The organism is Promicromonospora alba (assembly GCF_042654905.1).
Lineage (GTDB): Bacteria > Actinomycetota > Actinomycetes > Actinomycetales > Cellulomonadaceae > Promicromonospora > Promicromonospora alba.
Map to the genome: position 1 here is coordinate 56,714 of NZ_JBHSFI010000006.1, position 56,409 is coordinate 113,122.

General features: G+C 69.7%; 51 protein-coding genes (2 of these 51 only partly in view). 23 read left to right on the top strand and 28 right to left on the bottom strand.

Annotated features, from left to right (window positions below; genetic code table 11):
- From ACFO6V_RS19840 to ACFO6V_RS19875, 8 genes are all read right to left on the bottom strand, one after another.
- Positions 1–103: the 5' portion of a GNAT family N-acetyltransferase gene (locus ACFO6V_RS19840; RefSeq protein ID WP_377138330.1), read on the bottom strand. 686 nt of this gene lie to the left of the window's left edge; only the first 103 of its 789 coding nucleotides appear in the window; it begins with the start codon at positions 101–103; its stop codon lies beyond the left edge, outside the window.
- A 101-nt stretch (positions 104–204) separates the two neighbouring features.
- Positions 205–2,046 (bottom strand): BCCT family transporter, encoded by a 1,842-nt coding sequence (locus tag ACFO6V_RS19845; protein WP_377138332.1) that lies wholly within the window; start codon positions 2,044–2,046, stop codon positions 205–207.
- Between the two features lie 210 nt (positions 2,047–2,256).
- The gene (locus tag ACFO6V_RS19850; RefSeq protein ID WP_377138334.1) at positions 2,257–3,117 is read right to left on the bottom strand and encodes a carbohydrate ABC transporter permease; all 861 of its coding nucleotides are present in this window, start codon (positions 3,115–3,117) and stop codon (positions 2,257–2,259) included.
- A complete protein-coding gene (locus ACFO6V_RS19855; RefSeq protein WP_377138337.1) occupies positions 3,107–4,012 on the bottom strand; it encodes a carbohydrate ABC transporter permease in 906 nt (301 codons plus the stop codon). Before ACFO6V_RS19855 ends, ACFO6V_RS19850 begins: the two co-directional genes overlap by 11 nt.
- A 2-nt stretch (positions 4,013–4,014) precedes the next feature.
- Entirely contained in the window at positions 4,015–5,355 is a 1,341-nt protein-coding gene (locus tag ACFO6V_RS19860; protein WP_377138340.1) for an ABC transporter substrate-binding protein, read from the bottom strand.
- A 69-nt stretch (positions 5,356–5,424) separates the two neighbouring features.
- Positions 5,425–7,047, bottom strand: coding sequence for an FAD-dependent oxidoreductase (locus ACFO6V_RS19865; RefSeq protein WP_377138342.1), 1,623 nt, complete (start codon positions 7,045–7,047; stop codon positions 5,425–5,427).
- Positions 7,044–8,177 carry a LacI family DNA-binding transcriptional regulator gene (locus ACFO6V_RS19870; protein ID WP_377138345.1) on the bottom strand — a complete coding sequence of 378 codons (1,134 nt, stop codon included), beginning with the start codon at positions 8,175–8,177 and terminating at the stop codon, positions 7,044–7,046. Before ACFO6V_RS19870 ends, ACFO6V_RS19865 begins: the two co-directional genes overlap by 4 nt.
- A 226-nt stretch (positions 8,178–8,403) precedes the next feature.
- On the bottom strand, positions 8,404–8,778 hold the full coding sequence (locus ACFO6V_RS19875) for a VOC family protein (RefSeq protein ID WP_377138348.1): 375 nt from the start codon (positions 8,776–8,778) through the stop codon (positions 8,404–8,406).
- A 228-nt stretch (positions 8,779–9,006) separates the two neighbouring features.
- On the opposite strand from ACFO6V_RS19875, the gene ACFO6V_RS19880 reads away from it, so the two are divergent.
- Positions 9,007–10,479, top strand: a complete 1,473-nt coding sequence (locus ACFO6V_RS19880; protein WP_377138351.1) for an FAD-dependent monooxygenase — start codon at positions 9,007–9,009, stop codon at positions 10,477–10,479.
- A gap of 118 nt (positions 10,480–10,597) precedes the next feature.
- Positions 10,598–11,866, top strand: a complete 1,269-nt coding sequence (locus tag ACFO6V_RS19885; RefSeq protein ID WP_377138354.1) for a prolyl oligopeptidase family serine peptidase — start codon at positions 10,598–10,600, stop codon at positions 11,864–11,866.
- 15 nt (positions 11,867–11,881) lie between these two features.
- On the opposite strand, the gene ACFO6V_RS19890 is transcribed toward ACFO6V_RS19885, so the two are convergent.
- The 3 genes from ACFO6V_RS19890 to ACFO6V_RS19900 are packed head-to-tail and all read right to left on the bottom strand — an operon-like array spanning position 11,882 to position 15,647.
- Positions 11,882–12,250: a DUF4440 domain-containing protein gene (locus tag ACFO6V_RS19890; protein WP_377138357.1), complete on the bottom strand. Its 369-nt coding sequence runs from the start codon at positions 12,248–12,250 to the stop codon at positions 11,882–11,884.
- Between the two features lie 28 nt (positions 12,251–12,278).
- Positions 12,279–14,636, bottom strand: coding sequence for a beta-L-arabinofuranosidase domain-containing protein (locus tag ACFO6V_RS19895; RefSeq protein ID WP_377138360.1), 2,358 nt, complete (start codon positions 14,634–14,636; stop codon positions 12,279–12,281).
- A gap of 60 nt (positions 14,637–14,696) precedes the next feature.
- Complete coding sequence (locus tag ACFO6V_RS19900; RefSeq protein ID WP_377138363.1) at positions 14,697–15,647, bottom strand: helix-turn-helix transcriptional regulator; 951 nt, start codon at positions 15,645–15,647, stop codon at positions 14,697–14,699.
- Positions 15,648–15,739: 92 nt separating this feature from the next.
- Here ACFO6V_RS19900 and ACFO6V_RS19905 point away from each other — a divergent pair, with 92 nt between their 5' ends.
- The 6 genes from ACFO6V_RS19905 (at position 15,740) to ACFO6V_RS19930 (ending at position 23,013) form a co-directional block, all read left to right on the top strand.
- Positions 15,740–16,264 carry a VOC family protein gene (locus ACFO6V_RS19905; RefSeq protein WP_377138365.1) on the top strand — a complete coding sequence of 175 codons (525 nt, stop codon included), beginning with the start codon at positions 15,740–15,742 and terminating at the stop codon, positions 16,262–16,264.
- Between the two features lie 194 nt (positions 16,265–16,458).
- On the top strand, positions 16,459–18,870 hold the full coding sequence (locus tag ACFO6V_RS19910) for an RICIN domain-containing protein (RefSeq protein ID WP_377138368.1): 2,412 nt from the start codon (positions 16,459–16,461) through the stop codon (positions 18,868–18,870).
- Between the two features lie 170 nt (positions 18,871–19,040).
- Positions 19,041–20,069, top strand: a complete 1,029-nt coding sequence (locus tag ACFO6V_RS19915; protein WP_377138371.1) for a metalloregulator ArsR/SmtB family transcription factor — start codon at positions 19,041–19,043, stop codon at positions 20,067–20,069.
- Positions 20,070–20,092: 23 nt separating this feature from the next.
- Positions 20,093–20,527: an arsenate reductase ArsC gene (locus tag ACFO6V_RS19920; RefSeq protein WP_377138373.1), complete on the top strand. Its 435-nt coding sequence runs from the start codon at positions 20,093–20,095 to the stop codon at positions 20,525–20,527.
- Between the two features lie 65 nt (positions 20,528–20,592).
- Positions 20,593–21,273 (top strand): aquaporin, encoded by a 681-nt coding sequence (locus ACFO6V_RS19925; protein ID WP_377139162.1) that lies wholly within the window; start codon positions 20,593–20,595, stop codon positions 21,271–21,273.
- Between the two features lie 54 nt (positions 21,274–21,327).
- Positions 21,328–23,013: an FAD-dependent oxidoreductase gene (locus ACFO6V_RS19930; RefSeq protein ID WP_377138375.1), complete on the top strand. Its 1,686-nt coding sequence runs from the start codon at positions 21,328–21,330 to the stop codon at positions 23,011–23,013.
- A gap of 77 nt (positions 23,014–23,090) precedes the next feature.
- Here the strand turns inward: ACFO6V_RS19930 and ACFO6V_RS19935 are convergent, their stop codons facing one another.
- Entirely contained in the window at positions 23,091–24,602 is a 1,512-nt protein-coding gene (locus ACFO6V_RS19935) for an FAD-dependent oxidoreductase (RefSeq protein ID WP_377138377.1), read from the bottom strand.
- An 84-nt stretch (positions 24,603–24,686) separates the two neighbouring features.
- Here ACFO6V_RS19935 and ACFO6V_RS19940 point away from each other — a divergent pair, with 84 nt between their 5' ends.
- Positions 24,687–25,064, top strand: coding sequence for an ArsR/SmtB family transcription factor (locus tag ACFO6V_RS19940; RefSeq protein ID WP_377138380.1), 378 nt, complete (start codon positions 24,687–24,689; stop codon positions 25,062–25,064).
- Between the two features lie 75 nt (positions 25,065–25,139).
- Here the strand turns inward: ACFO6V_RS19940 and ACFO6V_RS19945 are convergent, their stop codons facing one another.
- Positions 25,140–25,421 (bottom strand): Rdx family protein, encoded by a 282-nt coding sequence (locus ACFO6V_RS19945; RefSeq protein ID WP_116675878.1) that lies wholly within the window; start codon positions 25,419–25,421, stop codon positions 25,140–25,142.
- Positions 25,422–25,611: 190 nt separating this feature from the next.
- The gene (locus tag ACFO6V_RS19950; RefSeq protein ID WP_377138382.1) at positions 25,612–27,204 is read right to left on the bottom strand and encodes a molybdopterin-dependent oxidoreductase; all 1,593 of its coding nucleotides are present in this window, start codon (positions 27,202–27,204) and stop codon (positions 25,612–25,614) included.
- Positions 27,205–27,748: 544 nt separating this feature from the next.
- Here ACFO6V_RS19950 and ACFO6V_RS19955 point away from each other — a divergent pair.
- Positions 27,749–29,182 (top strand): ATP-binding protein, encoded by a 1,434-nt coding sequence (locus ACFO6V_RS19955; protein WP_377138385.1) that lies wholly within the window; start codon positions 27,749–27,751, stop codon positions 29,180–29,182.
- Between the two features lie 151 nt (positions 29,183–29,333).
- Here the strand turns inward: ACFO6V_RS19955 and ACFO6V_RS19960 are convergent, their stop codons facing one another.
- Positions 29,334–29,621 (bottom strand): hypothetical protein, encoded by a 288-nt coding sequence (locus ACFO6V_RS19960; RefSeq protein ID WP_377138388.1) that lies wholly within the window; start codon positions 29,619–29,621, stop codon positions 29,334–29,336.
- Between the two features lie 232 nt (positions 29,622–29,853).
- Here ACFO6V_RS19960 and ACFO6V_RS19965 point away from each other — a divergent pair, with 232 nt between their 5' ends.
- Positions 29,854–30,441 (top strand): Pycsar system effector family protein, encoded by a 588-nt coding sequence (locus tag ACFO6V_RS19965; protein WP_465264121.1) that lies wholly within the window; start codon positions 29,854–29,856, stop codon positions 30,439–30,441.
- A 7-nt stretch (positions 30,442–30,448) separates the two neighbouring features.
- A complete protein-coding gene (locus tag ACFO6V_RS19970; RefSeq protein WP_377138393.1) occupies positions 30,449–31,180 on the top strand; it encodes an adenylate/guanylate cyclase domain-containing protein in 732 nt (243 codons plus the stop codon).
- A 9-nt stretch (positions 31,181–31,189) separates the two neighbouring features.
- Here the strand turns inward: ACFO6V_RS19970 and ACFO6V_RS19975 are convergent, their stop codons facing one another.
- Positions 31,190–31,885, bottom strand: coding sequence for an adenylate/guanylate cyclase domain-containing protein (locus ACFO6V_RS19975; RefSeq protein ID WP_377138396.1), 696 nt, complete (start codon positions 31,883–31,885; stop codon positions 31,190–31,192).
- 395 nt (positions 31,886–32,280) lie between these two features.
- Here ACFO6V_RS19975 and ACFO6V_RS19980 point away from each other — a divergent pair, with 395 nt between their 5' ends.
- Entirely contained in the window at positions 32,281–32,424 is a 144-nt protein-coding gene (locus ACFO6V_RS19980) for a hypothetical protein (RefSeq protein WP_377138399.1), read from the top strand.
- 29 nt (positions 32,425–32,453) lie between these two features.
- Here ACFO6V_RS19980 and ACFO6V_RS19985 read toward each other — a convergent pair whose 3' ends face one another.
- The 5 genes from ACFO6V_RS19985 to ACFO6V_RS20005 all read right to left on the bottom strand — a co-directional run bounded on the left by ACFO6V_RS19985 (position 32,454) and on the right by ACFO6V_RS20005 (position 38,545).
- Positions 32,454–33,911 carry an ApeA N-terminal domain 1-containing protein gene (locus tag ACFO6V_RS19985; RefSeq protein ID WP_377138402.1) on the bottom strand — a complete coding sequence of 486 codons (1,458 nt, stop codon included), beginning with the start codon at positions 33,909–33,911 and terminating at the stop codon, positions 32,454–32,456.
- A gap of 206 nt (positions 33,912–34,117) precedes the next feature.
- On the bottom strand, positions 34,118–35,203 hold the full coding sequence (gene ychF / locus ACFO6V_RS19990) for a redox-regulated ATPase YchF (RefSeq protein WP_357505635.1): 1,086 nt from the start codon (positions 35,201–35,203) through the stop codon (positions 34,118–34,120).
- A 69-nt stretch (positions 35,204–35,272) separates the two neighbouring features.
- The gene (locus tag ACFO6V_RS19995) at positions 35,273–36,058 is read right to left on the bottom strand and encodes a DinB family protein (RefSeq protein WP_377138406.1); all 786 of its coding nucleotides are present in this window, start codon (positions 36,056–36,058) and stop codon (positions 35,273–35,275) included.
- A 61-nt stretch (positions 36,059–36,119) separates the two neighbouring features.
- On the bottom strand, positions 36,120–37,733 hold the full coding sequence (locus tag ACFO6V_RS20000) for a hypothetical protein (protein ID WP_377138409.1): 1,614 nt from the start codon (positions 37,731–37,733) through the stop codon (positions 36,120–36,122).
- Complete coding sequence (locus ACFO6V_RS20005; RefSeq protein WP_377138411.1) at positions 37,715–38,545, bottom strand: ABC transporter ATP-binding protein; 831 nt, start codon at positions 38,543–38,545, stop codon at positions 37,715–37,717. Before ACFO6V_RS20005 ends, ACFO6V_RS20000 begins: the two co-directional genes overlap by 19 nt.
- A 186-nt stretch (positions 38,546–38,731) precedes the next feature.
- Here ACFO6V_RS20005 and ACFO6V_RS20010 point away from each other — a divergent pair, with 186 nt between their 5' ends.
- Positions 38,732–40,234 carry a DNA recombination protein RmuC gene (locus tag ACFO6V_RS20010; protein ID WP_377138413.1) on the top strand — a complete coding sequence of 501 codons (1,503 nt, stop codon included), beginning with the start codon at positions 38,732–38,734 and terminating at the stop codon, positions 40,232–40,234.
- A gap of 179 nt (positions 40,235–40,413) precedes the next feature.
- On the opposite strand, the gene ACFO6V_RS20015 is transcribed toward ACFO6V_RS20010, so the two are convergent.
- The gene (locus tag ACFO6V_RS20015) at positions 40,414–41,451 is read right to left on the bottom strand and encodes a 4-hydroxy-3-methylbut-2-enyl diphosphate reductase (protein ID WP_377138415.1); all 1,038 of its coding nucleotides are present in this window, start codon (positions 41,449–41,451) and stop codon (positions 40,414–40,416) included.
- 63 nt (positions 41,452–41,514) lie between these two features.
- On the opposite strand from ACFO6V_RS20015, the gene xseA reads away from it, so the two are divergent.
- Positions 41,515–42,777: an exodeoxyribonuclease VII large subunit gene (gene xseA / locus ACFO6V_RS20020; RefSeq protein WP_377138418.1), complete on the top strand. Its 1,263-nt coding sequence runs from the start codon at positions 41,515–41,517 to the stop codon at positions 42,775–42,777.
- A 93-nt stretch (positions 42,778–42,870) separates the two neighbouring features.
- Entirely contained in the window at positions 42,871–44,013 is a 1,143-nt protein-coding gene (locus ACFO6V_RS20025; RefSeq protein WP_377138421.1) for an epoxide hydrolase family protein, read from the top strand.
- Here ACFO6V_RS20025 and ACFO6V_RS20030 read toward each other — a convergent pair whose 3' ends face one another.
- Together ACFO6V_RS20030 and ACFO6V_RS20035 are read right to left on the bottom strand one after the other, a co-directional pair.
- A complete protein-coding gene (locus ACFO6V_RS20030) occupies positions 44,014–44,748 on the bottom strand; it encodes a hypothetical protein (protein ID WP_377138423.1) in 735 nt (244 codons plus the stop codon).
- Positions 44,749–44,837: 89 nt separating this feature from the next.
- Positions 44,838–45,587, bottom strand: a complete 750-nt coding sequence (locus ACFO6V_RS20035; RefSeq protein ID WP_377138426.1) for a class I SAM-dependent methyltransferase — start codon at positions 45,585–45,587, stop codon at positions 44,838–44,840.
- A gap of 82 nt (positions 45,588–45,669) precedes the next feature.
- Between ACFO6V_RS20035 and sigJ the strand changes: the two genes are divergently transcribed.
- Positions 45,670–46,590 carry an RNA polymerase sigma factor SigJ gene (gene sigJ, locus ACFO6V_RS20040; RefSeq protein WP_377138429.1) on the top strand — a complete coding sequence of 307 codons (921 nt, stop codon included), beginning with the start codon at positions 45,670–45,672 and terminating at the stop codon, positions 46,588–46,590.
- Positions 46,591–46,593: 3 nt separating this feature from the next.
- On the opposite strand, the gene ACFO6V_RS20045 is transcribed toward sigJ, so the two are convergent.
- Entirely contained in the window at positions 46,594–47,337 is a 744-nt protein-coding gene (locus tag ACFO6V_RS20045; RefSeq protein WP_377138431.1) for an SDR family oxidoreductase, read from the bottom strand.
- Positions 47,338–47,489: 152 nt separating this feature from the next.
- Here ACFO6V_RS20045 and ACFO6V_RS20050 point away from each other — a divergent pair, with 152 nt between their 5' ends.
- On the top strand, positions 47,490–48,104 hold the full coding sequence (locus ACFO6V_RS20050) for an HAD family hydrolase (RefSeq protein WP_377138433.1): 615 nt from the start codon (positions 47,490–47,492) through the stop codon (positions 48,102–48,104).
- 6 nt (positions 48,105–48,110) lie between these two features.
- On the opposite strand, the gene ACFO6V_RS20055 is transcribed toward ACFO6V_RS20050, so the two are convergent.
- Positions 48,111–49,730 carry an ABC-F family ATP-binding cassette domain-containing protein gene (locus tag ACFO6V_RS20055; RefSeq protein WP_357505612.1) on the bottom strand — a complete coding sequence of 540 codons (1,620 nt, stop codon included), beginning with the start codon at positions 49,728–49,730 and terminating at the stop codon, positions 48,111–48,113.
- A 95-nt stretch (positions 49,731–49,825) separates the two neighbouring features.
- On the opposite strand from ACFO6V_RS20055, the gene ACFO6V_RS20060 reads away from it, so the two are divergent.
- The 4 genes from ACFO6V_RS20060 (at position 49,826) to ACFO6V_RS20075 (ending at position 53,228) form a co-directional block, all read left to right on the top strand.
- Entirely contained in the window at positions 49,826–50,098 is a 273-nt protein-coding gene (locus tag ACFO6V_RS20060; protein ID WP_377138436.1) for an exodeoxyribonuclease VII small subunit, read from the top strand.
- Positions 50,095–51,051: a carbohydrate kinase family protein gene (locus tag ACFO6V_RS20065; protein ID WP_377138438.1), complete on the top strand. Its 957-nt coding sequence runs from the start codon at positions 50,095–50,097 to the stop codon at positions 51,049–51,051. Before ACFO6V_RS20060 ends, ACFO6V_RS20065 begins: the two co-directional genes overlap by 4 nt.
- Entirely contained in the window at positions 51,048–51,725 is a 678-nt protein-coding gene (locus ACFO6V_RS20070) for a carbonic anhydrase (protein ID WP_377138441.1), read from the top strand. The genes ACFO6V_RS20065 and ACFO6V_RS20070 overlap by 4 nt, the downstream gene beginning before the upstream one ends.
- Positions 51,726–51,803: 78 nt before the next feature.
- Positions 51,804–53,228 carry a class II fumarate hydratase gene (locus ACFO6V_RS20075; protein WP_377138443.1) on the top strand — a complete coding sequence of 475 codons (1,425 nt, stop codon included), beginning with the start codon at positions 51,804–51,806 and terminating at the stop codon, positions 53,226–53,228.
- A 112-nt stretch (positions 53,229–53,340) separates the two neighbouring features.
- On the opposite strand, the gene ACFO6V_RS20080 is transcribed toward ACFO6V_RS20075, so the two are convergent.
- Complete coding sequence (locus tag ACFO6V_RS20080) at positions 53,341–54,108, bottom strand: GOLPH3/VPS74 family protein (protein WP_377138445.1); 768 nt, start codon at positions 54,106–54,108, stop codon at positions 53,341–53,343.
- A gap of 272 nt (positions 54,109–54,380) precedes the next feature.
- Positions 54,381–55,640, bottom strand: a complete 1,260-nt coding sequence (locus ACFO6V_RS20085; protein WP_377139165.1) for a PhoH family protein — start codon at positions 55,638–55,640, stop codon at positions 54,381–54,383.
- Positions 55,641–56,145: 505 nt separating this feature from the next.
- Between ACFO6V_RS20085 and ACFO6V_RS20090 the strand changes: the two genes are divergently transcribed.
- On the top strand, positions 56,146–56,409 hold the 5' end (the start) of the coding sequence (locus ACFO6V_RS20090; RefSeq protein ID WP_377138448.1) for a DUF1697 domain-containing protein. 300 nt of this gene lie beyond the right edge of the window; the window shows 264 of its 564 coding nt (coding positions 1–264); it begins with the start codon at positions 56,146–56,148; its stop codon lies off the right edge, out of view.

Consider the following 56,409-nt stretch of genomic DNA (forward strand, 5'->3'; position numbering starts at 1 on the left):
GGCGCAGCGGTCCCAGGCGGGTCACCGAGATGGCGCTGGGCGTCTCGGCGTCGGTACGGAGCTGCTCGTCGTACGCCTGGAGCAAGCGGGAGGTGTCGGTCATGGGCCCACAGTCGTGTGCCGGGGCCGTCCGGGGCAACGGATTAAGTGTCAGACACCCAGGTCACCGGAGTGACCTGGGTGTCTGACAACGGGTGGTGCGGGTCAGTCCTTCGCGACCACGCCGCCCTCGGTCACAGCCGGCACTCCGTTCTCCGGGGTGATCGGGGTGTCGTCCGGGTCCGCCTCGGCGGGGGACGCGGAGGTAGCGAGCTCGAACGGCTCGCCGTCGTGCTTCTCGACGCCGGTGTCCACGGTCTCGGCCAGCACCTGGACCGCCAGCTCCCGCTTGAGGACCAGCGGGTCGCGCGAGAGGTCCTTCCACAGGGCGACGCAGAGCACGAGCATCACCACGACGAACGGCAGCGCCGAGACGATGGTGATGTTCTTCAGCCCGTTCAGGGCGCTCGCCGGGTCGTCACCGCCTGCCAGCAGCATCGCGGCGGCCACCGCACCGGTGCTCACGCCCCAGAACACCACCGACCTGCGGCTGGGGTGCTCGGCGCCGTTCTCGGAGAGGCCGCCCATGATGATCGACGCGGAGTCGGCACCGGTGACGAAGAAGATGGCGACGAGCACCACCGCCAGCCCCATCAGGGCCAGCCCCACCCAGCCGGGCACCGGCAGGGCGCCGAGCGTCTGGAACAGGATGAGGTCGAAGTTGATGTCGGCCCCGGCCTCGCCGATGGCGGCGAGCGCCGAGCCGGCGTCCTGTGCCTGCTCGGCCCGCTCCTGCAGGCCGATGGCGCCGCCGCCGAAGACCGCGAACCACAGGGTCGAGACGATGGACGGCACGAGCAGCACGCCGACGACGAACTGGCGCACCGTGCGGCCGCGCGAGATGCGCGCGATGAACGGGCCGACGAACGGCGTCCAGGACACCCACCAGGCCCAGTAGAAGATCGTCCAGGTGCCCATCCAGTCGGACAGGGACTGGTCGCCGGAGGCCGCGGTACGCGAGGCCATCTCGGGCAGGTTGCCGACGAACGCGCCGAGCGACGCGGGCAGCACGTTCAGGATGAAGAGCGTGGGGCCACCGATGAAGACGATGATCGCGAGCACCAGCGCGAGCCACATGTTGGCGTTGGACAGCCACTGGATGCCGCGCTCGATGCCGGAGACGGCCGAGAGGACGAACAGCGCTGTCAGGATCGCGATGACGACCACGAGCGTCGCGGTGCCGACCGTCCCGAGGAAGCCGGAGTGCTGCAGGCCGCCGCCGATCTGCAGGGCGCCGAGGCCCAGCGAGCAGGCGGAGCCGAACAGCGTCGCGAGGATCGCGAGGATGTTGATGACCCGGCCGCCGACCCCGTTGACCGCCTTGCGGCCGAACAGCGACGTGAACATCGAGCTGAACAGCTGGGCGCGGCCCAGGCGGTAGGTGCCGTAGGCCATGCCGAGGCCGACGATCGCGTACATGGCCCACGGGTACAGGGTCCAGTGGAACAGCGTGGTGCCCATCGCGGTGGCCGCGGCCTCCGGGGTGGAGCCCTCGACGGTGCCGGGCGGCGGAGCCATGTAGAAGTACAGGGGCTCGCCCACGCCGTAGAACATGAGGCCGATGCCCATCCCGGTCGCGAACATCATCGCGATCCAGGAGGAGGTCTTGTACTGCGGCTTCTCGCCGTCCTGGCCCAGGGTGATCTTGCCGAACCGGCCCCCCGCGACGACGAGCACGAAGATGGTGAAGACGGTGGCGGCGATCACGAACAGCCAGCCGAAGTTCTGCAGCACCCCGGCGAGGGCGGCGTCCGCCACCGTGCCGAGGCTGTCGGGGCTCGCGAAGCCCCAGACGATGAAGGCGACGGCGATCAGGCCCGCGACGCCGAAGACGACCTTGTCGATGCCGACACGCTGCTCGGCGGGACCGCGCCCCGCGCGCTCGACCCGGCGAGCGGCGCGTTGGACCTGACCCAGCAGGGACTTTGTGGATTCTGAAGTACTCATCACAGCGGCTCCCCTCCCGCCCGGTCTACCGGGCCGTCACACCGGGGCGCCAGAACTCCTTTACATATGACGCGGCGAATACAGAGCGCTTCACGCTAGCACCACATCGAAATTTCACCCCCGCCACGGGTGGGCGCCAGGGGGCGCATCCGGCGCTCCCTCCTTCAAAGATCGCTCCGGAACCACGCGTCGGCCACCCGGGCCGGGTGCTCAGCCCTTGAGCCCGCTGTGCGCCAGCCCCTGGACGAACTGCTTCTGCGCCACGAGGAACACGGCGAGGACGGGCAGCACGGTGAGCGTCGTCGCGGCGAGCTGGACGTTCCACATGGGGCCGCCGTACGCGTCGACGTACTGCGTCAGGGCCTGCGGCAGCGTGAAGCTCTCCTTGCTGGACAGGTAGACGATGGGCTCCAGGTAGAGGTTCCAGGACTTGAGGAACGTGAAGATCGCGACGGCGCCGAGGGCCGACCGCGCCAGCGGCAGGGCGATGCGCCAGAAGATCCCCCACCGCCCGAGCCCGTCGATCCGGCCCGCCTCCTCGAGCTCGGTCGGGAGCGCCAGGAAGAACTGCCGCATGATGAACACGGCGAGGACCGCCGGTGCCCCGAGGACCGGGATGACGATCAGCGGCCAGTGCGTGTTGATCAGCCCGAGGGTGTTGACGATCCGGAACAGCGGGACGATCGTCACCTCGGACGGTACGAGCAGACCGACGAGCACCAGCACGAACAGGGCGTTCGCCCCCGGGAACCGGATGCGCGCGAACGCGTAGCCGGCCATCGCGGCCACGAGCATCGTGCCGATGGTGACCAGCGCCGCGATGTACAGGGAGTTCCAGTACTGCTGCGCGAACGGCTGCAGCGTGAACACCTTGCCGTAGGCGTCCAGCGACGGGTCCTGCGGCCAGATCGTCGGCACGCGGCGCAGGATCTCGCTCATCGGCTTGAGACTGGACGTCGCCATCCACCAGGTGGGGAAGACGAACGGCACGCTCAGCACGGTCAGCAGCACCACGAGCAGCCACCGGGTCCAGCGCCGGCGGAGTCGGGCGGGCAGCACTTCAGACTTCATGGAAGACCCACCTCTTGCGCGACTGCCACTGCAGGAGCGTCAGTACGAGGACGATGACGAACAGGAGCACCGCGATGGCGCTGGCGTACCCGAACTCGTTGAACTGGAAGGCCTGCTGGTACAGGTAGTAGACGAGCACCGTGGTCGAGTTGCCGGGACCGCCGCCCGTCAGCACGTCGATCTGCGCGAAGACCTCCAGCGAGCCGACGATGGTGATGATCGAGACGAGCAGGATCGTCGGGCTGATCAGCGGCAGCGTGATCGACCGGAACCGGCGCCACGCGCCGGCGCCGTCCAGCCGGGCCGCCTCCTGCAGCTCCTCGGGCACGCCCTGCAGCGCCGCGAGGAACAGGATCATGTTGAGCCCGACGTTCTTGAACACCTGGACGACGATCACGGACACCATCGCCGTCGTCGGGTGGCGCAGCCAGTTCGGGCCGTCGATGCCGAGCAGCGCCAGGAACCCGTTGATGCCGCCGTCGGCCTGCAGCAGGAAGCTCCAGACGATCGTCCACGCGACCAGCGACACGACGACCGGCGAGAAGAAGAACGTCCGGAACGTGGTGGTGCCGGGCAGGCGCTGGTTGAGCAGGACGGCGAGCAGCAGGGCCAGCACGATGTTCAGCACGACGAGCCCCACCGAGAACCACAGGCTCGCCAGGAGCGCGTCGGTGAGCCCGCCGTCCGCGGCCATGCGCTCGTAGTTCTCGGTGCCGACGAACGTGAACGTGTTCGCCAGGACGTTCCACTCGTGCAGGGAGTACCAGACCACCATGCACAGCGGGAGGACGACGAACGCGAGCGCCCCGAGGACCACTGGCGCCACCATGGCGTACCCGACGAGCCAGTCCCGGCGTACCGCCGCTGAGACACTTCCCGCGGACAGAGCTGCCACCGTCACTCCTCCAGCAGCGGCGCGACGGCCGCGCAGGTGTCGGTGAGGACCGCCTCGACGTCGGCATCCGCCGTCCACAGCGCGTCGAGCTCCGCGCGCACGGTGCCCGACAGCTTGGCGAAGTTCTTGTGCGCGGGCTTGGTCACCGCGTCCTCGACGCCCTCCACGACCACCGCCTGCAGCTGCTCGGCGCTCAGGTTCGGGTTGGCCTCGGCGAGTCCCTCCGCGTCGAGCAGGGACGCGCGGGGCGGCGGGAAGTAGGCGCTGAGCTTCGCGGCGTTCTCGGGATTGGTGAAGTGGGCGAGGAAGTCAGCGGCGACGTCGGGGTGCTCGCCGGCGGCGAAGACGCCGACCCCAGCCTGGCCGATGACGTTCTGCTGGCCCGCCGGGCCGGCGGGCAGCGGCACGACGTCCCACTCGAACGAGCCGTCGAGCGACGAGGCCCGGCTGATCTGGGTGATCGTCATCGCGGCGTCGCCGGCGAAGAAGTCGGCGGTGGTGCCCGGGCCCGGCATGGCGCCGTCCTCGAAGGCGGCGTCGTGGATCCAGGTCATGGCGTCGACCATCTCCGGCTCGGCGAAGGTGCACTGCGTGCCGTCCGCGCTCCACGGGGCCGCGCCCCAGCCGGACCAGACGGTGGCGAGGTTCTCCCACGCCTGGTACTCGAAGTCCCGCACGACCAGGCCCTGCTTGCCCGAGTCCTCGGCCGTGGCGGCGGCGATGTCCCGCGCGGCGTCGAAGGTCCACTCGCCGGACTCGACGAGCTCTGCCGGGTCGGGCTGCCCCGACGCGGCGATCTGGTCGGTGTTGACGAACATCGCGAACGGGCTGTTGGAGAAGGGGTAGGCGTACAGGCCGTCGCCGTCCTCCCACAGCTCCAGGGCGCTCGGCACCATGTCGTCCAGCGCGTAGCCCTCGGTGGAATCCAGCAGCGGGCGCAGGTCGACGAGCGCCCCGCTGGAGACGAACTCGGGGGCGTTGCTCTCGAAGACCCAGGCCAGGTCAGGGGCGTTGCCCCCGGCGAGCTGGGTGGTCAGGGCGGTCGTGTAGTCCTCGAACGGGATGGTCTCGAACGTCACGCCGGAGACCAGGTCCGGGTTCTGGGCGACGTAGTCGTCGGCGATGCTCTGGAAGAGCTCGAGCTGCGCCTCGTCGGCGGTCCATACGGTCATCCGCAGGTCGACGGGCTCGGTCGGAGCCTCGGGCTCCCCTACCGGCGCGTCGGTTCCGCCGCCGCAGGCGGTGAGGGCGAGTGCCGCGCTCATGGCGGTCGCGGCGACGGCGGCCCGACGGCGCGGCCGGGCCCCTCGGTTCGGGCGGCGGGGGGTGTGCTGTGCAGACATCAGTTCTCCTTTGGACTGATCCGCGACGAGGTGTCGCTGGGCGTGTCAGTACGGGATGTCGCTGGGGTGTCAGTACGGGTGGGCGCCGTCCGGCCAGCGCAGCTCGACCCCGGCCGCCACCAGCTCGGCCTGGTAGTCGGCGAGCAGGTCGGGCTTGGCCTGGACCGCGTGGGGGGTGCGTCCGGTGGCGAGGCAGTGCGCGGCCAGGTGGCCGGCGGCCTCGCCCACGTTCCACTCGACGGGGTGCAGGCGGTAGCACCCGTTGGTGATGTGTGTGGTGCCGATGTTCTTGTTGCCCGCGAGCAGGTTCGTCGTGCGCCGCGGGAGCAGGGCGCCGAGCGGGATCTCGAACGGCGTCGACGGCACGTCGATGTAGGTGTCGCCGCCCGTGGAGGGGTGCAGGTCGATTCGGTACATGCCCACGCCGACCGAGTCGTCGTACCGGGTGGCGCCCCGGGCGCCGCGGACGGCGTAGGAGACGTCGTTCTCCGTAACCGTCGTGACCGCCTGGATCCGGCGGGACTCGCGGTGGTACGCGGCCTGGGCGAGCCCGTCCGGGTTGCCCATGACGTCGGGGCGGAGCCGCAGGCCGGGGAACCCGGTGCCGCCGTCGGGCCGTGGAGCCTCGGTCTGCATCCAGTAGAGCATCGACAGGCTGAGCTGCCGGGCGTCGGCGATCCGGGCCTCCTCGACGTCGCGGGGCACGTCGAGAACGTGGCCGAGGAAGTAGTCGATGCTCGGCCAGTTCACCAGGCACAGGTCGCCCGCGTAGAAGCCCGGCTCGTGGAGGTCGCGCGCGGCGATGCGCCGGAACAGCCACAGGTTCTCGTCGCCGGCGTTCTTCGACTGGTCCGCGTCGACCGCCAGCGGGTCGTCGCCGGGGTTCGGCGTGAACGACCGCCGCTCCAGCGCGAGGGTGCGCGGGTTGGGCGCGGTCCACGAGAGCAGCCGCTCGCCGCCCCAGGCGCCGGGCGCGTACGAACGCCAGAAGTCGTAGCGGTCCGGCTTGTCGATGGTGTGGTCACCGTCCGCGTGCTCGACGACGAAACACACGCTGAACGCCTGGACGTTGTCCGGCTGGGCCTCGTCCGGGGCGCTCGGCTCGCCGGTATCGCGTGCCGACTCGAACCCCGTGACGTACTCCGTGCCGGTCAGCGGCAGCAGCTCACCGGTCTCGGTCGCGTCGATCGTGTAGGCGGCGCTCACCGTCACCTCCGGACCGCCGACGACGGAGGCGAGCGTCACCGACGTCACCCGGTCGCCGTCCGTCGTTGCGGCCGTCGGGCGCACCCGCTCCAGGAGCGTGATCCGGCCGGCGGAGCGGTAGGGCGCGAGCATCTCCTCGAGCACGCCGACGGCGACCCGGGGCTCGTGGCACAGCTTCGAGACCCACCCGGCGCCCGGGTTGAGCTCCGGCCAGGCCCGCGCGGCGGCGGTCAGGGGGTAGCGACGGCGGTAGACGTCGCGGATCCCGTCGCGCAGCGCCCGGTAGCGCGCGGTCACGCCGAACCGCTCGACCCAGGGGTGCTCGTCGGGCGGCACCGCCTGCGAGGTCAGCTGCCCTCCGATCCACCGGTGCTCCTCGGTGAGGACGACGCGAGCGCCACGGTCGGCGGCCGCGAGCGCCGCGGCGATACCGCCGAGGCCCGCGCCCACCACGAGCACGTCGGTCTGCAGGTCTTGATGGGTCACGCGGGGTCCGTCCTGTCGTCGGTCGCTGGTTCGTCGTTGCCTGGTTCGTCGGTCGCTGGTTCGTCGGTGCGGGCCGGTGCGGCGGTGCCGCCCTCCACGTCGGGGCACACGAGGATCTGGTGGAGCTCGGCCTCGGTCAGCGCCGAGGTGCGGCCCGTCTCGCGGTCCCGCTTGGGGCTGTCGTCGGAGACCAGGCGGGAGAGCAGGTACAGCGCCCGGGCGCCCATCTCCTCGCGGGGGACGGAGAAGCCCGACCAGTTCCTGCCGCCGCGGCGGGGATGGTGCGGCTGTCCGAGCAGCAGCACCGACACGTCGTCCGGCACCTGCTTGCCGCGGCGTTCGAGCTCGTCGGCGAGCTCCTCCGGATGGTTCTCGGGGGCGACGACGACGGCGGTGAAGCGCTGGTCGACGATCTCGGCGGCGGTGGCGGCGACGTCGTCGAGCTCGACGAACCGGGTGGTGAGCCCGTGCGCCTTCATGGCGCTGCGGTACCCGTCGACCCGGTCTAGCGTCGGCTGGTCGGTGCCGCGCATGCCCACGTAGCCGATGCGCCGGTGGCCGAGGGCGACGAGGCGCTCGACCTGCCGGACGGTTCCTCCGACGTAGTCGGCGCCCACGTAGGGCAGCCGGCCGCCGTCGCTGCCGCGCTTGCCGATGAAGACGAAGGGGTAGTTGGTGTCGAGGAGGTGCTGCAGCTCCCCGCGGTGCTCGTGCTGCCCGAGCAGCAGGCAGCCGTCGGCCACGCCGAGCCGCTGCCAGCCGTCGCGGGTGAGCCTGCGGCGCCCGTCCGTGACGGGTGCGCTGGTGAACAGCAGCAGGTCGACGCCGAGCCGCTCGGCGGCGTGCTCGATCCCGACGAGGAACGGGCCGTAGAAGTCGCGGCTGGCCCGGGGGAAGGTCGCCTCGTAGGTGAAGACGCCGAGGATCTGGGCGAGCCCACCCGCGAGGCGCTGGGCGGCGGGGTTCGCGGTGTAGCCCGTGATGCGGATGGCGTCCAGGACGCGCTGGCGGGTCTCCTCGCTGATGCGTACGCCGGTCGGCGTGCTGCCGTTGAGCACGAACGAGACGGTGGCCTGGCTGACGCCGGCCATCGCGGCGACGTCCGTCTGGGTGATGCGGCGACGTGGCACGGCTCCTCCTTGAACCCAGCTCCGACCCGGCGGCTGACTTCAGGAGTCTCACCGTCCGCGGAGCGGACGGTCAATCTGATGATGCGCATTATTAGCAGTTGCCGGGCGCGGGCCAGGCGCTGCGGAATGGGCGGTCCGCACCGTCGAGCAGGGCCGGATGGCGCGCATTATCAAAGGAGAAGGCGGTCTGCCCTCGGCGGGCCCGGTGGTGCGGGCGCGGGGTCGGTCAGTGGAGGTTGAGGCAGAACGGGTGGCCCGCCGGGTCGGCGTAGACCCGCCAGTTGGCCCCTGGGCGTAGCTGGTCGGTGCGCTCCAGCACCGTCGCGCCCAGCTCCAGCACGCGCCGCTCGTCCGCCTCGAGGTCGTCGACGTCGAAGTCGAGGTGCATCTGCTGCGGCAACTCCTGCCCGGGCCACTGCGGCGGCCGGTAGCCCTCCACCCGCTGGAAGGCCAGCGGAGTGCCGTCGAACCCGCGCAGCTCCACCCAGTCCGGGTCCGCCGCGTCGACCTCGACCTGCCCGCCCAGCAGCTCGGCGTAGAACTCGGCGAGGCGGACCGGGTCCGGGCAGTCGATCGCGACGGCCTGCAGCTTGCGGATCATCTCTGGTTGCCCCTCGCCCTCGGTGCGTGTGCCGGTCCCATGCCCTGCGATGCCCAACCTATCGGCGGCCGGAACATGTAGGTTGTACACGACCGCGACACCGTCGAAGGAGGTGAGACCCATGAACGCAGGACCGATCTGGGTGCTCCCCCTTCCGCGAGGATCGGGCGACTGACGTAGGCGTCGCCGGGAGTGCCCCCAAGCTGGGCATCCCGAAAGGCAACACCTATGCACTCCTCAGTGATCTCCGACGCCGGCCACCCGGCGCCCCTCACGTTCGACGTCATCATCGCCGGGTGCGGGCCGACCGGCGCGCTGCTTGCCGCCGAGCTCCGGCTGCACGGCGTGCGGGTGCTCGTCCTGGAGAAGGACACCGAGCCCGCGTCGTTCGTCCGCATCGTCGGTCTGCACATCCGCAGCCTCGAACAGCTGGCGATGCGCGGGCTGCTGGACCGGCTGCTCGAGCACGGGCGACGGCGTCCGGCCGCCGGCTTCTTCGCCGCCATCGACAAGCCGGTGCCCGAGGGCCTGGACAGCGCGCACGCCTTCCTGCTGGGCATCCAGCAGCCGGTGATCGTCCGCCTGCTCGAAGAGCACGCGACCAGCCTGGGTGCGCAGGTCCGGCGCGGTTCCGCGATAGCGGGCCTCGTGCAGGACGACGACGGCGTGACCATCGAGCTGTCCGGCGGCGAACGGCTTCGCACGCGCTACCTCGTCGGCTGTGACGGCGCGCGCAGCAGCGTGCGCAAGCTGCTCGGCGTCGGCTTTCCCGGCGAACCCGCACGGACCGAGACCCTGATGGGCGAGATGCAGGTCGGTGCGCCACAGGAGGAGATCGCCGCCGCGGTGGCCGAGGTCAGCGCCACCACCAGGCAGTTCTGGCTCAGGCCCTTCGGGGAAGGGGCCTATCAGGTGGTCGTCCCCGCCGCGGGAGTCAGCCCGGACCGGACGGAACCGCCCACCCTCGAGGACTTCAGGCAACAGCTGCGCGCCGTCGCCGGGACCGACTTCGGCGTCCACTCGCCGCGCTGGTTGTCCCGGTTCGGGGACGCGACAAGGCTGGCCGAGCACTACCGGGTCGGTCGGGTGCTGCTGGCCGGCGACGCCGCGCACATCCATCCGCCCATCGGCGGGCAGGGGCTCAACCTCGGCCTCCAGGACGCGTTCAACCTCGGCTGGAAGCTGGCGGCACAGGTTCGCGGCTGGGCACCGGAAGCCCTGCTGGACACGTACGAGGCGGAGCGCCGTCCGGTCGCCGAGGACGTGCTGGACAACACGCGCGCCCAGCTGGCGCTGCAGTCCACCGAACCAGGCCCGCGGGCGATGCGGAAGCTGCTCGCCGAGCTGATGGACCTCAACGAGGTGAACCGGCGCCTGATCGGGAAGATCGCCGCGATCGACCTCCGGTACGACCTGGGTTCGGGGGCTGACCTGGTCGGCCGCCGCCTGCGCGACCTCGACGTGAAGCAGGGCCGGCTCTACGAGCTGCTGCGGAGCGGCCGCGGCCTGCTGCTGGACCGCACCGGACATCTGACGGCCGGCGGCTGGTCCGACCGGGTCGACCGCGTCGCGGATCCGACCGTGGCGCTGGACGCCCCGTGCCTCCTGCTCCGACCCGACGGCTACGTCGCCTGGGTCGGCGACGACCAACGAGACCTGGACGCCCACCTCGCACGCTGGTTCGGTGTGGCGGCCGGCTGACCGGGCGGCTCTGACCCGGCACCCGTTGACGTGCGCCGACACGGCTAACTAGCCTCCGGATGGCTGGTGCTGCGCTCGCGCAGGCCGGCCACTTGGCCCCGAACAAAGGAGTTCCGCCATGCGTACAGAGATGACCCGCCGCACCCTGATCGTCTCCGGTGCGACCATCGGCGCCTCGGCGCTGCTGGGCGCACCGGCCGCGAGCGCCGACGTGAGCACTTCTGGGCGTGGGCGTCGCGAAGCGCTGGTGACCCCGATCGCCGAGGTTCTCGACGGCGGCGAGCAGGTGACGTCGGTCGCCATCTCCTCCCCCGCCCTGCACCGCGCGGAGCGGTCCTCGCTGACCTCGTCGACGTTCGCCGTGCACGTCACCGCCACCAACCCGCTCACGGGCGAGGTCGCCTACGCGCAGGACCGTGTGGTCACCGGGGCGACGTGGACCCGCCGCGGCGAGATCATGCTGGAGCTCGAGCACGGGTGGGGGGTCGACGGCGGCGGCACGCTGCAGTACATGGGCGCCTACGGCCGCAACGTCCTCCTAGATCTCGACTACGCGATCACGCAGGTCGAGCCGCTGCGAGGGCGGGGTCCGGGCGGCGCGGTGGTGCTCGACTCCTTCCGTCAGGGCCGGCTGTCCGACCCGGAGGTCGACGCGTTCGCCCACCATGCGACGGCGTCGGGCCTGAACTACCGGTTGTTCTCCCCCAAGCGCCGGAGCGGTCGGCGCGGCGCGGCGCTCGTCGTCTGGCTGCACGGCGGTGGCGAGGGCGGCCTGCGGACCGGCGGGTTCGACTACTACGACAACGAGGCGCAACTGCGGGCCAACCGGGGAGCGCTCGGTTTCGCCACCCCGGAGGCGCAGGACATCTTCGACGGCGCCTACGTGCTCGCGCCCCAGGCGACGTCGGCCTGGATGCTCGACGGCGACGGTTTCGCGCCGCTCATCCTGGAGGCGATCGAGGAGGTCGCGCGCTCACACCGGATCGACCCGAGCCGGATCCACGTCGTCGGCTGCTCCAACGGTGGGTACATGTCGCTGAAGATGGTCGCCGAGCACCCCGAGACGTTCGCGACCTCCGTACCGATCTGCTGCGGCATCGGCGCTCGCGACGGCTCCGACGTGTACTTCATCTCGGACGACGAGCTCGCGGCGATGACGACGCCGACGTGGCTCGTGCACTCGGCCGACGACACGACGCTGGACGCCCAGGCCAACACCGTCTACGCCCACAAGCGCATCGAGGGCTCGATCATGAGCCTGTACGACAACGTCACCTGGGACGGGATCACCTATCCCGGGCACTGGTCGTGGATCTACGTCGCGCGCAACGACCCGCACCACGACGGCGCGAGCGTCTGGGAGTGGATGGCGGCAGCGAAGCGCTGAGCTGCGGCTCGGGGCTCAGGGGCCGACGGGCGAGTCCTGGCTGAACGTGTTCCACCAGCGGCCGTCCCGCTCGACCCAGAGCGAGCTGATGTACATCGTCTCCGTCTGGTCCTGACCGGAAGGCTGGTGGTCGGCGCGATAGCAGAGCAGCACCGAGTTCTCGGAGACCTCGATCAGCCGCGCGTCCGCGATGGAGTAGGACGCGGTGATCGGGCCGTCCGAGAGCTGTTCGGCGTGCTCGTCCCTGGTCGCGAACCCGGAGGGGTACACGCCGAGGAAGTCCGCGGACAGCAGCTCGCGCTGCGCGTGCGGGTCGCCGCTGACCTGCGTGTCCCAGACCCCTGACTCGAGATCGACGAAGAACTGTGTGGTGTGCGCCGGCATCCGGTCATCCTCGCATCGCTCCTGGGCCTCAGCCCTCCCGCAGGACCACCTCGACGACCAGCAGGTCACCGCTGTCGGCACCGTCCACCGCCTCGACGCGGAACACTGTCTCGCCCGGGGCGCCCGCCTCGCGTACGGCGTCCGTGAGGTCGTACTCGCGCTCGGCCAGACCCTCGCCGTCGGCCGGCGCCGTCAGCGTCCGCGACGGGCCGACCTCGAGGCCGTTGAGGAGGATCCGGCGCCGGCTGGCGGCGCGGTCGACGAAGCGTGTCCGCACCAGAGCCGCGGCGTCCGGGCAGCGGAGGCGGTACTCGAACCACCCCGTCGTGCTGCGCCAGTGCACCCCGTCCGCGCCGCCCGCCCGGGTCCGCTCCCCCGCGAACCCGTGGTCCACCTCGGGCTGCTGCTCGCCGGCCGTCACCTTGTCGAAGACGTCCGCTGCGGTGTCGGCGTCGTCGAGGGTCCGGAGCGTGTCGAGTGCGTGGGACGGATCGGTGTCGGCCGCGAAGTAGATGCTGTAGCGCTCGTCGTGGATACCGGTGAAGGGTTCGAGCAGGACGACGCCGGGGACGAGCTCGCCGGACCGCTCCCGGAGCACCGCGAGCTCGAACGTCAGCATCGACTTGTCGCCGGGCGCCACCGCCGACTCCGGAGGCTCGGCGACGACGACGGGACTCTGCCGCATCGGCACCATCGGGCCGTGGGCGACGTGCGCCATCCGGTCCGGCCCCGCGATGAGCCCTGTGAGCTTGCCGGCGCCCGCGCGCGACGCGAGCACGACGGGGCCGTAGCGGAACGCGACCCAGCCGGACCCGTCGGGCAGCGGCTCGGCGACGAGCCGGGGTGCGAGGCGGATGGTGACCGCCGTCGTCCCGCTCCAGGTCCGGGCGATCACTGCATAACCGTCGACGACGGCGGCGACTACCGGCTCGTCGTCGACCGTCAGGTCCACGAGCTCCGCCCAGGACGGCACGCGGAGGCGCAGCGTGCGCGGCCGGGGCGCCTCAGAGGTGACCACGATCCTGGCCTCGTCGCGGAACGGCAGCTCGGTCGACAGCTCGACCCGCAGGCCCTCCTCCGTCCAGTCGAGGACGGACGGCGTGTAGAGCTCGACGCGGAGGTCAGGCCCGTCGTGGGTGTAGATCAGCTCGTTGTACCGCGTATGGCCCTCGAGGCCCGAGCCGACGCAGCACCACATGGACAGGTGCGGCCGCGAGTACACCCGGTAGTGCGCCGGCCGCATCGGCGTGAAGTACACGAAGCCGCCGCGCTCGGGGTGGACGGACGAGACCACGTGGTTGAAGAGCGCGCGCTCGGCGAGCTCGACGGCGGAGCCGTCGTGCCCGCGGTCGAGACGCAGGCGCGCCAGCTCGAGCATGTTGTGGGTGTTGCAGGTCTCCGGCCCCTCGCGGTCCGTCATCACCTCGGTGAAGTCCGACGACGGATGGAAGTGCTCGCGGACGCTGTTCCCACCGATCGCCAGCGTGCGGTGCTCGACCACCGAGGACCAGAAGGCGTCGGCCGCGGCGGCGAACCGCTCAGCGGCGGGGTCGCCGTCCGGGGTTGTGCCGGTGGTGTCGGCCGGCGCCAGGTTGGCCAGGCGCTGGTAGCCCACCACCTTGGGGATCTGCGTGTTGGCGTGGAGCCCGTCCAGCGGGTCGCCGCCGTCGGCCAGCGGGTCCAGCAGCTTGCGGTGGGCCAGCCGCCGCCCCTCGGCCACGAGGTCCTCGCGGCCGGTGAGCACGCCGAGCTCCACGAACGCCTCGTTGAGCCCGCCGAACTCGGCGGTGAGGATCTGCTCGACCTGCTCGTCGGTGAGAGCCTTCGTGACCGACAGCCACCAGTCGGCCCAGCGCAGCGCCATGGCCAGCGCGCGCTCGGACCGCCCGTGGGTCGCCGCGTCGATGAGGCCGGCGAGCGTCTTGTGCAGGTTGTAGACCGGGACCCACCGGCCGTTGAGGCTGAACAGGTCGGCGTCGATGCGGCCGGCGGCGAGCTCCTCGCCCAAGGCCGGCCCGTTCGGCACCCCGCCGACGTAGCCGGTGCCTACCGCGTCCTGGCAGCGCTCCAGCCCGTCGAGCAGGTGCTCCATGCGGTCGTGCAGCACGTCCTGACCCGTCACCGCCCACAGCTTCGCGTGCGCGGACAGGGCGTGACCGCCGATGTGGCCGTCGAGCCCCGCGCTCTCCCAGTCGCCGTACGGCTCGGCCCGGCTGTCGAGTCCCGCCGCGACAAGGAACGGCGCGAGGAGCCGGTCCAGGTCGAGGTCGAGCACCGCCTCCAGAGCCCGCTGCTGGGCGATAGCGAACGGTCCGGGGCCGAGCCGGACGGCCCCCAGCGGGAAGGTGCGGCCGGTGGTCGCGGGCCGTTCGGTACTCGTGGACAACGTGGCTCCTTGGAAGATCGCACGGCTCCGTCACCGTGCTGGGGCGCAGGTCCGCTGAAGTTACCTCAAACCGGTCCGCTCATGGATCCAGGCGAGGTGCTCCCGCAGTTCCTGCGGCCCGTGCACCACGAAACGGCAGTCGAGCGCGAGCAGGCGCCTCGCCAACCACTCGACGGTGTCGGCCGAGCTCCGCCACCGGGTGCCATCTCCTTCCGGCGCGATCTCGCCGTCGCCGAGATGATCGCGCAACCGTGCCCGGGCCTCGTCGAACGGCAGTCGTAGGGTCACGTCCGCGCGGTACGTCGGTGCCATCGCGCGCTCGGCGTGCTCAAGATGCGCGAGCACGTCCTCATCCGGCATGAGCGCCCGCGCTCTCGCGCCGGTGCCACGAGGGGCCGAGATCCGATCCGCCCGGAAGTGGCGCCAGTCGTCGCGGTCGAGGTCGAACGCGACGAGATACCACCGCTGACGCACGACGATCAGGCGCTGAGGTTCGACGTGCCGGTCGCTGACCGCACCGCTGCGATCCTCGTACGCCATGCGCACGCGTTCCCGGTTCGCGGTGGCCGCGGCGAGAACCGTGAGGACGTCGGGATCCACCGACATCTCAGGCCCTGGCCTGCGGGTCATCGCGGCAGTACCCAGCGTGCGCACCCGATGCCGCAGCCGGGACGGAAGAGACTGGCTCAGCTTGGTGAGCGCGCGGATGCCGGCATCCTCGAGCTCCGGCAGCCCCTGGACGGCGACCGTCCGCAGACCGAGCGCGACGGCGATGGCCTCGTCGTCCTCCAGGAGCAGCGGCGGCATCGAGGTGCCTGCCACCAGGCGGTAGCCCCCGTGGGCACCGAGGTCGGCGTCGATGGGATAGCCCATCTCCCGCAGCCTGTCGATGTCGCGGCGCACAGTGCGATGCGTGACGTCCAACCGCTCGGCGAGCTCGCTGCCCGACCAGGTACGGGAGGTCTGCAACAGCGAGAGCAGGGTGAGCAAGCGCGAGGTGGGTCCGGCCATCTTCACATTCTCTCCCGATCTAGGACCGGAACCGTCCTATTTGGCTTCTAGCGTTGCCGACATCAGCTAGAAGAGCCCGAGAGGAACCGAACATGTCCCAGCAGCAGACCTCCACCCCGGCCGGCTACACGAGCGTCGCCCCCTGGGTCGTCACCGACGACACCGGAGCCTTCCTTGACTTCGTCACCGAGGTGCTCGACGGCGAGGAGCTCGCCCGCGTGGCGACCGAGAGCGGAGCGATCGGCCACGGCGAGATCAGGATCGGCGACACGGTCGTGCTGGCCTTCGACCGCGCCCCGGAGTGGCCAGAGATGCCGAGCCTCCTGCGCGTGTGGGTGCCGGACGCGGACGCCGTCTTCGACAAGGCCGTCGCTGCGGGCGCGAAGATCGTGACCGCGCTCGCCGACAGCGCCTTCGGTCAGCGTGGCGGACGGATCAGGGACCCGTTCGGCAACATCTGGTGGATCGTGACCCAGGTCGAAGACGTTCCGGAGGACGTGATGTGGGCGCGGCTGCAGGATCCGGTCTATGCCGAGCAGATGCGGGTGGCACAGGAGACGTTCGACGCGGAGATGACTGGGCGGGCTCAGGGGCGGAGCAGTGCGCCGGTGCGCTGAACGTCGTTCGTGCGCGCGTCCCGTGCGGGACTGGTCCGCGCGGGACGCGGGCACGCCTGGGTCGGCCTACGGGCATAGAGAACACATGTCACATGTCTCTTGTGTTCGAGCCGGAGGTCGGATGTACTACGCATAACGGCTGAAGCGAGTGAGCCCGAGGGCACCCCCAAACAACGACGTTCGGAGGAACTCAGATGAATCGCACGCCTCGGGGTCTCATGACCACGCTCGCGGCCATGGCGCTGGTATGGGCATCGGCGCTCGTGAGTCCGACTCCCGCATCCGCCGCAACCACCACCTACTACGCCTCGCCCAGCGGCAGCGGAACCGGCTGCACCTCAAGCGCGCCGTGCTCGATCTCGCAGGTCAAGACCGCGGTCAGGCAGAACCAGGGCTCCGCGTCCCCGACCGATGTGGTGGTCGTGCTCGCAGGGGGCCGCTACGAGCTCTCCTCGCCGTTGAGCTTCACGGCCGCCGACGGCGGGCGCACCACGACGACCGTGCGCTGGACGGCGGCCCCGGGCGCGACCCCCGTCCTGACGGGCTCGACGCCCGTCACCGGGTGGAGCTCGCACGACTCGGCGAAGAACATCTGGGTCGCCTCGACGCCCGTCGGGCAGGACACCCGTGACCTCTTCGTCAACGGCGTCGCGTCGCCCCGCGCGTCGGTGAACATCGCTCGCAGCGACATCCAGATGACTGCCACCGGATTCAACATCAGGAACTCGGCGCTCAACTACCTCTCGAACCTGCCGCAGAAGAACCGGCTCGAGCTGCGCTCCATCGGGCACTTCACCGATCGTTACTCGCCGGTCTCGACCATCAACGGCACCACGGCGACGATGACCCAGCCTGCGTGGAACAACAACCTCTGGGGATACGACACCATGCAGGCCCCGATCTTCGGCGGACACGGGCTGAGCATCGAGAACTCTCTCGCGTTCATCTCCCAGCCGGGTCACTGGTACATCGATCCCTCAGCCGGACGCCTGTATCTCAAGCCCGCGAACGGCGTGAACCCGTCGTCGCTGGATGTGCAGCTTCCGCGGCTCGAGAGGCTCGTCGACATCAGCGGCAGCTACTCCAGCCCGGTGCGAAACCTCAGCTTCGAGGGCCTCCAGCTCTCGGGAACCAGCTGGTTGGCGCCCTCGGGACCGAACGGCTACGCAGTGCAGCAGACCGGGACCTACCTCGCCGGGTCCTATTCGTACTACCCGTCCGACGCCATCACGAGCTGCTCCCAGGGCTGCGCCGCGTTCGAGCGAGCCCGTACGACATGGAACCAGTCGCCGGCGGCCGTCCAGGTCTCTGCGGCGACGGGAGTCTCGTTCATCGGCAACAGGTTCGTGAACCTCGGCCAGACCGCGCTCGGAATCGGCAACGACTCCAACGCTCACGCGAGCGGTGTGGGTCTGGGCGCGTCCGACATCGACGTCGTCGGGAACGTGTTCACCCAGCTCGGCGGAGGAGCCGTCGTCGCGGGCGGGGTCCGGGCCGATGCCCACCACCCCAGCGATCCGGCCATGACCAACTCGGACATCCTCATCCAGGCCAACACCGTCACGAAGACCTCCTTCACCTACCGGGAGAACTCCGGCCTCCTCTCGACCTACGTCGACAATGCGCGCATCCTGCAGAACGAGGTGTTCGACCTCCCCTACGACGCGATCGACATCGGGTTCGGCTGGGGCACGAACGACGCGGGCGGATCCCAGGACTACGTCGACCGCGGTTACTACCAGCACAACCCCAGGTACTCGACCCCGACGACGTTCCGGAACAACGTCGTGGCGAACAACATGGTGCACGACACCAAGAAGATCTTCAGTGACGGTGGCGGCATCTACTCGCTCTCCGCGTCGCCGGGCACGGTGATCCGCGAGAACTACATGTACAACCTGCGGAACACGGTCGGGTTGTACCTGGACGAAGGGTCGCGGTACATCACCGCGACGAACAACGTGATCCGCGACTCCAGCCCCTGGGTCTTCGCCAACACGGGCGGAACGCGGAACACGAAGGACAACACCGTCGACAACACCTGGCACATGGGTGGGGCCGTGCAGGGCGACTTCTCCACGGCAACGAACAACCGCATCACGAACGACCACCCCGTGACCGGTTCGACCTGGCCCGCGGCGGCGCAGACAATCATCTGCGGCGCCGGTGTGCCCCCTGAGTACCGCACGCCGCTCAACGCACCCGGATGCGCGACGCAGGGCGGCACGCAGATCGTCGGAGTGCCGTCCGGGCGTTGCATGGAGGTCCCAGGTTCGAGCACCAACAACGGCGCGCAGACGCAGCTGTGGGACTGCACCGGCGGAACCAACCAGGGCTGGACCTACACCGCGAACAAGCAGCTGGTGGTGTACGGCAACAAGTGTCTGGACGCGAGCGGTCAGGGCACCAGCAACGGTACGGCCACGGTGATCTGGGACTGCAACGGCCAGACCAACCAGCAGTGGAACCTCAACACGAACGGCACGATCACCGGCGTCCAGTCCGGGCTGTGCCTCGACGCCAGCGGACAAGGCACCGCCAACGGCACCAAGCTCCACTTGTGGGCCTGCCACGGCGGAACCAACCAGCAATGGACTCGCAGGTGAGGCGGTTCTGAGGTCGTCAGCGTCGCAGTCGGGTCGGCTCGCCCGGCACGGCTGCGACGCGCTCGGACACTGAAGCGTGTCATGTGGCCCTGACCTCCGGCGTTCAGTTGCGCGCTACATCGATGACTGTCAACATAGAGACTCATCGATGCACCAGGAGGAGGTCGACGATGACTGCTCTCACTCCGTCGAACACCGGCGGGCAGGAGTCCCATGCCATCGGCATGGACGCCGCGACCACCGTGGCTCTGACGCTCAAGGCCCTGGCCGAGCCCCTCCGCCTGCGGATGCTGTCGGCGATCGCCTCCAGCCCCGAGGGCGAGGTGACGGTCGGTGAGCTCGCAACCCTCACCGACGTCTCCCAGCCCACCGTGTCCCACCACCTCAAGGTCTTGCGGGACGTCGGCCTCCTCACCGCCGACCGGCGCGGCACCTCGGTCTGGTACCGGATCAAGCCCGCCTACCGCGGTGCCGTGAACACGCTCCTCGACAAGTTCGCGCCGGCGGCCATCGACGTGATGGAGACCCCGCACCTGACCGGGCTGGAGAGCGTGGAGCCGGCGCTCGACCGGATGGCCGCGTCCCTGGCCGAGCGGTTCCCCGGCACACCGCCCCGCGAGTGCGTCCGGGTGGTCCGCGAGTCGTACGCCGCCCTGGTACGCCGCGGCGGCGAAGCCGCCTACCTGGTCCCGCTCACGGAGCACTTCGCGCGGCAGCGGATCATCGACGCGGAGAAGGCCCACGCCCAGGAGACCGCGGCGGGTGGGGCGCACCGGCCACAGGTCCTGTTCGTGTGCGTGGCCAACGCCGGACGCTCGCAGCTCGCCGCGGCCCTGATGCGGCACTACGCGGGCGATCGCGTCGTCGTCCGCTCCGCCGGCTCGGCACCCGCCGCGGACGTGCACGCCGGTGTACGCGCGCTGCTGGAGGAGCTCGGCGACACCACCGCCGCCGACGAGGTGGACGACGTGACCCGCTTCTACCCCAAGCCCCTGACCGACGACGCCGTCCGCGCCGCCGACGTCGTGGTCACCATGGGCTGCGGAGACGCGTGCCCGATCCTGCCCGGCAAGCGGTACGAGGACTGGATGGTCGGCGACCCGGCCCTGGCCTCGCCCGCCGGCGTCGCGGCGATCCGCGACGACCTGGACCAGCGGGTCCGCGCCCTGCTCGCCGACCTGGTACCCGAGACCACCTGACCCCCCAACCACCGGAGAACCTGATGAGCACCACCGATCCCACCACCGCGTCCAAGCCCTCTGCACTGTTCGTCTGCGTGCACAACGCGGGCCGCTCCCAGATGGCCGCCGGGTTCCTGCGGACGCTGTCCGGCGGCGCCGTCGAGGTGCGTTCGGCCGGGTCGATGCCCGCCGAGATGATCAACCCGACAGCGGTGGAGGCCATGCTCGAGAAGGGCATCGACATCCGCGCCGAGAAGCCCAAGGTGCTGACCGACGAGGCCGTGGAGGCCTCTGACGTGGTGATCACCATGGGCTGCGGAGACGCCTGCCCGTTCTACCCCGGCAAGCGGTACGAGGACTGGGAGCTGGAGGACCCGGCCGGTCAGGGCATCGAGTCGGTCCGCCCGATCCGCGACGACATCGAGAAGCGCGTCCGGAAGCTGCTGGCCGAGCTGGGCGTGGAGCCCACCGCGTGACGTCCCCCGAGGTGGCCGCTCTCGACACGCAAGCCGCCCCAGGGACACCGGCACACGCCCCGGCACTGCCGGCCCTGTGGCGTCGCGCGGTCGCCGAGGCCCTTGGCACGGGTCTGCTGGTCGCGATAGTGGTCGGGTCCGGGATCGCGGCGCAGAGCCTGTCGCCGGACGACGTCGGGCTACAGCTGCTGCAGAACAGCCTCGCCACGACCCTGGGGCTGGCCGTGCTGATCGCGGTGCTCGGTCCGGTCAGCGGCGCGCACTTCAACCCCGTGGTGACGCTCGTCGACTGGTTCACCGGCCGCCGCGACGGCACCGGGGTGCGCGCAGCCGACGGCGGTGTCTACGTCGCGGTGCAGATCGCGGGCGCGATCGGTGGCGCACTGCTGGCCAACGCCATGTTCGGCATCCCGGCAGGCCTGGCCACCACGGTGCGCGCCACCGGGCCGCACCTGCTGGCCGAGGTCGTCGCCACAGCCGGGCTCGTCCTGGTGATCCTGGGTCTGCTGCGATCCGGGCGAGCCGCCTGGATCCCGGCTTCCGTCGGCGCGTACATCGGGGCGGCCTACTGGTTCACCTCGTCGACGTCGTTCGCGAACCCGGCAGTGACGATCGGGCGCGTGTTCAGCGACACCTTCGCCGGGATCGCACCGCAGTCGGTGCTGCCGTTCCTCGCCGCACAGGTCGTGGGCGGGGTGCTGGCCGTCCTGCTCGCCACGGCGCTGTACCCGCGTACAGACGCCTGACCACAGATCGTCGACCACCGCGTACGACCCGATCCACACACCCGAAGGAACCTGATGAGCACCTCGTCGCCACTCAAGATCGTCGTCGTCGGCTCGGTAGCGGCGGGCACCTCGGCCGCTGCCAAGGCCCGGCGCAACACCGAGACCGCCCGCATCACCGTGTACGAGCGCGATCACGACATCTCCTACTCCGGGTGCGGGCTGCCGTACTTCGTCGGCGGCGAGGTCGAGACCATCGACGAGCTCACCCCGCGCAACGCCTCATGGTTCAAGGCTCGGTATGACGTCGACGTCCGCACGGGCCACGAGGTCACCGCCGTGGACTCGACGGCCCGGACCGTCACAGTGCGCGACCTGGCCACCGGAGACACGTTCGAGGACAGCTACGACGAGCTGATCCTGGCCACCGGGGTGCGCAGCGTGGTCCCGCCGCTGCCCGGCGTGGACCTGCCCGGGGTCTTCGCCGTCCGCAATCCGTCCGACGCACGCGCGATCCGCGAATGGGTGGAGAAGCGCGAGGTGCGCCGTGCGGTCGTGGTCGGCGCCGGGTACATCGGGCTGGAGATGACCGAGCAGCTCACCGAACGCGGCATCGAGGTGACCGTGGTCGAGGCGCTCGAGCACGCGATGCCCCGGATGGACGCGGACATGTCCGCGCGGGTGGACGCCGAGCTGCGCAAGCACGACGTCGACTTGCTGTTGAGCGAGCGCGTGGCCGCGATCGAGGGCGGCGATGCAGGGGTGACCGGCGTGCGCGTCGGCTCGGCGGACGACGGCGACACCGTGCCCGCCGACCTGGTGATCGTCTCGGTGGGCGTGCGACCCAATCTGGAGCTCGCGACCCAGGCCGGGGTCACGATCGGCCAGACGGGCGCGATCGCCGTCGATCGCCAGGGCCGCACCGACGTGCCGCACGTCTGGGCGGTCGGCGATGTCGCCGAGTCGTTCAACCTGATCACCGGCGAGCCCGCCTGGGTCCCGCTGGGATCGACGGCGAACAAGATGGGCCGCATCACCGGCGACGCGATCACGGGCGGCGCCCTGGAACATCGCGGCATCCTCGGCACTTCGATCGTGCGGGTCTTCGACGTGGCCGTGGCCCAGACCGGGCTCACGGAGGACCAGGCCCGGGCGGCCGGTTACGACGTCGAGGTGCTGCACAACATCAAGCCCGACCGGCCCGAGTACCTGGGCGGCAAGTCGCTGCTCATCAAGGCTGTCGCGGACCGCGCCTCAGGCCGACTGCTCGGCGCGCAGGCGATCGGGGCTTCAGGCGCGGACAAGCGGATCGACGTCCTGGCTACTGCGATCACCTACGGGGCCGACGTCGCCGACCTGTTCCACCTGGACCTGGCCTACTCCCCCACCTACGCCACGACCAAGGACCCGGTGCACTACACCGGCATGGCGCTGGACAACGCGATCCGCGGAAGTGCGCCGCTGATCACGCCCGTGGAGCTGGAGCGGCGCCGGGCCGACGGCGAGAAGGTCCAGATCGTGGACGTGCGCTCGGCCAAGGACCGGGCCAAGGGCTTCGTGGAGGGGTCCGTCCACATCCCGCTGGCCGAGCTGCGCGCCCGGGCCGGCGAGCTGGACCCGGCCGCGCTGACCGTGACGTATTGCAACAAGGGCGTCACCGGGAACGCCGGGCAGAACGTGCTGCGCAACCTCGGGTTCGAGCAGGTCTTCAACCTCTCGGGCGGCAACAAGAACTACCAGGCCTGGGCTGCGGGTCACTAGCCGAAGCGACCATGACCAGGGGGGCGTGAGTCCGGGCAGGTGCCCGGACTCACGCCCCCTTTGTTGCGGTCCGGTCGTCAGTCGCTGGAGCGACCGTGCTCGACGCCGGTCGCGAACCCGACCTTGACCGGCTCGGGCTCAGCCGTCCCGCATCCAGAGGCCGACTCGGCCGTGCTACCGCAGCCGGACGCCGCCTCGGCGGGTGCGCCCAGTCCGAGCGTGACCGTCTGCGGGCCTGACGGCGCCGCGCAGCATCCGCCGCTGGTCGCACCGGCCAGAGCCTCGGCGGAGACCACGCCGTCCGCGTCGGCGGCGAACGCCAGGTCCGAGGAGCAGACGCCGGTCTGCGGCAGGTTCAGCTCAACGGCGTCGGCCGCCGCCCGGTCGCCGGCGAGGGCCGCGACCACGGACCGCACCTGCTCGTACCCGGTGGCCAGCAGGAACGTGGGCGCCCGGCCGTAGGACTTCATGCCGACCAGGTAGAACCCGTCGTCCGGGTGCTTCAGCTCGGTCTCGCCGTGCGCGGGCACGGTGCCGCAGGAGTGGTGATTGGGGTCGATGAGCGAAGCGATCTGGCGCGGCGCCTCGACGACGGGGTCCAGGTCGAGGCGGACCTCGCGCAGCATGTTCAGGTCGGGCCGGAAGCCGGTCGCGTTGACGATCGTGTCGACGGCCAGGTCGAGTCCGCCGTCGGTGCCGTCCTTGCGTGCCGTGCCCAGCACACGCACGGTGCCCGAGGCCTCGGGCTCCAGCCGTTCGATCGCGACGCGCGTGAGCAGCTCGACCTGCCCGGCCTCGACGGCGTCGCGCAGGCGCGTGCCGAGCAGACCGCGGGCGGGCAGTTCGTCGTCGCTACCGCCGCCGTACAGGCGGCGCGCCGAGCCCCCGCGGATGGCCCAGACGATGCGTGTGGTCGGCTCGTCCTTGGCCAGCTCGACCAGGCTCAGCAGGGTGTTCGCCGCGGAGTGGCCCATGCCCACCACCAGGGTGGTGCGGCCGGCGAACCGCTCCCGGTCGGAACCCAGCACGTCCGGCAGGGCGCCGGTCAGGTGCCCGGCGGCGTGCTCCTCGCCGATCGCGGGCAGTCCCGAGAGCCCGAGCGGGTTGGGCATGCCGTACGTGCCCGAGGCGTCGATCACCGCGCTGGCACGGGTCTCGTGCACCTCGTTGCCGGCGGTGTACCGCACCAGGTACGGCCGACGCTCGCGGCCGAGGGACCGGGACCGGTCAGCCCCGTCCCTGGCGACGTCGGAGACGCGCGCACCGTAGCGGACGTGGTCGCCCAGGACTCCGGCCAGCGGTGCCAGGTAGTTCTCGACCAGGTCGCTGCCGGTGGGCAGCGCGTCCAGGTTCGGCTCGACCCAGCCGGTCCCGGCGAGCAGACGGCGGGCAGCGGCATCGATGTCGTACTGCCACGGGGAGAACAGTCGGACGTGCCCCCAGGAGGCGACGGCAGCGGCCGGGCCGTTCCCGGCTTCCAGCACCAGGGGCTCGAGGCCGCGTTCCAGCAGGTGCGCCGCGGCGGCAAGGCCGACCGGCCCGGCGCCGATGACGACGACGGGCAGGTTCTCGCGGGACGTCTCGGTCATGACCAACTCCTCAGATCGAAGGTTCTCGATGGATCAACGAGAGCAACATATCCATATTCTTCAATGCGTGGCAAGATGGAGTCCATGACCACGACCCTCGCCCTGGCCGACCCGCCGCACACCGTCCCGGTGCCGGCGTCTGGTGCCTGCTGTGCACCGCTGGTCCGTGAGGCGGCCGATCCGCAGACCGCCATCGAGATCGCTCATGTGTTCAAGGCGCTGAGCGACCCCACCCGCGTGCGGCTGCTCTCGATCGTCGCCGCGCACGACGGTGGCGAGGCCTGCGTGTGCGACCTCACCGAACCCGTCGGCCTGTCCCAGCCCACGGTGAGCCACCACCTCAAGCTGCTTGTCGAGGCCGGCCTGCTCACCCGCGAGCAGCGCGGGAAGTGGGGCTACTACTCGGTGGTGCCGGGTGCGTTGAACCGGCTCGGGGTGCTGCTCACCGACGCGACAAGCTGACAGCCGGCGGATTCCCGCTGGGTCAGCTAGGCGTATCCGCGGGCCGACCGGTGCCGTACCTCGACGACGGCCGGATCAGTCCGTCCTGTCGGAGTGCCCCAGAGATCTGCCCGGAGCGATGATGTCCCGTACGCGGCGCTTCAGCTCCGTGATCTCAGGAAACCCGCCGTCGCGCTTGCGGTTCCACACCCGTTCGTCTCCGACCTCGATCCGGAACACCCCACCCGTGGATGGCACGATCGCTACCTCGCCGATCTCGTCCGAGAACGTCTGCAACAGCTCCCCGGCGTACCACTGGGCGCGCAGCTGCCAGCGGCACTGGGTGCAGTAGGTGATCACGATGCGTGGCGTGGGCATGCGGCCACCGTGCCACGCGCCGTCGTACGACCTGGACCGCGTAGCTAGACGCTGGATCGGAACGCGAGTCGACGTGGTCGCTCAGGTGGTGAACCAGACGATGAGTGGCTGCCTCACGTGGGGGCGGTGGCCAGGTCGGTGCCGGTGGGGCACGCGCACCGGTCGCGGGCTGCGACCCGACCACCCCCGGTCAGTCCACGTTGATCGAGACGGTCTGCCAGCCCGACGCCCCGTCGGGAGCCGGCGGCGCCTTGGTCTCGGTCTGGACCTGCCCGTCCGAGTCCGTGGCCCGCACCGCCAGGCTGTGGTAGCCGGACTCCAGATCGATCGACACGTGCCACTGGCGCCACGCGTCGGGGCCTACCGTCTCGGCCAGCTCGGCGGTGACCCAGTCGCCGCCGTCGGCCCGGACCTCGACCTTGCTGATGCCGGTGTGCTGCGCCCAGGCCACGCCGGCCACGGTCACGGCGCCGGCGGACACGGACGTGGACAAGCGCGGCACGTCGATGCGCGAAGCGATCTTGATCGGCCCCAGTGCGGACCAGCCTCGCGGGGTCCAGTAACCCTGATCGGTGTCGAAGGTGGTCACCTCCAGCGAGGTCACCCACTTGGTCGCCGAGACGTACCCGTACAGCCCGGGCACCACCAGCCGCGCGGGGAAGCCGTGCTCCAGGGGCAGAGGCTCGCCGTTCATGCCGATCGCGAGCAGGCTCTGCCGGTCCGGGTCCTGGAGCACCTCCAGCGGCGTGCCGGCGCTGAACCCGTCGTCGCTGCGAGAGAGCACCATGTCGGCGCCGGCCTGAGGCTTGGCCCGTTCCAGAAGTGCGCGGATCGGGTAGCCGAGCCAGAGGGCGTTGCCGACCAGGTCGCCGCCCACGGCGTTGCTCACGCACGAGAGAGTGACGTAGTGCTCCTCCATCGGCAGCTCCATGAGCTCGTCCCAGGTGAGCGTGAACGGCTCGTCCACCAGACCACGGACCTCCAGCGACCAGTCCTGCGGGTTCAGCTGCGGCACGATCAGGGCGGTGTCGATGCGGTAGAAGTCCGAGTTCGGGGTGACGTACGGCGCCAGGTCGTCGAGCTTCAGGTCGGCCCCGGCAGGCACCGGCGGCGCCGGCATGCGCGCAGCGGGCAGGCGGAGCTTCTCCCGCACGGCGCTGATCGCGGTCGAGCCCATCGACAGCACGCGCGAGCCAGCCAGCGCGAGCACAGCGACACCCAAGGTGATGCCAGATACGGTCAGGAAGCCGCGCCGGTCCACGGCGCCGCCCGGAGTCTCGCCCGCCGAGACCTCGCTCCGGCCCGGCACAGGCCGCAGCCGCGCCACGACGGCACGCAGCAGGAGCACCGCGGCGCCCAGCCCGATGGCGCTGGGCAGTGCCCACAGCGGCGTCGCGCTCGGGCGCAGCAACGCCACCACGACCCCGACGACGCCGACGACTCCCACCAGGACCGCGCCCACCGGCGGGCGGCGCAGCTCCAGCCAGCCCGCGAGAGCCGCCCCCAGGGCCAGCACCGCGCCCATCGTGGCGAGCAGCACGACCTTGTCGTTGGTGCCGAACCACTCCACGGCAACATCCTTGAGCCATGGGGGCACGGCGTCGACCACGGCGGCGCCGCCTGCGAACAGCGTGCTGGCACCGGGTGCGACGACCGCGGCAACGAGCTCCGCGACGGCCAGCCCGGCGGCACCGGCGAGCGCGCCCCCGAGCGCGGCCCAGCCCACGCCGCCCGGAGAGCGTTCGGCCGAGGGCGCGGCGGGGCTCTCAGTTGCCTGTGTCATGGGCTTGGCGTGAGCTCGTTGCTCTCTGCCGCGCCGGCCGGCGCGGCTACCACTGGCAGGCCCACCAGGGCCGCTGTGGCAGCGAAGAGAGCGAGTCTTGGAGTACGCATATCCGATCCTCCTTTGTGCTGGCGGCAAGCTGCCGCCTGAGCAGGACCTAGAAGGTTCGGAGCGGTAGACGATCAGGATGGGTCAGGGCGAGTTGCCCAGCTTCATGCGCTGGCCCCACGGCCTTATTGTGAATGGCCCGGCCACAGGGCCACCGGGCCGGTCGGCTTGCAGTAGAAGGACCACGCGGCCCATCGGCTGCGTCGATTCCGGGGATCTTGCTGAGCGCCAGCGCATACCCCGGCAAGAACTGAACGTCTCCGACGTCACGCCAATCCGTCATGTCGCCTCCATTGGTCGTGCGCCTGCGCTCGTCGTCGATGGCCGCCATGCCGCACGGCGGCACTTCCGCTACCCTGAGATTGGTCCCATGTTTGGGACTACCAATCTTGGGACTTCCACTCTCGGGCGTTTGGCTCACATCCATGGAGGGCACTTGTCGTTCGTCGGACGCACGCGCGAACTCGCGATACTCCACAAGCACCTGGACCGGATCCAACGCGGGAGTCGCCTCGACCGCGGTACGGCAATGATGATCCGTGGGCGGCGCCGTGTCGGCAAGTCCAGGCTTGCCGGCGAGTTCGTCCGCCGTGCTGGCCTACCTTTCGTCCACTTCCAGGCATCACGCAACTCCCCGCCCGCCGAAGACCTGCACCACCTCCGCGACACGATTGCCGCCTCCACCCTCCCCAACGCCGCTCGCGCCCAAGACCTCGACCCCACGACTCTGTCGGCAGCCTTCCAGATCCTCGCTCTCACCCTGCCCGACGACGCTCCGTCGATCGTCGTGATCGACGAACTTCCGTGGCTGTTAGAGGGATTCCCTGGCGGCGCGGGCGAACTGCAACGCGCATGGGACATGGAACTGTCGCGCAAGCCTGTGCTTCTGCTACTTCTCGGCAGCGACCTCTCAATGATGGAAAGCCTCACCCACCACGATCAGCCGTTCCACGGACGCGCCACCGAAATGGTGCTGCGCGCACTCAACCCCCACGACGTCGCCGAGCTGACCGGCACTTCTGGAGTCGACGCGTTCGACGCTCACCTGGTCACGGGAGGCCAGCCTCTCGTCGCCGAGTCCTGGGAACCAGGAATGACCCTCGACGATTTCCTCCGTGCCGAACTCGAGGACTCCACCACGCCACTCGTGGTCAACGGCCAGCGCATCCTGGAATCGGAGTTCAGCGAGACCTCCCTGTCCCGACGAGTTCTGACGGCGATCGGCGGCCGCGGCGAGCGCACGTTCACCTCCGTCCAACATGCAGCCGCCAACATCGAAGCGATCCCATCGACATCCCTGACCCGGACACTGGGCATGCTCCGCGAGAGACGCGTGGTGGCCTTCGACGAGCCCCTCTCGATGAAGCGCGCAGCCAAAGACCGCCGCTACCGGATCGCTGACCCCGCACTACGCTTCTGGCTCGCGTTCGTCGAACCCCACCTCGGCGAAATCGACGCCGGACGAGGGGACATCGCCCACACACGAATCGTCGATGGATACTCGGCCTGGCGCGGACGCGCCATCGAGCCGGTCGTCCGGGAAGCTGTCTGGCGACTCACGCCCACAAGCCCATGGCCCGGGGCGAAAGCCGTCGGAAACTGGTGGCCCCGAAACAACAACCCCGAGATCGACCTTGTTGGGGCCGACGACCGACCCGCTAGCACCATCTACTTCGTCGGAACGATCAAATGGCGCACTGGCAGACCCATAACCTCTCGCGAAGCCGCTCAGCTCGTCGCCGACGCCGCATCCGTCCCCGGCGCGCCGCCCGACGTCGCCACTGTCGGTGTCTGCCCTGCAGGCATGGCCGACGGCGCACCGCTCGACGTCATCTGGACAGCAGACGACCTCCTCCAAGCCTGGCAATGAACCGAGATTGCACAGGGCCTTTGCTTACACCCTGAACTGTGTGGATGCATCCCGCATCAGACGTTGAAGCGGAACTCCACCGCATTCCGGTACATACAAACCTCTGGATCGACAGATGGCGCGTCCGTAGTGGATGCCCCGCAGATGTGGATCAGCTGCGCAGTGCCTCTTCGAGCTCAGCCTCGGAGTAGCCGAAGGTGTAGTCCTCATCCTTCCCGTTGGACGCCCAGATGTTTGCAGCCTCGTACACGCTCAAAGACTCACCACTCTGGTCGTCGCCCTCATCGTCAAGCCCGTACTTGCAGTTGTCGCAGTACATCTCGGAGTACACGTAGCGCTTGGTCAGAGACGTACCGCAGCGCGGACACGGTGGCGTGTCGCCGTGGTAGGCATCCTCGTCTTCCCAGGTCTTCTTGCGGAAGGCGTCAAACAGTCCCATGGCAACTCCAATCACTTCGACGGGTCGGCCCATCCCCAGGCGGTACGACTGAATCGAGCATAGGCGGCGAGGTTCGCTGAGTACGCCGATAGCGCCGCGCTCGTTCGTCGCGCAGAGCGACCGCACGATGCCGGGGACCGCCAGCTAGTGCATCTCGAAGTTGAGACACTCACGTAACTGAGGACTCCCGTGGTGCACGTGTCAAACTTAGTACTCTAGGGACATGTTTCGAATGCCGTCCTGGCGCGGTGGACGACTGGTCACTGAGGGCCGTCCGGACGACTCGCCCACGCCCGTCAGCTCTCCCGAGCCGAACCCGGACCATGCATGGAAGACACTCGCATTGATGAACGAGTGGATCCGCCACTCGGATGCGAAGGCCGGAGTGACGCTGGCCTTCACCGGGGTGATGGCAACGACGACGTTCAACCTCGCAAAGGACTTCACACATCGGAGTGCTGTGTTCGACAGTCTGGTTGTCATCGTCTGCCTCTTGCTCATCACCACGGGCGCTTTCTGTGGATGGACTCTGACGCCGCGGGTGAAGGACAAAGATGTGGCTCGGGACGCGATCAACAGGCTTTTTTTTGCCAGCATCGATCGAAACTTCAGGGGCAAGCGGCAGGAGTACAGCGAAGTGCTCCACACGCTGACCTCTGATCCTGTCGAGCTGACGAAGGATCTCGCAGATCAGATCCATGTCAATGCGCGGATTGCCACGGTGAAAGCAACCGCCGTGAAGTGGGCCATCCGGTGTGCACTCGCTGCCAGTGCCACGATAGCTGCACTGGCCCTCGTAATCGGCATCACGAACAGCTAGGGCGCAAATGGACGGCAACTACAGACCATACGACTGGACTGCCAGCTCAGCCCGGATCAAAGCGATCCTGGATCAGCCGGCGGGGGCATACGAGGAGGTGGACGGGCTCCCTGACCGGGACAAGCTCACGTTCGCGAACGGCTTCTATGGCATGTGCTCGGCGATCTTCATTGACATCCGAGACTCCTCTGGCCTGACGTCGAAGCACAAGCGGCCCGTTCTTGCGAAGATCTATCGGTCATTCATCTCTGAGATGGTCGCAGTTCTCAACTCCGACTCCTACGTGCGCGAGGTGAATATCGTCGGCGACTGCGTGTGGGCCTCCTACAAGACGACGCAGGTCAACCACATCGACGATGTGTTCGCTATCGCTGCACAGGCCAGCACCCTCCTGAAGCTCCTCAACCACCACTACGAGAAGGCAGGGATCACCCAGCTCGGCATCGGCATCGGCGTCGAGTACGGGCGAGTCCTCATGATCAAGGCCGGGTATAGCGGAAGCACGATCAACGACGTCGTGTACATGGGGGACGTCGTGAACCGAGCAGCCCATCTGGCGCACCTGGCAGGACGTGGCTGGGGATCGAACCCGATCTTCGTCGGTGATGTCTTCTACTCGAACTTGAATGACAACAACCAGGGTCTGCTCCGACCGCAGTGGACGTCCGGCATCGGAACCGTCTACCAGGGGAATCCCATCATCCCGGCGATGGACGAGTGGATCAGCGCCCTCGGTTGAGATCCGACGTCAGATCGACCACGAGAATGTCGACCCGTAGATCTGATAGCCCATGTCGGAGGTTCCTAGGTCAGTCCACATGTCCCGCTTCGGGTCGCCCCCGAGCTTCGAGGCCTCGCTCAGCCTGCTGTAGACGTCGGCGGTGATGTAGGTCGGGTAGCGAGGGTCCAGAGCGGCCAGCTTCGCCGCATTGTTCGCCGCGTTCCCGACCCAGACCAAGTCGTTGCTTCCTCGGATGCCTGTTCTGGCGACGAAAAGCTTCGAGGTGTCGATGCCGACCCGTTGCTTGAGCTCGAAGGTGCTCTTCGGGTACTTCTTGGCGATCTTCGCTGCCACGATGTTTTTGGACGCCCAACTGATCTGCAGCCCGCACTTCGCGGCGTCGGAGTTCTTCGAGTCCCCGATGAACACACCCATGACACGGTCCCCGTCATAGGCGGTGACGGTGCCACCTCGCGCCCGAATGATCTTCGCAGCACAGTAGAGGTAGCTCTTGTAGACCTCGGCGGCGAACCAGTCCTTGTACCCCTTGACCATCTTCGTGGACGACGCAAGATCAGCGTAGAGGACCGTTGCGTCGAGCTCGACAGCAAGGTTCTTCAGGGGAAGGTCATCGGTGTCGGGCACCTTCTGACCTGCGCGACGATCCCACTGCTCGTCGACGGCCTTCTGGACGTACTCATCCAGTTCATCTTTCAGGCTCATGTCGAGGCTCCTCTCCTTCCACGCTCGGCTCGTGCGATGGCTTGGTCAGCCTGGCCACGGCTCCCTGCGGCAGTCCCGATGGCGCCTGGTTTTACGCGTGTCCAGCACCGCCGTCAGAACCTGGGAGAAGTTTTGGCCGCGACGCTCGCAGAAGTGTTGATTTACCAGGCGATTCTCAAATATTGAACCTAAATTCGACCGCATTCAGGCACGTAGAACCATCAGCGTGCATCGCAATTCGCCCACTCGCAACGATCCGCCCACCCCCGACGATACTGCCGGGTGCTGTGGCAGCTCGCATCACTGGGGAAGACTGGTCAGATCGACTAGCGATCTCCGGAGGTACGAGCATGACAAGGGTGAAGCCACGACGCTCGACGTGACCCACTGGGGAGGTGCGCTGGCCTATCGCCAGCCGCGAGTTGCGCGCCATCAACGTCGGCGGCCCCGGCACGCGCGCACGTTGGCGCGTCGACCCGGAGGACCTGCGCGTGTTCCTGGTGCGCCAGCAGAACCCCGCCCGCGATCGGACCGTGTGACCTGGCGCGGTTGCGGTCGCACGATCGGTTCAGTCCGACGGCGGCGTGGTCAGCGTCTCCCTGGCCTTTCGAGCGGTCATGCTCAGCTGCGGATGCTCCCGCACGATCTTCTGCTGGCGCTCGGCGGGGAGCCCCAGCTCCTGCAGCAGGTTCAGGGTCACGACCGCGGCGGTGACATCGACAACGGCGACCAGTTCCTCGATCGAGTGTCGGGGCGTGTCGCCCTCGTGCGCGAGGTCATTGCGTGCGTTGACGGTCCTCCCAGCCCACCGCTCGACGTCGGGCACGAGCGCGGCCATCGCCTCCTGGTCAGGTCGCGTGGCGAGAGCGCGCAGTCGATCCCGGAGGGTCATGTCGTTGCGGATGGCGTTCTGGAGCCGCTCGCGCTGGTCCTCCGGTGCGAGCTCCAGCATCGCACTCCTCATGGCCCTAAACTCCGACTTCGGCATCTGCAGCGCGTCGATGCCGAGCCTGCGATGCAGAGCCTCGGCCGCACCCGTAGCCATCAGGAGCCGGCTCTCGAGGTACTGCTTCGGCGCGTAGCGCAAACCGAGGACGAGGTTCATCGCGGGCAGTAGACGCTCGCGGACCTCGCACCACCGAGGGAGGACCTCCTCGAAGGCGAGGTCATCGCAGGTGAAGAACACCCGCCGGGAGTCGATCGCCTTGCCGGCAGCCTCGCCGATCACCGCGGGCGAGTAGAGCACCTCGACCCGTGGCATGCGCTCCTCCCCCGCGAGCCTCAGCCGCAGCCAATTCACGCCCGCGGCACGGTGCGTCGCGAGCGAGACCAGATCTTGGATAGAGCGGGCGGCCGAGATCGCGTCCTGCAGCGAGCACGGCTCTGCAGGAGCGATGCGGACGTAGGTCGTGTCGCGGATGTGACCGGTGGTCCCGCCGCGCCGGTGATCGAACGACGGCGCGAAGCGCCGATGCGCGAGCGTGTACACGGTGCTGTCGAAGTCCACCGATGACTCCTCCATGGGTTTCGCGGAGATGGAGCCGCTTCCGTCCATCCGGCCTCCTGGAGCGCCGATGAAGCCGTTCTCGAACGGAGACCGGGCTGCCCAGGTCCCGAGGTCTTCGACAGACACCTCCGTTGCGCAGAAGACGGGGTCATGGTTCCCGTCGGCATGCACGCCGACGAGCGCGGTGAGCGCCACGACCGTCTGCTTGTCGGGACTCTGCACCTGGCCGCCGAACTTCCTGTGGGTGCCGTTCGGGAAGCAGTCCAGCAGCGTGATCGCGAGCTGATCTGCAGCGCCGTGGATGACGCTCCAGTCGAGGCTATCCTCGTGGACCGCGACGAGGCCCGACTCAAGCGTCGACATCTGCCGATCCTCGAACGCACCGATGAGGGTGAGCGTCAACCCCTTCTCACGCTCGTAACGGAGCACACCTGGAACTCGGTCGTCGGGATAAGCGGGCAGCCACCACACGCCAGCCCACTCGTGCGGCTCGTCAAGGCTCAGCGGATCGTTCGCCATGGACTCAAGCCTCCCACCCACCGCTGGTCAGCCGCCAGGCCATAGTGGTGCTCGAGCACGCGGGCGAACTCGACGTCGAAGGAATCCAGGGGTGCCGATCGAGTTTATCCCGAAATGCCGTCGGCTCTGCATCGTCGCCCGTGACGTTGAAGCGGAACTCGACCACGGTGAACTGCGCACTCCAAGATCAGCTCTGATCAGGCAATTTATACGTTAAATCTGAATTCGACCACGTCGCCGTCCTGCATGACGTAGTCCTTGCCCTCGATGCGGGCCTTGCCCGCAGCCTTCACCGCGGCGGACGAACCGGCCTCGACCAGGTCCTCGAACGAGGTGACCTCGGCCTTGATGAAGCCGCGCTCGAAGTCGGTGTGGATCACGCCGGCCGCCTGCGGAGCAGTCCAGCCCTTGTGGATGGTCCAGGCGCGCGCTTCCTTCGGGCCCGCCGTGAGGTAGGTCTGCAGGCCGAGCGTCTCGAAGCCGACCTTCGCGAGCTGGTCCAGGCCGGACTCCGGCTGGCCGGACTCGGCGAGCATCTCGGCGGCCTCCTCGGGCTCGAGCTCCACGAGCTCGGACTCGAACTTCGCGTCCAGGAAGATCGCCTGGGCCGGGGCGACGACCTTGCGCAGGGCCTCCTGGGAGGCGGTGTCCGCCAGACCGGCGTCGTCGGTGTTGAAGACGTAGATGAACGGCTTGGCGGTCATCAGCTGGAGGCTCGCGATCTCGGCCAGGTCGAGACCGGCGTCGGCGGCGCCCTGGTACAGGGTCACGCCCTGGTTCAGGATCTCCTCCGCCTTCTTCGCGGCGGCATACAGGACGGGGTCGCCGCGCTTGATCTTGACCTCCTTCTCCATCCTCGGCAGAGCCTTCTCGAGGGTCTGGAGGTCGGCGAGGATCAGCTCGGTGGAGATGGTCTCGATGTCGCCGGGAGCGTCCATCGAGCCGTCCACGCGCACCACGTCCGGGTCGTCGAACGCGCGGGTGACCTGGCAGATCGCGTCAGCCTCGCGGATGTTGGCGAGGAACTTGTTGCCCAGGCCCTCGCCCTCGGACGCGCCCTTGACGATGCCCGCGATGTCCACGAACGACACCGTCGCCGGCAGGATCTTCTGGCTCCCGAAGATCTCAGCGAGCTTGTTGAGCCGCTCGTCGGGCAGCGAGACCACGCCGACGTTGGGCTCGATCGTCGCGAACGGGTAGTTCGCCGCGAGCACCTGGTTGCGGGTCAGAGCGTTGAAGAGGGTGGACTTGCCGACGTTGGGCAGGCCGACGATGCCGATAGTAAGAGCCACGTCGCGAAATTCTACGTGCCGAGCGCCAATCGCCGACAGCCGCGTCGTCGCGGGCTTCGGCAGGCCCGTCTACCGGGCGTCGCGCCTGCGCTCCAGCTCGTCGAGATCACGCGCTGCGAATCGGTGATGCTCCCAGGCTTCGTTGGCGATCACCCCCAGGCAGCGCCACACCGGAAGGCTGCGCGTCTCCGGTTCCCATGGCGGCAGCCGGCGAGCCGGCGCCTCGAAGTCCTCCTGCGTGAGGGCGTCGTACTGCGCGCGCACCTGGGCCATGCGATCGGTGTAGGCCGCCTGCACCTCCTGGAACGACGGCGTGGCCGTGACGTCGACGCCGAGCGCACCCGCTTCGTCGTCGTACTCGGAGAACGGGAGGCCTATCGGGCTGAAGGCGCCGTCGAGGCGCTGGATCCCGTGTCGTACCCAGCCGTCGACGGCGAACACCAGGTGCCGCAGGGTCTGGGCGACCGACCACTCGCCGTCGACCTGCTGGTCCACCGTCCCTGCTGGCATGGCCGCCACCCGGTCGAGCGTGGCCGACCAGGTCCGCTGCGCTGCCTCGAACGACTCACGCTGCTCCGCGAGGACCTGGGAGCGAGCCAGCTCTCGCCCGGGATGCCTGCGGTTCAGCTCGGCCTCGATCAGCGGCAGCACCTCGACGCCGTTGATCTTGAGGCCGCCGATCTGCCCGTCGATGTCCGCGCCGGTGAGATCGACTCCGCGCATCACGACGCGGGGCAGGTACGACTGGTCGAACGCCGCACCTTCCAGGTCGGTGAAACGGAATCGGGCGCTGGTCAGGTTCGCCGCGACGAACTCGGCGTGCCGCAGGTCGTCGTCTGCCGTGAATCGCGTCATCACCCCAGGCTAGGCCGGGTCACTGACACGACCGCTGACCTGGGGCGACGACGCTTCGAGGTCACGGGAAGGACTGCACCTGCTGGAGCAGCTCGGGCAGGCGCCTGTCGTACACACGAGCTCCGAACCGCACGGCCAGCACCAGGATCAACGTGCCGTACAGGATTCCCACGAGGATCGCGGCAAGGCCCCACAGGACGCCACCCAACATCAACGCCGGGATACCCACCGCGAAGACCGGCAGGGCCAGCGCTGCCGTGACGGCGAACCCGATGCCCTGCGAGACTAGCGTGGCCATCGCCGCGCCCTGCGGCGACTTCAGCGGGCTCTCGCCCGGCTTCGCGACCGGGTAGACGAGCCGTGCCGAGACCGCGCAGGACACAGCGGTACTGACCAGCAGGGCACCAAACGCCAGCCCCAGCAGGGGCAGGGTCAGGTGCCAGGAGTCGGCGACCCAGACCGACGCCACCACCGTGGCCGCGGCGACCAGAGGGCCGGCAATCAGCATCGGGATCGCGCGGCCCCACCGGTCGGCGCGGCCGTCGACACCCGACGAGACGTGGAGGGCGAACGCGGTGTTGTCGTAGCCGATGTCGTTGGAGATGCTGAAGCCGAGCATCCAGCCCACGAACGGCCCGGTCGCCAGGAGCAGGAAGAAGCTGCCGGTGCTCTGGGACGTGAAGTACATGATGACCGGCAGCAGCGGGATGACGGCGATGGACCCCGAGTAGCGCGGGTCCCGCAGCCAGTAGGTGGCGGTCCGGGCGGTGACAGCCCAGGTGGGCGAGAACGGCACGCGGCCGAACATCCCGAGGCCCTTGGCCTTGCCACCGCTGCCGTCGCCGACGGGCGGGCGCACCAGGGCGCGGCCCAGTGCCCGGTCCCAGACCAGCCACGCCAGCCCGACGGTGCCGAGCGCGACCGCGAGGCGACCCGCCAGGCCCGCCCAGTCGCCGTCGTACGCAGTGCTGCCGAGCGACCACGCCGCGCCGAACGGCGTCCAGCCGACGACGGCGGCCGCCTGCTCGAACAACGGGAGGAGCTGCATCCCGGTACTGCTGTCGGAGCCCGGCTCGACCGAGACCTCGACGCCGTTGGCGAGCCAGCCGACGAGCGGGCCGATCGTCATGAAGAGCACCAGCGCCAGGATCGTCACGACCTCGCGGTAGCGGCGCGACTCCAGGACGGGCGCGAGCAGCGTGGTGATCGCCCGGGAGCCGAGGACACACGTGGCGACGCCGAGCACCGCGCCGACGAGCGAGACGAGCAGCACTCCCGGCTGCAGCAGCCACGCGAAGGAGACCCCCAGCGCGAGCAGCACCGTCGCGATACCGGGTACCGAGACCAGTCCCGCCACCGCCAGCCCCGCGAGAAGCGTGCGCCGGGGGATCGCGAACGTCGTGAACCGATGGGGATCCAGCGTGGCGTCCACGCCGAAGGCGAAGATCGGGATGACCCACCAGCCCAGGACGGCCAGCGCCCCGCCGAGGGTGATCGCGAGGCCGGCCCAGGCCGGGTCGCCAACGAGACCCAGACCCACTACCGCCGCGATCAGGAGGCCGACGGCGCCGAGGGCGTAGAGGGCCGCGACGATCATGCCGATGGTCTGCCACACGCTCCTGCGGAACGTGTTGCCCATCAGCGTCAGCTTGAGGCTCAGGAACCGCGCAACCATGAGAGCCCCTCCGAGTGCTGACGGCCACCGACGAGGTCCACGAACCGGTCTTCCAGGCTCTGCTCGCCGCGCACCTCGTCCACCGTGCCCGCCGCGAGGACGTGCCCCGCCGCCATCACCGCGACGTGGTCGCACATGCGCTGCACCAGGTCCATGACGTGGCTGGAGACGATGACGGTGCCACCGCCCGCCACATAGCTCTTGAGGATGTCGCGGATGTTCGCGGCGCTCACCGGGTCGACGGCCTCGAACGGCTCGTCCAGCACCAGGGTGCGCGGCGCATGGATCATCGCGCTGCCCAGCGCGATCTTCTTGGTCATGCCGGCGGAGTAGTCGACGACGAACGTGTCCGCGTCCGCGACCAGGTCGAACGCCTTCAGGAGGTCGTTCGTCCGATCCACCACGGTGTCCTTGTCCATACCGCGCAGCATCCCGGCGTACGTGAGCAGCTGGCGGCCGGTCAGCCGGTCGAACAGGCGCACGCCATCGGGCAGGACGCCAAGGGTCGCCTTGGCCTCGTCGGGCCGCGCCCACAGGTCCACACCGTGCACCCAGGCACTGCCGAAGTCAGGCCGCAGCAGGCCGGTGGCCATCGACAGCATGGTCGTCTTGCCGGCCCCGTTCGGACCGACCAGACCGTAGAACGAGCCCGCCGGCACGTCCAGGTCGACGCCCGAGACCGCGATCTTCTGCCCGAACCGCTTCCAGAGTCCGCGCACGCTGAGCGCCGCCGACGGGTCGTGCGGGGGCGGCTCCTGGGCACCTGCGGTCCCGGGGCTGCCTGGAGGGCTCGGGTCGACTGGGGTCGTCATGGCACCCAACGTAGTCGCGCCGTCCGACACTACGGATCCGACGCGAGGATGAGTGCCGGGCGAAGGAGATCCGTCGCCGGGCGGAGAAACCGCCCGTCCGGTCGTACCAGACGCATACCGGACGATTTCGACCATGCGGGGTGTCATCGTGCCGGAGTGTCAGTGGCCCATGGCAGCCTGTCGCCCATGGACATCGTCGCAACGATTCTGCTGGCCCTCGGCGCTCTCGTCGTCGGCGTGCTGCTGGGGTGGCTCGGTCACGCGCAGCGTGTTGCGCCCGCGCAGCGTGACACGGACATGGAGGTCGCCCGCCTGCGCGCCCAGGCCGAGTCGGCCGAGCAGCGGATCGCCGCCGCACAGCATCGCGCGGACGAGCAGATCGACGCGGCACGGGAGCGCGCCGCCGAGCAGATCGCCGCAGCCCGCTCCGAGCAGGAGCACGCCCGCCGCCAGTTCCAGGCGCTCGCGGGCGACGCGCTGGACGCCAACAGCAAGCGTTTCCTCGAGCTCGCGGAGGAGCGGCTCAAGCGGTCCACGTCGGACGGCGAGCAGGCGCTCGCCAAGCGTGAGGAGGCCGTCAAGTCTCTGGTCGACCCGCTGACCAAGGCTGTCGAGCTGGTGCGCAGCGAGGTGCTCCAGGCGGAGAAGGCCCGCATCGAGGGCCAGGGCGCGCTCGTGGAGCAGATGCGCAACGTCGCCGAGGTGTCGACCGACCTGCGCAACGGCACGGCGGACCTCGTCACGGCGCTGCGTTCGTCGCAGACGCGCGGCGCGTGGGGCGAGCTGCAGCTGCGCAAGGTCGTCGAGTCCGCTGGCATGATCAACCGGGTCGACTTCACCGAGCAGGCGCAGGTCACCACGGAGGACGGCGAGGTGCAGCGCCCCGACATGGTCATCAACCTCGCCGGCGGCAAGAGCGTGGTCGTGGACTCCAAGGTCGCGTTCCTCGGCTTCCTGGAGGCCCAGCAGTCCGACGACGCCGCGTACCGCGAGCAGCGCCTCGACGCGCATGTGCGCCACATGCGCAAGCACGTGGACGACCTGGCCGGCAAGAAGTACTGGAACCAGTTCGAGCCCGCACCCGAGTTCGTCGTGATGTTCGTGCCCGCCGAGGCGTTCCTTTCGGCGGCCCTGGAACGCGCGCCGGAGCTGCTGGAGTACGCGGTGCAGAAGAACGTCATCATCGCGACGCCCACCACGATGCTCGCCCTGCTGCGGACGGTCGCGTACGCGTGGCGCCAGGAGTCCCTGGCGGAGAACGCTCAGAAGGTGCTCACCGTCGGCAAGGAGCTGTACGCGCGGCTGGTCACCATGACGCAGCACGTCACGAAGATGGGACGCTCCCTGGAGTCGGCCACCAAGGACTACAACAGGCTCATCGGGTCGCTGGAGCGCAACGTGCTCACGTCGGCCCGCCGCATGGTGGAGCTCGACGTGATCGACGAGAAGGACCGCATCGCGGAGCCGAGGGGCATCGAGGAGGTCCCGCGCCCCATCACGAAGGCCGAGCTGCTGGCTGCGGACGACGGCGACGTCGTCGCGTTCGACCGAGCACAGGACACCGACACCATCCTGGTGCAGGCGCTGGAGGTCACCGAGCTCGCGACCACCGACAAGCGCGCGTTCGAGGCGGTCGAGAAGAAGTCGTCCGACGACGAGAACACCGCCGCCGTCGGACAGGCGGGCTGACAGCGCCGGACGGCCGAGAACCGGACCGTCGAGAACCGAACAGTCGAGAACCGAACAGTCGAGAACGGGGTTGTGTTCACCGCAGGCCTCCTGCGGAACACAACCCCGTTCTCATGACGGTGGGACACCAGCCAGCGGCCCGGCAGCGCGACGCACGCCAGCAGCGTGCCGCGCGGGCCTCAGGCCTGCGGCAGCTCCGGGCGAGCCTCGCGACGCGGACGCTTGGGCTCCGTGCCCGCGGCCTTGAGCCCCGCACGCAGCTCGCGCGGCAGCGAGAACATCAGGTCCTCGGTCGCGGTCCGGACCTCGTCGACCGTGCCGAAGCCGTGGTCGGCGAGGTGCGCGATGACGTCCTCCACGAGGATCTCGGGAACCGAGGCACCCGAGGTCACGCCCACCGTGGTGACGCCCTCGAGCCACTCGTCCTTGATCTCGGTCTTGCGGTCCACGCGGTACGAGGCCTTGGCCCCGGCCTTGAGCGCCACCTCGACGAGCCGCACCGAGTTGGACGAGTTGGCTGAGCCGACGACGATGACAAGATCGCACTCCGGCGCCAGCTTCTTCACGGCCACCTGGCGGTTCTGGGTGGCGTAGCAGATGTCGTCGCTGGGCGGGTCCTGCAGGGACGGGAACTTCTCGCGCAGCCGGCGCACCGTCTCCATGGTCTCGTCGACCGACAGCGTCGTCTGCGAGATCCAGACGACCTTGGCGGGGTCACGGACGACCACCTGGTCCACCTCGTCCGGCGAGTTCACGATCTGCACGTGATCGGGTGCCTCGCCGGCGGTGCCCTCGACCTCTTCGTGACCGGTGTGCCCGATCAGCAGGATGTCGTAGTCGTCGTTCGCGAACCGCACGGCTTCCTTGTGCACCTTGGTGACCAGTGGGCAGGTCGCGTCGATCGTGTCCAGGCTCCGCGCCACGGCCGAGGCGCGCACCGCGGGCGACACCCCGTGCGCGGAGAAGACGAGCCGGCTGCCCTCGGGCACCTCGTCGGTCTCGTTGACGAAGATGGCGCCACGTTCCCGCAGCGTCTCCACCACGTGCTTGTTGTGGACGATCTCCTTGCGCACGTAGACCGGTGCGCCATAGGTCTCCAGTGCCTTCTCGACGGCGACGACCGCACGGTCGACGCCCGCGCAATAGCCGCGGGGCGCAGCCAGCAGGACGCGCTTGGTCTGGGTCTCAACAGGACGCTCAGGGCTCGTGACACTCACAGGTGCAGTCTAGGGGCGGCGTGCGGAGGGCTTGTGTCGGTGGTGGGTGGCAGGGTTGGACACGTGACGGAACCCACCCAGCGACCACTCCCCGCAGAGATCCCTCTGAAGGCGCTCGACACCACGCCCTCCACCCCCTGGCCGGTGCGTGTGCTCTCGGAGAAGATCAAGGGTTACATCGACAAGATGCCGCCGGTCTGGGTCGAGGGGCAGGTGGTGCAGTTCAACCAGCGCCCCGGTTCCGGGATGCAATGGCTCACACTCCGTGACACCGAGGCCGACGCCTCCCTGCCGGTGACGATCTTCTCGCGTGTCCTCCTCACACTGCCCCAGCCGCCGGCGGAGGGCGACCACGTAGTGGTGCATGCCAAGCCCGTGTTCTGGACCAAGCGCGGCACGCTGCAGATGCAGGCGAACGAGATCAAGGCCGTCGGCGTCGGCGAGCTGCTCGCGCGGATCGAGTCCCTCAAGAAGGTGCTCGCGGCGGAGGGCCTGTTCGACCTGTCCCGCAAGCGAAAGCTCCCCTTCCTGCCCGCGGTCGTCGGGCTCGTGTGCGGACGCGAGTCCAAGGCCGAGCACGACGTGGTGGTGAACGCCCGGGCCCGCTGGCCTCAGGTGCGGTTCGAGATCCGCGAGGTGGCGGTACAGGGCGTCAACGCGGTGCGCGAGGTGTCGAACGCGATCGCCGAGCTCGATCAGGACCCCCGGGTCGACGTGATAGTCGTCGCGCGGGGCGGCGGCTCCGTCGAGGACCTGCTGCCGTTCAGCAACGAGTCCCTGGTCCGCGCCGTGGCGCAGGCCCGCACTCCCCTGGTCAGCGCGATCGGCCACGAGACCGACGCACCGCTGCTCGACCTCGTTGCCGACTACCGCGCCTCAACGCCGACCGACGCCGCCAAGCGGATAGTGCCCGACGTGTCGGAGGAGCGCCTCCGCCTCACCCAGGCCCGCAGCCGGATGCGCGGCGCCGTCACGGCCATGATCGACCGTGAGCAGCACGGGCTCGACGGCGTCCGCTCCCGCCCCGTCCTCGCCGTGCCGCACACGATGCTGGAGGCCCGGGAGCGCGACATCGTCCAGTCGCTCCGGCACAGCCGGCACGCACTGAATACGCTCCTGCTGCGCGCGAGCGGTGAGATCGGGCGGCTCGGCGCCCAGGTGCGGGCGTTGTCGCCGGCATCGACGCTGGAGCGCGGCTACGCCGTCGTCCAGCGTGCCGACGGCCACGTGGTGCGGCGGCCCGACGACGTCGAGGTCGGCGCCGGCATACATATCCGCCTCGCGGAGGGTGCGCTGGACGCCGAGGTGACCGCCACGGCCTCCTAGCGCCGACGGCGCAGACACGAGCGGCGAAAAAACTTGAGGCCACCGGCCAGTAGAGGACAGAACCTGTCCTCTACGGCTGGCACTGTAGGTCACATGAACCAGGACAGCGCACTCACCCCGTTCCGCATCGACATCCCACAGGCCGACCTTGACGACCTCCAGGACCGGCTCGCACGGACCCGCCGTCCGCTCCCCGTGCCGGGCCGCGACGACCGCACCGACTTCAGCCGCGGCATCCCGCAGGCCTACCTGACCGAGCTCGCCGAGTACTGGCGCGACGGGTTCGACTGGCGCGCGCAGGAGGCGAAGCTTAACGAGTACGAGCAATTCACCACCGTCGTCGACGGGCAGACCTTCCACATCGTGCACGTGCCCTCGGCCAACCCCGAGGCGACCCCGCTCATCCTGAACCACGGCTGGCCCGGCTCGTTCGTCGAGTACCAGCGCCTCATCCCGCTGCTGACCGACGAGTTCCACCTGGTCATCCCCTCGCTGCCGGGCTTCGGCTTCTCGACGCCGCTGTCGGGGACCGGCTGGGAGCTGGCGCGCACCGCCGAGGCGTACGCCGAGATCATGACGCGGCTCGGCTACGAGCGGTTCGCGGCCCACGGCACCGACATCGGCGCGGGCGTCACCGGGCGGCTCGCTGCCGTCTACCCGGAGCGTGTCATCGGCACCCACGCCGGGAGCGACGGCCGGATGCTCGGCATGGTCGGCGACAAGTTCCCCTACCCCGACGGGCTGACCGAGGACGAGATCGCCCAGATCGAGGCGATCCGCGCGGCGGACGTCGCCGAGCGTGGCTACTTCGAGATGCAGAACCACCGTCCGGACACCATTGCCGCGGCCCTCACCGACTCACCCGTCGGCCAGCTCGCGTGGATCGCCGAGAAGTTCCAGACCTGGACCAACCCTCAGCACGCGACCCCCGACGAGGCCGTGGACCGCGACCAGCTCCTCACCAACGTCAGCCTGTACTGGTTCACCCGTGCCGGCGCGTCGAGCGCGCAGTTCTACTACGAGTCCGAGCACTCGGACCTCGGCTGGGCCGGGGCCTCCGGGGTGCCCGCCGCCTGGGTCGTGTTCGACACCCACCCCCTCATGCGCCGCGCGCTCGACCCGTGGAACGCGACAACCCGCTGGACCGACTTCACGGAGGGCGGCCACTTCCCCGCGATGGAGGAGCCCGAGCTGCTCGCGAACGACATCCGGGACTTCTTCAGCACACTCCGCTGATCAGCTCGGCCTTTTTCTCCGGCTCATCTTGCTGACCCGCTGAGCCTGCTTCTCCGTCCAGCCGTCCCATCCGTTCTGCCAGTCGAACGAACGGACCAGGGCCAGCAGAGCGGCCCCCGCTCGCTCGTCCAGCTCCGGGTCGTGCAGGTAGACCTCGTTCCACATCACCTTGAACTCCAGGAGCGCCCGGCCGCGTGTGCGCCAGACGATGCGGCCGGGCGAGCGTGGCACGTCGGACATGTTGAACACGGCAACGACCCAGACAAAGGGCAGCAGCGGAGAGAACAGCCACCACGTGCACCACCAGATGAGCCGGCCCTTGTACCCCACCAGGTCAGGCTCGCCGGGCCGGCTCACCGTCCACCGGGTGCGAAGGCCCTTGCTGAATGCCTTGGCACGCTCGATCGTGCACAGGAGCTCGCCCTGCGGGCCGAGCACCTGGTAGACGGTGACACCGTTCCCGCAGGAGACGGTGACGACGGTGGCGGCCCGCGCCCCACGGTGCTCGTCCGCCCACAGCACGAAGGACCGTGCGCCCGTGCGGCGCGCCGCGAGGTAGGCGGGTATGCCGCCCGGCGGCAGCTCCCGCTCCAGGTGGGCGATCGTGCGGATCTCTCCCGGTGTGAAGACGTCGACCTGGTGCCAGACCTCCCCGGTGCCGTCGAGCGGGGCCTGCTCCCCCTGATAGACGGGTTTCCCCTGCAGCTTGAGCTTGCGCGTCGTGCTGTGTCCCACGTGGTGCCCCCTCGTGTCGTGCCTCCTCGTCGGCACGAGGACTGATGGATCGTACTCACTCGTGACGGCCGCCTGGCGAACGGGGTTGATCAGGCCCGACGCGCCACGAACACCCACTCCAGCCCCGGCCGGTCGGGCGCGTCCAGCACCTCGTCGACCTCGAATCCGGCGGCAGCCAGCATCGCCTCGGTCTCGTCCCGCTCGCGGAACCGCAGGGTCGAGACCGAGGTGACCACGTCGCCGTCGGGCAGCACGCCGGGCGGGAAGCGGTAGGACTGCTGGAAGGTGACCAGCGGCAGCTCCACCTTCAGCAGGTCGTTCCACATCTCCACCTCGCCCACCCCGGGGATGTCGCGACGGACAGACCGGAGCTCGCGGGTCCACCCGAGCCAGGCCTGGCGCGCCGGCACGCGGGTCTCGAACACGAGCACACCGCCGGGGCGGAGCGCCGAGTGGACCGCCGCGAGCGCCCCGGACCACTCGGCGTCGGTGGTGAACACCTGCGCGACGTTGCCGGTCATCGTCGCGAGGTCGGCGTCGAGGCTCAGGCCGGCGACGGCTTCGGCCCCGCCCTCGACCCAGGTGACGGCGTCGGCGCCGGGCTTGCCGCGGGCGACCTCGAGCGAGGCGGCGGCGGGGTCGACGCCGGTCACGCGCAGGCCGCGCTCGGCCAGCAGGAGGGCGAGCACCCCGGTCCCGCAGCCGACGTCGAGCACCGTGCGGGCGCCGAACCGTTCGGCGAGGTCGACGTACAGGTCGAGGTCGCTGCGGTCGTCGTCGAAGGAGTCGTAGAGCCGCGCGAGCCGAGGATCCACGAAGATCGGGTCGGGTGTGGTCATGCCAACATGTTTACCCGCCGCGCGACCGAGCCCAAGGACATTCGGTCGGTTACGGTCGATACGGCACCAGAAGGAGAGCACGATGACAGGTGACGTTGACACCACGCTCGACGACGCGGCAGCAGTATTCGCCACCGCCCGCAGGCGACTTTTCGGCATCGCGTACCGGATGCTCGGCTCGGCGGCCGAGGCCGAGGACGTCGTGCAGGAGACGTGGGTGCGGTGGCAGACGACCGATCGTTCGGTGGTGGTGAATCCGCAGGCGTTCCTCACCACCGCCGCGACGCGGTTGGCGATCAACGTGCTGCAGAGCGCTCGGTCGCGCCGCGAGACCTATGTGGGGCCGTGGCTCCCCGAGCCCGTCGACACGAGCGAGGACCCGACGCTCGGTGCGGAACGGGCGGAGGCCCTGGACGTCGCGCTGCTGGTGCTGCTCGAACGCCTGTCCCCCACGGAACGGGCCGCCTACGTGCTGCGTGAGGCGTTCGACTACGCGTATCCGGAGATCGCGCGGATCGTGGGCGTGTCGCCCGCCGCCACGCGCCAGCTGGTGAGCCGGGCGCGCAAGCACATCGCGTCGGAGCCGCGGAACACGGTCACGAGCACGGAGCGCCGCGCGCTCCTGGAGGCGTTCCTCGCCGCTGCCCGGGTGGGCGACGTCGAGCGGCTGGAGCGGCTGTTCGCCGAGAACGTCGTCACGCGGGCCGACAGCAACGGGACCGCGAAGCATGTCGCACGCGTCGCGGTGCAGGGCAGGCACAAGGTGGCGCGGGTCCTGTCCTCGTTCGCGGAGATCTTCTGGGCCGGTATCACCACCCGGCCGATCGAGGTCAACGGCGAGGAGGGCATGGCGATGGAGCGGGACGGCGAGCTGGTGGGCATCCTTGCGGTCACCGCGTCGTCCGAGGGCCTGCACGAGCTCATGTGGCAGCTGAACCCGGAGAAGATCGACCCCTTCCGGCGGGCCCGGGCAGGCCGGGCCGCGCCGGAGGGTTCGAGCTGACCGTCAGGCCTGAGCCTTCCGCCACTGCTCGTAGCTGACCTCACCCAGCAGGGCCTCGCCGTGCGGTACGAGCTCACCGTCCTCGAGCGGCGCGCCGAAGTACGTGGCGCTCGGGTCGGTGCGGACCTCGCGCGGGTCGTCCTTCGACGCCAGGTACGTGCGCACGATCTCGTCGAAGCCGAAGACCTCCGGTCCGGCGATATCGATCGTGCCGTTCAGCGGGGTGCCGACGGCAGTCCGGGCGACGAAGCGGGCGACGTCGGCGGAGGCGATGGGCTGGAAGCGAACTGGCGCCATGTGGACCACGCCGTCGACGGTTGCCGTGTCGGCGATCGAGCTGAGGAACTCGAGGAACTGCGTGGACCGCACGATCGACCAGCCGGCGCCGGAAGCCTTGACGAGGTCCTCCTGCACGATCTTGGCGCGCATGTAGCCGGCGTCGACGCCCTCCGCCCCCACGATCGAGAGGATCACGTGGTGCTGCACACCGGCCTTCGCCTCGGCCTCGAGCAGGTTGGTGGTCGAGGTCCGGAAGAAGCTGGTGACGTCCTCCTCCGCGAACGAGGGCGAGTTGCTGAGGTCGATCAGCACCTGTGCGCCCTCGAGCACCTCCGGCAGGCCCTCGCCGGTCAGGGTGTTCACGCCGGTCTGCGGCGAGGCTGCCACCGCTTCGTGCCCGTGCTCCCGCAGGTTGTTCACGACCTGGCTGCCTACGAGGCCGGTGCCGCCGATGACCACGATCTTCATGGTGGTTCCCCATTCATGTCCGGGACGTTCTCGACGAGCCGGACGGCCCGTCATGAGTTCGACCGGGAGACCCCAGGATCTGTGACAGGCGGCACGGGGCGTGGTGCGGCGCGCGCCTCGGCTACGTGGCGCGGGACCGTTACGGTTCGCTGGTGACGACCATCCGACACGTACTCTTCGACGCCGACGGCGTGCTCCAGGAGATCCGAGACGGTTTCTACGCCTCGGCCACGCCGCTGCTCGGCGAGCGCGCCCCCGAGATCCTGACCCTCGCCTCGGCCTACGAGCGGCCGCTCCTCGGGGGCGACGAGGACTTCCTGCCGGTTCTCGCGGACGTCCTGCGGCAGTACGACGTCGATGTGCCGGCCGCCGACCTGTTCGCGGCCGTCTGGCTGAACATCGCCACGTCACCGGCCTCGCTGGACCTCGTCCGCGGGCTGCGCGACGCCGGGTACGGCGTGCACCTCGGCACCAACCAGGTCCGGCGCCGGGCCGAGTACATGAAGGCCACGCTGCCCTACGACGAGCTGTTCGACGTCAAGCTCTACTCCTGCGACCTCGGGGCCGCCAAGCCGGACGCCGCGTTCTTCCAGAAGGCCGCGACCCGGATCGGGGCCGAGCCGGCGGAGATCCTCTTCATCGACGACCACTCCCCCAACGTCACCGGCGCCCGGTCGACCGGGATGCCCGCGGTGCAGTGGCGCCTCAAGGACGGGCACGACGCCCTGCTCGAACGGCTCGCCGAGCACGGCGTCGCGCCCGCCTGAACCCGCCTACCGCTCGCGCTCCACCCGCCGCTCGTCCCACACGGGCTCCGAGGTCTCGCGCACCACGCCGTCGGACCCGAAGACCAGGTACCGGTCGAACGAGCGCGCGAACCAGCGGTCGTGCGTCACGGCCAGCACCGTCCCGTCGAACGACTCCAGCCCGTCCTGGAGCGCCTCGGCCGACTCCAGGTCGAGGTTGTCGGTGGGCTCGTCGAGCAGGAGCGCCGTCGATCCGGCGAGCTCGAGCAGCAGGATCTGGAACCGCGCCTGCTGGCCGCCGGACAGCCTGTCGAAGGGCCGGTCCGCCGCCTCGGTGAGCTCGTAGCGCCGCAGCCGGGCCATCGCCTTGCCCTTGTCCTGCGCGTGGTCCTCCCACAGGATGTCGAGCAGCGCGCGGCCGAACAGCTCCGGGTGCGCGTGCGTCTGCGCGAAGTGGCCGGCGACCACTCGTGCACCGAGCTTCCACGAGCCGGTGTGCGCGACGTCGCCGCCCGCGAGCAGCCGCAGGAAGTGCGACTTGCCGGAGCCGTTCGAGCCCAGCACGGCTACCCGCTCGCCGTAGAAGACCTCCAGGTCGAACGGTTTCATGAGCCCGGTGAGCTCCAGCCCCTCGCAGGTCACGGCCCGCAGACCCGTGCGCCCGCCCCGCAGGTTCATGGTGATGTCCTGCTCGCGCGGCGGCTCGGGCGGCGGGCCGACCTCCTCGAACTTCCGCAGCCTCGTCTGCGCCGCGTGGTAGCGCGAGGCCATGTCGGGGCTGCTCGCCGCCTGGTTGCGCAGCGTCAGGACCAGCTTCTTGAGCTGGGCGTGCTTCTCGTCCCAGCGCCGGCGCAGCTCCTCGAACCGCGCGAACCGCTCGCGCCGGGCGTCATGGAACGTCGAGAACCCGCCGCCGTGCACCCAGGCGTCGGCGCCCGCGGGGCTCGGCTCCAGCGACACGATCCGGTCCGCCGAGCGCGACAGCAGCTCCCGGTCGTGCGACACGAACAGGATGGTCTTCTTGGTGGCCTTGAGCTGCTCCTCGAGCCAGCGCTTGCCCGGGACGTCCAGGTAGTTGTCCGGCTCGTCGAGCAGCAGCACCTCGTCGGTGCCGCGCAGCAGCGCCTCCAGCACGAGCCGCTTCTGCTCACCGCCCGACATCGTCCGCACCTCGCGGAACTGCACCCGGTCGTACGGCATGCCGAGCGCGGCCATGGTGCAGACGTCCCACAGCGTCTCCGCCTCGTAGCCGCGCACCTCAGCCCAGTCCGAGAGCGCCTGCGCGTACGCCATCTGCGCGGCCTCGTCGTCGACCGTCAGCATCCGGTGCTCGGCCTCGTCGACGGCGCGCGCCACCTCGCGCAGCCGGGGTGCGGACACGGACACCAGCAGATCGCGCACGGTGGTCTCGTCCCGCACGGAGCCGACGAACTGGCGCATGACGCCGAGCCCGCCGCTCACGGCCACGGAACCGGCGTGCGGCGCCAGCTCACCAGTGATGATGCGCAGCAGAGTGGTCTTGCCCGCACCGTTCGGCCCGACGATCGCCGTCGCGCTCCGCTCACCCACGCGGAACGAGACGTCCCCCAGCAGCGTCCGGCCATCCGGCAGGTGGTATTCGACGTGCGCGACTTCGAGATGGCCCATGGGTCACCATGGTCCGACGTCGGACCGGCCAGAGCCAAACTCATTCCTGTGGACGGACTCCGCAGATGTCGGTGGCGTGCTGTTGACTGTCTCCCGTGAGTACAGATGCGGTGACCGGAACCGATCCGGTGAGGAACGCTCCCGACGTCGCGACGCTCAGCTATGAGCAGGCACGCGACGAGCTCGTGCAGGTGGTCGGCCGCCTGGAGACCGGCGGCGAGCCGCTGGAGGCGTCGCTCGCGCTCTGGGAGCGCGGCGAGGCCCTGGCCGCACGCTGCCAGGAATGGCTCGACGGCGCTCGCGAGCGCCTCGCCGCCGCGCAGCAGGGGTCTCTCTCGTCGGCCGAGTCGCCGGAGGAGGCCGAGTGAGCCCGTACGTCCTCGCCGTGGGCGAGGCGCTCGTGGACGAGGTGCACCGGCCCGACGGCTCCTCTGCCGAGCATCCCGGTGGAAGCATCGCCAACGTCGCGCTCACGCTGGGCCGCCTGAGCCGGGAGGTCCGGCTCGCGACCTGGCTCGGCGCCGACGCACGGGGCGACCTGGTGCGCGCGTGGCTCGCCGACTCCGATGTCGCGCTCGTGCCGGGCAGCGACGGGGCGGAACGCACCAGCGTCGCGGTCGCCACGCTGGACGAGAGCGGCTCCGCCACCTACGACTTCGATCTGGCGTGGCGCGTCCCCGCCGAGGCGCTGCCGGGCGCTGACACCAGCGCCGAGGCGAGCGCTCAGGTCGGCGGCAGCGCTGCCCTCGCGGTCCACACCGGTTCGATCGCGGCGATCCTCGAGCCGGGTGCCACCGAGGTGCGGCAGGTCCTCGAGGCGGCGCGGACGACGTCGACCACCACGTACGACCCGAACGCGCGGCCCGCGATCATGGGCCCCGCCGAGGAGGTGCGGCCGCGCGTCGAGGCGCTCGTGCAGCTCTCCGACGTGGTGAAGGTCAGCGACGAGGACCTGGGCTGGCTCTACCCCGGCGCCGACCCCGTGTCCGTGGCACGCGACTGGCAGCGAGGCACGCCCGCGCTGGTGGTGGTCACGTTCGGCGGCAAGGGCGCGGTAGCGGTGTCCGACGCCGGTGCGGTCGAGGCGGTCGCCCCGCGGGTCGAGGTGGTCGACACCGTGGGTGCCGGCGACTCGTTCATGGGTGCGCTCATCGACGGCCTGTGGGAGCACGACCTGCTCGGCGCTGACCGGCGCGAAGCACTCAACGCCGTCGACGCCGCGACCGTGCAGCAGATCCTGGACCGCTGCTGCGCCGTCGCGGCCATCACCGTGTCCCGGGCGGGGGCCAACCCGCCTCGTCGTGAGGAGGTAAGCCGATGAGCGCGGTACCAGAGCGGCTCAGCCCGCGTGACGCCTGGGAGCTGCTGCGCTCCGGCAACGACCGCTTCGTCGCGGACGCTCCGGCCCACCCGTCCCAGGGCGCGGCCCGGCGCCGGGAGCTGCAGGCCGCGCAGCACCCGCACACGGTGATCTTCGGCTGCTCGGACTCCCGCGTCGCCGCGGAGATCATCTTCGACCAGGGACTGGGCGACGTGTTCGTGGTGCGCACCGCCGGACACGTCCTGGACACCACGGTGATCGGCTCCATCGAGTACGGGGTCGACGTCCTCGGCGCGTCGCTCGTCATCGTGCTGGGCCACGACTCGTGCGGTGCCGTCGCTGCCGCGGCGCACACGCTCGCCACGGGTGAGCAGCCCGGCGGGTTCGTGCGTGCGGTGGTGGACCGCGTCATCCCGTCGATCGTCAGCATCACCTCGGGCGACCCGGCCAAGGCGATGGCCGCGCTCGCCGACCAGAACGTGCTGCGCCGCGAGCACGTCAAGCACACCGTCGGGATGCTGCACAGCTACTCGGCGGGCCTGGCCAAGGCGGTCGAGGAGGGCAGGTGCGCGGTGGTCGGTCTCGAGTACGACCTCGCGGAGGGCAGCGCGCGCATGGTCAACGTGATCGGGGACGTCGGCGAGCAGCCCGCGGCCCTGCCCCAGGCCGACTGACCGGCGCGGCGGGGACGGGGTGATACGAGTCACGCGCTCAGGTGCGTCGGCGGGGCGCGGCTGCGGCACGATAGATCCATGACTGCTGACACCGTCGTCCCGTCCGGCGACACCGAGTTCCGTATCGAGCACGACACCATGGGCGAGGTGCGCGTCCCGAAGAACGCCCTCTACCGCGCCCAGACGCAGCGCGCCGTCGAGAACTTCCCGATCTCCGGCACGCCCCTCGAGCGTTCGCACATCGAGGCCCTGGCCCGCGTGAAGAAGGCCGCCGCCACCGCGAACGCGGAGCTCGGCGTGCTCGACAAGGACATCGCCGAGGCGATCGTCGCCGCCGCGGACGAAGTCGCCTCCGGCAAGTACGACGGCCACTTCCCGATCGACGTCTTCCAGACCGGCTCGGGCACGTCGTCGAACATGAACACCAACGAGGTCCTCGCGACGCTCGCCACCGCCGCGCTCGGCAAGGACGTGCACCCGAACGACCACGTCAACGCGTCGCAGTCGTCGAACGACGTCTTCCCGACCTCCGTGCACGTCGCCGCCACCTCGGGCGTCGTGAACGACCTGGTCCCGGCGCTCACCCACCTGGCAGAGGCGCTCCAGGCGAAGTCCGTGGAGTACGCGGAGGTCGTGAAGTCAGGGCGCACGCACCTCATGGACGCCACCCCGGTCACACTGGGCCAGGAGTTCGGCGGGTACGCCGCCGCCGTCCGCTACGGCGTCGAGCGCCTGCAGTCGGCGCTCCCGCGTGCCGCTGAGGTGCCGCTGGGCGGAACCGCCGTCGGCACCGGTATCAACACCCCGGCGGGCTTCCCGCAGCGGGTCATCGCGCTGCTCGCCGAGGACACCGGCCTGCCGCTGACCGAGGCCCGCGACCACTTCGAGGCGCAGTCGGCCCGCGACGGACTGGTCGAGCTCTCGGGTGCGCTGCGCACCATCGCGGTCTCGCTGACGAAGATCTGCAACGACCTGCGCTGGATGGGCTCCGGCCCCAACACGGGCCTGGGCGAGATCGCGCTGCCCGACCTGCAGCCGGGCTCCTCGATCATGCCGGGCAAGGTCAACCCCGTCATCCCCGAGGCTGTGCTCATGGTGTGCGCGCGTGTCATCGGCAACGACGCGACCGTGGCGTGGGCAGGTGCCTCCGGCTCGTTCGAGCTCAACGTGCAGATCCCGGTGATCGCCCAGGGCGTGCTGGAGTCGATCCGTCTGCTTTCGAACTCATCACGGGTGCTGGCGGACAAGACCATCGTCGGCATCACCGCGAACGTCGAGCGCGCCCGTGCGCTCGCCGAGTCGTCCCCGTCGATCGTGACGCCGCTGAACCGCGTGATCGGCTACGAGGCCGCCGCGAAGGTCGCGAAGACCGCGGTCAAGGAGGGCATCACCGTGCGGCAGGCAGTGATCGACCTCGGGTTCGTCGAGCGTGGCGAGGTCACCGAGGCACAGCTCGACACCGCGCTCGACGTCCTCTCGATGACGCGCCCGCCGCAGGCCTGACGCTGACCGCGACGGCGCCGAAGTAGAGCGGGTGTCCGGCTGTACGCGCGATAGCCCGCGTACAGCCGGACACCCGCTCTACTTCGGCGCCGTCGTGGTTTCGAGCAGCAGGTCAGGCAACCGGTGCTTCGACGGGCTCGGCGGCCGGCGCGGCCGCGTCAGCGGTCTTGTCGGCGTCGTTCGACAGCAGGATGAACGCCGCAGCGGCGACACCGACCGTGGCGACGGTGGCTACCGTGGCCGCGATGGCGACCTGGGTCGCAACAGTCGCGACGCCCCACTCGCTGCCGGCGATCTCCTCGGCGCGGTCCTGGGCGGCCTTGCGCTGCTCCTTGCCGACCAGGCCACCGATCAGGCCCGAGCCGTGCAGCAGCGAGATCAGGGTGGCGGTGCGCTCGTCGGGCTCAGCGCCGTCGACGAGAACCTTCGTGAGGTTGGCGCGCAGCGCGGTCTCGTGGCTCGAGTCAGCGGCCGGCCAGCGGGTGATCGGGAGCATGCGGAAGAGCTTGGTCTCTTCCTTCTCGAGGACCCCACGCTCGACGAGAGCGGTCAGGAGGTTCTCCTCCGCCTTCTCGGAGATGGCCTCGACGATCTTGCGCGCGGGAGCGTCGGGCGCGTCGAGCGCGGCCTGCAGGGCGGCGTCGAGGGCCACGTGGCCGGTGGGCGCGTTGTCGGTGACGAGGATCGTGGCGTCCCCGGCCTTCTCGCGCTCCTCCTTGGTCGCGCCGGCCTCCGGCGCGCCCCGCATGAGGGTCTTGTTCGCGGCGGCAAGGTCCGCGAGGAGCGCGCCGGCGAGGCGAACACCCAGGTTGTCGACGTTGGCGGTCTTGCCCGTCTCGTCGTCGACGGCGAGCAGCAGGAAGTCTTCAGCAATCAGCATGGCCCTGATGCTATATCCGACAAGCGAGACAACGCCCGTATTGAGACGGTCACCCTGGAAACAGGCCACAAACGGTTCGCAAGATCCTTTGGTTAGCCTTACCTAAGTCTGCTACTGTCGCTCATGCACTCGAAGAGGCGTACCGCCGGACTGCGGGGCTGGGGGGTTCCGTCCGGCGGCACGCCTCTTCCGTGCCAGGAGTCACGAAAAGTCAGACGCTCAGGTCACTGGAGTGACCTGAGCGTCTGACATCGTGCAACGGGTAGGAAGGGTCAGACCTCCAGCCGCTCCAGCATGTCGGTCACCAGCGCCGCCACCGGCGAACGCTCGGACCGGGTGAGGGTCACGTGCGCGAAGAGCGGGTGGCCCTTGAGCGCCTCGATGACCGCCGCGACGCCGTCGTGCCGCCCCACCCGCAGGTTGTCCCGCTGCGCGACGTCGTGGGTGAGCACCACGCGCGAGCCCTGGCCGATCCGCGAGAGCACCGTGAGCAGGACGTTCCGCTCCAGGGACTGCGCCTCGTCCACGATGACGAACGCGTCGTGCAGGGATCGTCCGCGGATGTGCGTGAGCGGCAGCACCTCGAGCATGTCGCGCTCGATGACCTCCTCCACCACCGCGGGCGAGACCAGCGCCCCCAGAGTGTCGAAGACGGCCTGCGCCCACGGGTTCATCTTCTCGGACTCCGACCCGGGGAGGTAGCCCAGGTCCTGCCCGCCCACCGCGTAGAGCGGCCGGAACACGACCACCTTGCGGTGCTTCTGCCGCTCCAGCACGGACTCCAGGCCGGCGCACAGGGCGAGCGCCGACTTACCCGTGCCGGCCCGGCCGCCGAGCGAGACGATCCCGATGTCCGGGTCGAGCAGCAGGTCGATGGCCACGCGCTGCTCCGCCGAGCGCCCGTGGACCCCGAACACCTCCTGGTCACCGCGGACGAGCTGCACCCGCTTGTCCGCCGTCACACGGCCGAGCGCGGAACCGCCCGGCGAGTGCACCACCATCCCCGTGTGCACCAGCAGCGGCGAGGCGGCCTCGACCGTCGCCGGGTCCAGCGCCGCGATCTCGACCGAGTCGTTGTCCCAGAGAGCGCCCATCTGCTCGTCGGACAGGTCGATCTCGCGCATCCCGGTCCAGCCCGAGTCCACCGCGAGCTCGGCCTTGTACTCCTCGGCCTGCAGGCCGACGGAGGATGCCTTCACCCGCATCGGCAGGTCCTTGGAGACCACCGTGACACTGTTGCCCTCGGCCGCGAGGTTGGCGGCCACCGCGAGGATGCGGGTGTCGTTGTCGCCCAGCCGGAACCCGGCGGGCAGGACCGTCGGGTCCACGTGGTTGAGCTCCACCCGCAGCGTGCCGCCCGCGTCCCCCACGGGGACCGGCGCGTCGAGGCGGCCGTGCTGGACGCGCAGCTCGTCCAGCATCCGCAGGGCGCTCCGGGCGAAGTACCCGAGCTCGGCGTGGTGGCGCTTGGCCTCCAGCTCCGTGATCACGACGATGGGGAGAACGACATCGTGCTCCGCGAACCGCAACATCGCCTTGGGATCACTCAACAGCACAGACGTGTCGATGACGAAGGTCCTACGATCGTCACCTGCCGCGCCGGAAGCGGCGTCGGCACTCTGGTCGGACGGACGGGGGGTGTGTGCGGATTGGCTCACTGCGGTTCTCCCTCCGGCGCCGAAGCGCCGTGACAGCCTCGTCACTACCTGGCGAGTACCGCCTGTCGGCGGAACCGACCCGGACGAACCGGGGCTGGTGGATGGGCCGGATGACCGACTCGGAACGCCGCGTCGTGGCGCAGAGCCGGGACCGGCCCTTCTCCACGGAGCGAGCACTCCATAGGTTGGCCTCCCGAAGGGGCGACTGGGTGCCGTCCCTGAAATGGAAACTACGCGCACTGCCATCCCATGACCAGACCCGCGCCCCGGCGGGTCGCAAGTTGTCACGAACTGTTCACACGCTGGTAATAACTTGACGGTTACCCCAAGGAATCGCAAAACTCGCTGGAAGGCTCGCCGAAGCGCCAGGATGGGACGCATGGATTCCTTCGCCGTCCTCCTCCGGGCCGTCAACGTCGGACCCGGCCTGCGCGTCACGTCAGCCGACCTGATCGGCGCAGCCGCCGACGCCGGCCTCGGAGCGGCCCGCGCCCTCCTCAACAGCGGCAACCTCGTGGTCACGCCGGGCACCTCTGGTGCCCGCACGCCCGCCGACGTCGGAGACCTGGTGCAGCGCTGCCTCACCGAGCGGCTCGGTCAGGACGTGGCCGCCGTCGCCCTGAGCGCCGGGCAGCTGGAGGCG

What these genes read in the sequence shown, in the direction of transcription:
- ACFO6V_RS19845 (WP_377138332.1), bottom strand. Translation starts at nt 2,046, where the DNA reads ATGAGTACTTCAGAATCCACAAAGTCCCTGCTGGGTCAGGTCCAACGC.
- ACFO6V_RS19850 (WP_377138334.1), bottom strand. Translation starts at nt 3,117, where the DNA reads ATGAAGTCTGAAGTGCTGCCCGCCCGACTCCGCCGGCGCTGGACCCGG.
- ACFO6V_RS19860 (WP_377138340.1), bottom strand. Translation starts at nt 5,355, where the DNA reads ATGTCTGCACAGCACACCCCCCGCCGCCCGAACCGAGGGGCCCGGCCG.
- ACFO6V_RS19875 (WP_377138348.1), bottom strand. Translation starts at nt 8,778, where the DNA reads ATGATCCGCAAGCTGCAGGCCGTCGCGATCGACTGCCCGGACCCGGTC.
- ACFO6V_RS19880 (WP_377138351.1), top strand. Translation starts at nt 9,007, where the DNA reads ATGCACTCCTCAGTGATCTCCGACGCCGGCCACCCGGCGCCCCTCACG.
- ACFO6V_RS19885 (WP_377138354.1), top strand. Translation starts at nt 10,598, where the DNA reads ATGCGTACAGAGATGACCCGCCGCACCCTGATCGTCTCCGGTGCGACC.
- ACFO6V_RS19890 (WP_377138357.1), bottom strand. Translation starts at nt 12,250, where the DNA reads ATGCCGGCGCACACCACACAGTTCTTCGTCGATCTCGAGTCAGGGGTC.
- ACFO6V_RS19900 (WP_377138363.1), bottom strand. Translation starts at nt 15,647, where the DNA reads ATGGCCGGACCCACCTCGCGCTTGCTCACCCTGCTCTCGCTGTTGCAG.
- ACFO6V_RS19905 (WP_377138365.1), top strand. Translation starts at nt 15,740, where the DNA reads ATGTCCCAGCAGCAGACCTCCACCCCGGCCGGCTACACGAGCGTCGCC.
- ACFO6V_RS19910 (WP_377138368.1), top strand. Translation starts at nt 16,459, where the DNA reads ATGAATCGCACGCCTCGGGGTCTCATGACCACGCTCGCGGCCATGGCG.
- ACFO6V_RS19915 (WP_377138371.1), top strand. Translation starts at nt 19,041, where the DNA reads ATGACTGCTCTCACTCCGTCGAACACCGGCGGGCAGGAGTCCCATGCC.
- ACFO6V_RS19920 (WP_377138373.1), top strand. Translation starts at nt 20,093, where the DNA reads ATGAGCACCACCGATCCCACCACCGCGTCCAAGCCCTCTGCACTGTTC.
- ACFO6V_RS19930 (WP_377138375.1), top strand. Translation starts at nt 21,328, where the DNA reads ATGAGCACCTCGTCGCCACTCAAGATCGTCGTCGTCGGCTCGGTAGCG.
- ACFO6V_RS19935 (WP_377138377.1), bottom strand. Translation starts at nt 24,602, where the DNA reads ATGACCGAGACGTCCCGCGAGAACCTGCCCGTCGTCGTCATCGGCGCC.
- ACFO6V_RS19940 (WP_377138380.1), top strand. Translation starts at nt 24,687, where the DNA reads ATGACCACGACCCTCGCCCTGGCCGACCCGCCGCACACCGTCCCGGTG.
- ACFO6V_RS19945 (WP_116675878.1), bottom strand. Translation starts at nt 25,421, where the DNA reads ATGCCCACGCCACGCATCGTGATCACCTACTGCACCCAGTGCCGCTGG.
- ACFO6V_RS19950 (WP_377138382.1), bottom strand. Translation starts at nt 27,204, where the DNA reads ATGACACAGGCAACTGAGAGCCCCGCCGCGCCCTCGGCCGAACGCTCT.
- ACFO6V_RS19960 (WP_377138388.1), bottom strand. Translation starts at nt 29,621, where the DNA reads ATGGGACTGTTTGACGCCTTCCGCAAGAAGACCTGGGAAGACGAGGAT.
- ACFO6V_RS19965 (WP_465264121.1), top strand. Translation starts at nt 29,854, where the DNA reads ATGCCGTCCTGGCGCGGTGGACGACTGGTCACTGAGGGCCGTCCGGAC.
- ACFO6V_RS19970 (WP_377138393.1), top strand. Translation starts at nt 30,449, where the DNA reads ATGGACGGCAACTACAGACCATACGACTGGACTGCCAGCTCAGCCCGG.
- ACFO6V_RS19975 (WP_377138396.1), bottom strand. Translation starts at nt 31,885, where the DNA reads ATGAGCCTGAAAGATGAACTGGATGAGTACGTCCAGAAGGCCGTCGAC.
- ACFO6V_RS19985 (WP_377138402.1), bottom strand. Translation starts at nt 33,911, where the DNA reads ATGGCGAACGATCCGCTGAGCCTTGACGAGCCGCACGAGTGGGCTGGC.
- ACFO6V_RS19995 (WP_377138406.1), bottom strand. Translation starts at nt 36,058, where the DNA reads ATGACGCGATTCACGGCAGACGACGACCTGCGGCACGCCGAGTTCGTC.
- ACFO6V_RS20000 (WP_377138409.1), bottom strand. Translation starts at nt 37,733, where the DNA reads ATGGTTGCGCGGTTCCTGAGCCTCAAGCTGACGCTGATGGGCAACACG.
- ACFO6V_RS20005 (WP_377138411.1), bottom strand. Translation starts at nt 38,545, where the DNA reads ATGACGACCCCAGTCGACCCGAGCCCTCCAGGCAGCCCCGGGACCGCA.
- ACFO6V_RS20010 (WP_377138413.1), top strand. Translation starts at nt 38,732, where the DNA reads ATGGACATCGTCGCAACGATTCTGCTGGCCCTCGGCGCTCTCGTCGTC.
- ACFO6V_RS20025 (WP_377138421.1), top strand. Translation starts at nt 42,871, where the DNA reads ATGAACCAGGACAGCGCACTCACCCCGTTCCGCATCGACATCCCACAG.
- ACFO6V_RS20035 (WP_377138426.1), bottom strand. Translation starts at nt 45,587, where the DNA reads ATGACCACACCCGACCCGATCTTCGTGGATCCTCGGCTCGCGCGGCTC.
- sigJ (WP_377138429.1), top strand. Translation starts at nt 45,670, where the DNA reads ATGACAGGTGACGTTGACACCACGCTCGACGACGCGGCAGCAGTATTC.
- ACFO6V_RS20045 (WP_377138431.1), bottom strand. Translation starts at nt 47,337, where the DNA reads ATGAAGATCGTGGTCATCGGCGGCACCGGCCTCGTAGGCAGCCAGGTC.
- ACFO6V_RS20055 (WP_357505612.1), bottom strand. Translation starts at nt 49,730, where the DNA reads ATGGGCCATCTCGAAGTCGCGCACGTCGAATACCACCTGCCGGATGGC.
- ACFO6V_RS20070 (WP_377138441.1), top strand. Translation starts at nt 51,048, where the DNA reads ATGAGCGCGGTACCAGAGCGGCTCAGCCCGCGTGACGCCTGGGAGCTG.
- ACFO6V_RS20075 (WP_377138443.1), top strand. Translation starts at nt 51,804, where the DNA reads ATGACTGCTGACACCGTCGTCCCGTCCGGCGACACCGAGTTCCGTATC.
- ACFO6V_RS20080 (WP_377138445.1), bottom strand. Translation starts at nt 54,108, where the DNA reads ATGCTGATTGCTGAAGACTTCCTGCTGCTCGCCGTCGACGACGAGACG.
- ACFO6V_RS20085 (WP_377139165.1), bottom strand. Translation starts at nt 55,640, where the DNA reads ATGTTGCGGTTCGCGGAGCACGATGTCGTTCTCCCCATCGTCGTGATC.